This window comes from Stenotrophomonas sp. CASM110 (genome assembly GCF_049384345.1).
Taxonomy (GTDB): domain Bacteria; phylum Pseudomonadota; class Gammaproteobacteria; order Xanthomonadales; family Xanthomonadaceae; genus Stenotrophomonas; species Stenotrophomonas muris.
The window spans coordinates 111,313-166,283 of the sequence record NZ_JBMRGI010000008.1; the positions used below are offsets into that span (position 1 = coordinate 111,313).

A 54,971-nucleotide genomic window follows, 5' to 3' on the forward strand; every position below is an offset into this window, starting at 1 on the left:
CGTCCACGCCGGTATGCGAGGGATTGCCGTGCAGGCCGCAATCGTGAGCGATCAGTTCGTTGTCACTGGCAAAGCGTGCCAGCATCTCCGGAATCGGCCGGGTATCGCCGCTCCAGGTCAGCGCGCCCTGCAGGCGCAGGCCATAGGCCGTCTCCGGCCAGTGGTGGCGCACCGGAAACACTTCCAGGCGCACGCCCTCGTGCCAGAACGCCTCGCCCACCACGATCAGCTGGAAGGCATCCCAGAAGTTCGCACCGCCCTCGGCCAGCACGTTCGGGTAATCCCCGATGCGCTTGTGCAGCAGCGGCACCACCGTGGCGGGCACGTACAGGCGCACCTTGCCGCGCCGGTGCGCATTGAAGAAGGTATCCACGAACAGGCGCTCGAAGCCGGCCACGTGGTCCAGGTGCACATGGGTGACGAACAGCGCCTGCGGCATCTGCCCGTAGTGCGCCTTGAACGCGGTCAGGCCTTCGCCACCACAATCGATGGTCAGCCATGGACGCCCATCGCGCTCGATCACCGACATCGGCGACCCCAGCTCGACCGCCGACGCATTGCCGACGCCGAGGAAACGCAACGCCCAGTCCATCAGGTGCCCCGGTTCCAGGCCATGTCATAGGCACGGCGCAGCCGCGCGTAGTCCTTCTGCACGTCTTCCACGCTGCGCTCGCCGCGCAGCTTGATCAGCGAGCGCAGCAGGCGCTTGAGGTTGCGCTCGCGCCAGGCGGTCGCCGGGATGCGGATCACGCCGCGGTCGAAATCGATCAGCCAGCCATGGCCGCTGCCATCGAACAGGATGTTGTGCGCGTTGAGATCGGCATGGTCCAGGCCGGCACGATGGAAACGGGCAATCAGGCGCCCGGTCTCCTCCCAGGGAGCCCCCCGGCCGGCCACCAGTGCGCGGTCGGCCAGCGAGCGCACGCCCTCGATCCGCTCCATCAGGATCGCCGCCCGGTAGCGCAGGCCCTCGCGCATGTAGAACGCGGCGATCGGCCGTGGCACCGGCAGCTTTTTCTCGCGCAGGGCGCGCATCAGGCGGAATTCGGCGAAGCTGCGGGTCCGGTCCGAGCCGCGCCAGAGGTACTGGTCATGGCTGATACGGGCCGCCATGCCGCCGCGCAGATAGTGGCGCAGCACGCTGGCACCGAACGGCGCATCGACGAACCAGGCGCTGCCGCGGCCGCCCTCGCCCACCGGCCGGGCCCTGCTGCCCCAGTGCTGGGGCGAGAACAGGCCGATCTCGGCTTGCCGCAGCCGCTCGCGGTCGAACAGAATGGCCCCGATGCCGCGACCCTCGCGGCATGGCGTCAGCGCTTCATTGGCGTCGAATGCGACCATTTCATTGAGTCTAACAACACATGGCATCAGCGTCCTCCTCCTTGTGCCTCCTGCGCCTGTCCGCACTTGGCGATGTCACCCACGTGGTGCCCCTGGTGCGTACCCTGCAGGCCGCGCGCCCGGACACGCCGATCCACTGGATCATCGACAAGGTCGGCCACAAGCTGCTCGACGGCCTGCCCGGCGTCACCTTCCATGCCTACGACAAGAAGAGCGGCATGGCCGGGGTCAAGGAACTGCGCAGGCAGCTGCCGCCGGGGCGCTTCGAAGCGCTGCTGCAGATGCAGGTCGCGTTCCGCGCCAACCTGCTGTCGGCCTTCATTCCGGCCGAGCGCCGCATCGGCTACGACCGCAGCCGCTCGAAGGACCTGCATGGGCTTTTCATCAACGAACGCATTCCCGACCGTCCGGGCATCCATGTGCTCGATGCCATCGGCAGCTTCTGCGAACCGCTGGGCCTGCGCCAGACCGAGGTCAGCTGGGACCTGGCCGTGCCGCAGTCGGCATATGAGTGGGCCGCCGCGCAGTGGCACGACGATGGTCGCCCGGTGCTGATGATCTCGCCGTGCTCCAGCCACGTGCGCCGCAACTGGTACGCCGACCGCTACGCCGCCGTGGCCAACCACGCGGTCACGCGCGGCTGGCAGGTGGTGCTGTGCGGCGGCCGCAGCGAACTTGAGCGCAGCATGGCCGACGCCATCCAGGCACAGCTGCACACGCCGGCGCTGGACCTGGTAGGCAAGGACACGCTGAAGCAGCTGCCCGCCCTGCTGGCCCGCGCCAACCTGGTGATGACGCCCGATTCCGGCCCGATGCACATCGCCAACGCGATGGGCGCCAAGGTGCTGGGCCTGCATGCGGCCAGCAATCCGAACCGCAGCGGCCCGTACTCGGATCGTCGCTATTGCGTGGACCGCTACGACGATGCGGCACGCAAGTACCTCGCCAAGCAGGCCACCGATCTGAAGTGGGGCACCAAGATCGAGTTCGACGATGTGATGGAACTGATCACCGTGGAAGACGGTATCGCTGCCTTCGAACGCTACGTCGCCGACCACCTGGGGTGAGCGGCAGGCCGCCCGGGATTACACGCGCTGCGCGTAATCCTGATAGGACTTCTCCTCCACGTACGCCGAGCCCAGCGCCAGGTTGATCGCCTTCTTGATGCGCGCGCGTTCGTCATTGCGCAGGTACACGCTGCGCGCCAGGTCGATGAAGCCCTGGTCGAACGCCTGCGCCTTCTCCTTCAGCCGGATGTCGTCCTCGATTTCCCACAGCTGCTCGTTGACCACCTTCAGCTCGGCACGCAGCCTGGCGATGTCCTTCACGGCCGCCGGGTGCGCCATCCAGGTCTGCTCCAGCGCCGACAGCTCCCTGCGCACGTTGGCCAGCTTGCCCTCGTCGCTGATGCGCTCGGACTTGATCTGCAGGATCGAAATCTTGTCCAGCAGCTCGCCGAAAGAAACGGGAACGAGGATTTCAGCGGTCATGGGGAAAAGCTCCAGCAGGTGATGCGTACATGGTAACCCGCAGCGTCCGCACGGATATCCCCGGTAGATCCACGTCATGCGTGGATGAGCCTGCCAGCAGGAACAGCATCCACGCACCGCGCGGATCTCAGTGATGCATCTGGAGGACCAAGCCCCTCTGTTGAGGGGCTGCCCCGACAGGGGCGGGGAGAGGCCGGCAAAGGGAGGGGCCCACACGTTGCACAGCAACGTGTGGGGCGACGCGCAGAGCGCGTCGCGTCCCGCGCCAGATCAGTACAGGGTCACTACGGCGTGATTCCCGCCGCGCATCGCACCGCGCGGATCTCCCGTGATGCATCTGGAGGACCAAGCCCCTCTGTTGAGGGGCTGCCCCGACAGGGGCGGGGAGAGGCCGGCAAAGGGAGGGGCCCACGCGTTGCGCAGCAACGTGTGGGGCGACGCGCAGAGCGCGTCGCGTCCCGCGCCAGATCAGTACAGGGTCACTACGGCGTGATTCCCGCCGCGCATCCACGCACCGCGCGGATCTCCCGTGATGCATCTGGAGGACCAAGCCCCTCTGTTGAGGGGCTGCCCCGACAGGGGCGGGGAGAGGCCGGCAAAGGGAGGCGCCCACGCGTTGCGCAGCAACGTGTGGGGCGACGCGCAGAGCGCGTCGCGTCCCGCGCCAGATAAAGAAAAAGGGCTGCCTTTCGGCAGCCCTTTTTCTTTATCTGGCGGAGAGGGGGGGATTCGAACCCCCGAGGCGCTATAAACGCCTGCCTGATTTCGAGTCAGGTACATTCAACCACTCTGCCACCTCTCCGGGTGGTCCCCGGCGGACCGGGGACGCGCATCATACGAGGAAGTCAGGCCGACGACAAGTCATTCCGGTCAATGAAGTGAAAATTTCCTGGATGCATGCCTTGCCGGATGCCCGCAGCCCCCCGATGATGCCTGTCTCCCCAGCAATACCCCGCCCCTGCACACCATGATCGAATTCGGACACCTCACCCACCCCGGCCTGCGCCGCGAGCTCAACGAAGACACCTACTACGGTGACAGCGAGCTGGCCCTGTGGCTGGTGGCCGATGGCATGGGCGGCCACGCCTGCGGCGAGGTGGCCAGCGCGCTGGCGCGCGAAACCATCGTGCGCGAGATCCGCCGTGGCGCGCCGCTGGCCCAGGCCATCCGCACCGCCGACGAAGAGATCATCCGCGCCTCGCGGCGGCGCAACGACACCCTGCCGATGGGTACCACCGTGGTCGCCGCACGCGTGCAGGGCAATCGCTATGAAGTGGCATGGGTCGGCGACAGCCGTGCCTACCTCTGGCGTGACGGCCAGCTGGCACAGCTCAGCCAGGATCACAGCGTGGTGCAGGAACTGGTCGCGCAGGGCAACCTGACGGCCGAACAGGCACGCGCGCATCCACATCGCAACGTGGTCACCCAGGCGCTGGGCGTCACCGATCCGGCACATCTGAACGTGGCCACCACCAGCGGCGAGCTGCGCCCCGGCATGCAGCTGCTGCTGTGCAGTGACGGCCTGACCGAGGAAGTGGACGACCGCGGCATCGCCCGCACCCTCGCCTTCGAGGATGCAAGCGCACAGGAATGCGTGGACACGCTGGTCGCCGCCGCGCTCGACGGCGGTGGCCGCGACAACATCAGCGTGATCCTGGTGCGCTGCCATTAACCCGTAGATCCACGCCAGGCGTGGAGGCGGTAGTGCCGGCCGCTGGCCGACTCACCGGGAAACGTGTTCACGCAGATGCCGGCCAGCGGCCGGCACTACCTCTTCCAGGCATTACGCGCTGGCGGGCTCTTCCACCTTCGGCCCATCCCACAGTGCGTGGCCGGCCTTCTTGCGCAGCCGCTCCAGCCGCGCGGCATGCGCTTCCAGCTCCGACGGCGTGGCCACTACGCGCGGACGCGGCAGCAGCTTGCTGGTATCGAAGGCCTGCAGCGCCGCACCGGCGCCACCGCCATCGTCATCCCCCAGGCCGAATCCGATCTCTTCCTGCCCCGAGGTCAGCGCGATGTAGACGTCGCCCAGGATCTGCGCATCGAGCAGGCCGCCATGCAGCGCACGGTGCGAGTTGTCCACGCCCAGCCGCTTGCACAGCGCATCCAGCGAATTGCGCTGGCCCGGGAAGCGCTCGCGCGCCATCACCAGGGTATCGATCACTGTGCAGCGATCGGTGATCTTCCCGTACTGCGGGCCCAGCAGCGACAGCTCGTTGTCGAGGAAGCCCAGGTCGAACGCCGCGTTGTGGATGATCAGCTCGGCGCCATCGATGAAGGCCAGGAACTCATCGGCGATCTGCGCGAAGTCCGGCTTGTCAGCCAGGAACTCCAGGGTCAGGCCGGTGACTTCCTGCGCGCCCTGTTCGAACTCGCAGTCCGGCTTGATGTACTGGTGGTAGTTGTTGCCGGTCGGGCGGCGCTTGAACAGCTCCACGCAGCCGATTTCGACGATGCGGTTGCCCTTCTTCCATTCCAGGCCGGTGGTTTCGGTATCGAGGATGATCTGACGCATGGGCTCAGTTTACCGGGCTGGCGTCGCGGATCTGGATGGCCGCGTTGCGCGCCAGCGTATCCACCCGCTCGTTGTCCGGGTCACCGGAGTGGCCCTTTACCCAGCGCCAGTCGATCTGATGCCGCAGCGTCGCGGCATGCAGGCGCTCCCACAGCTCGCGGTTCTTCACCGGGTCGCCGCCGGCGGTCTTCCAGTTCTTGCGGATCCAGCCGGGCAGCCACTGCGTCAGGCCCTGCCGCACGTACTGCGAATCGGTATAGAGCACGATGTTGCAGGGCTCGGTGAGCGTCTCCAACCCGGAAATGGCCGCCATCAGCTCCATCCGGTTGTTGGTGGTGTGCGCTTCGCCGCCGCTCAGTTCACGCTCGTGGCCCTTGTAGCGCAGCAGCGCAGCCCAGCCGCCGGGGCCGGGATTGCCAAGGCAGGAACCGTCGGTGTGGATTTCGATGGTTTTCAATACAACTCCAGATCAGGTGGCAACGGTGCCGAGCCAACGCACCGGCAACGGTTTCGGCCCGGGCAGGGCCAGCGTGCGCTTTTCAGCATGGAACAGGCAGGCCGCGCGCAGCGGCGCCCAACCGCCCGTGCGGCGACTGCCTGCACCGCGCCAGAGCGGGCCGAGGTAACGCATATCGTCGCACTCCAGCCCGTGGCGGCCGAGCAGCAGGCGGATCCGCTGTGGCGTGCGCACCACCAGTCCGTGCTGGCGCCAATGCGTGCGGTAAGGGCTGAACGGGTTGAGGCTGCTCAGCCACAGGTGGCCGCCCGGCATCAGCACGCGCTCGCACTCGTCCAGCAGTCGCTCCGCATCGCCCGCGGTCACATGCTGCAGCACGACCGCGTTGACGCTCTCGCTGGCCAGCGGCAGCGGCAGCGCACAGCGGGTGTCGCCGGCATAGCCCTGGCCCTGCCGGAACAGCCGCAGCCCGCGCCCGCCCAGCTGCGCATCCTCCAGCCAGGCCGCACTCGGTGCGATCCACAGCCAGGGCTGCGTCGGCAGGACAGACAGCTGCGGCAGCAGCAACTGCCGCTCCAGCACGCGCAAGGAGCCCGCCGGTTCAGTGTCGAACCACGGGGCCTGGCTCGCTTGACGGGTGCTCTGCAGCGCGGGCATGGTCCAATTCTATGCGACTGACTGCCCTGCCCGCATTTGCGGACAACTACATCTGGACGTTGATCGACGACGCTGGCGCCGCCGTGGTCGTCGATCCCGGCGATGCCGCGCCGGTGCTTGCGCTGGCCGATCAGGGCCTGCGCGTGGACACGATCCTGCTCACCCATCATCACGATGACCACATCGGTGGCGTGCCCGCGTTGCGGGCACGTTTTCCCGGTGTACGGGTCATCGCGCCCGTCGAGGAGCGCATCCCTGCAGCGACCGAGCGGGCCGGCGAAGGTGAACGCGTTCAGGCACTGGGCCGGACGTTCCACGTACTATCCGTGCCCGGGCATACCCGCAGCCACATCGCGTTTCACACTGCTGAACATCTTTTCAGCGGAGATTCGTTGTTCAGCCTGGGCTGTGGACGCCTGTTCGAAGGTACGCCGTCCCAGCTGCTGGCATCGATGCGCAAGCTGGGTACCTTGCCCGCGCAACTGCTGCTTTGTTGCGCCCACGAGTACACCGTGTCAAATGCCGTCTTCGCGCGGCATGTCGACCCCGCCAACGCTGCCCTGTGGCAGCGCCAAGAGGAGGCTTTGGCCATGCGCCGCGATGACCGTTCCACCCTGCCGGTAACCCTGGCCAACGAATTCGACTGCAATCCGTTCCTGCGTGTGCACACGGCGCCGATCCGCGCGGCAGTGTCGGCGCACCTGGGCCGCGACGTCGTTGACGACGTCGACGTCATGGCCGGTCTCCGGCACTGGAAAGACGGCTTCCGCGCATGATGCGCCGAAGTCTGCCGCTGGCCCTGGGCCTGGTCCTGGGGCTGGCCGGAACCGCCGGTGCCCAGTCGCTGGGCGCGGGCATCGGCCAGAACCTGGCCGCCGCGGCGGCCCTGCCGCTGGATCCGGCCGCGTTGCCGGCCGCGTCGGTCCGCAATGGCCAGGAGATCTTCTCCAGCTTCCGCGACGGCCTGGCCGAGCCCACCTGCAATGCCGAGGCCACCAGCCCGCGCTGGCAGAAGCAGTTCGCCCACGCCCCGTCGCGCCTGGCCAACCAGGATGACGATGCGCTGGTGCTGTTCGGCTACGTGGTTGAAGAGCTGCGCAAGGCCAACCTGCCTACCGAATTCGCACTGATCCCGTTCGTGGAAAGCGGCTACCGGCCCAATGCCCGCAATGGCAGCGGCCCGACCGGCCTGTGGCAGTTCATCGCCACCACCGCGCGCAACCACCGCGTGCCCATGGCCAACGGCTACGACGGCCGCCTGTCGGCGGTCGATTCCACCCAGGCCGCAGTGCGCTACCTGAAGACCCTGCACGGCATGTTCGGCGGCGACTGGCGCTTGGCCACCATGGCCTACAACGCCGGTGAGTACCGCGTGTTGCAGTCCATGCGCAAGGCCGGCATGAACGCGCAGAACGCCAAGCCGTCGGCGCTGCCCGGCCTGTCGCCGGTCACCCATGCCTACGTCGAGAAGCTGCATGCCCTGGCCTGCGTGCTGGAAGACGTGGAAGACCAGCCGGGCGTGATGGCCTCGCTGGACCGCACCGTGCCGGTGCTGAAGGACCACACCCTGCCCGCCGGCACCAGCGTCCAGCAGTGGGCCGCACAGCGCGCCCTGGACCCGGCCAGGATCGCCCGCCTCAACCCCGCCCTGGCGGGCGGTGGCCGCGCCTCGTCGGGTACCACCCGCGTGCTGGCTCCTGTCTCGGCTGCCAATGCGACGGTGGCGGACACCGCATCCGCCCTGGTCGCCAGCGCTGCGCCAGTCGCCACCGCAGCACCGACGCCGCAGGTGGCCAAGACCGTCGCCGCGATCGCTGATCGTCCGCGCAGCCGCCGCCACACCGTGCGTGATGGCGAGTCGGCCTGGACCATCGCCCGCCGCTACGGCATGCCGGTCAAGGCCCTGTTGTCGCTGAACGGCCTGAGCGGCAGCAGCGTGCTGAAGCCGGGCGCCGTGCTGCGCGTGGAAGACTGAGTCCGGCGCGGCACCGCCGCGCCCTGCCCTGTTTCCTGCAGAGCTGAGCCCTTGCTCGGCTTTTTCATGCCTGCGCCCGGCAGACGCAGTCGAGCATGGCTCGACGCTACACATCGGCAGGCACAAAAAAAGGCCCGGCAGTGCCGGGCCTTTCTCATGGATGCAGCCGCAAGGCTTACAGGTTCGCCTCGGTGGTCTGGATCACGAACTTCTTGCGCATCGCCTCGATGTAGGCCTTGGCCGCGGCCATGCCATCGATCTGGCTCAGCTGTTCCTTCAGCTGCTTCTGCTGCTCTGCAGTCACTTCCTTGATGTCGCCCGGATTGACCTTGTTCACCGCGAACAGCAGCGCGTGGCCATTGACGTCGACCTTGCCATAGCTCGGCTTGCCTTCGGCCGGCACCGGCGCACTGAAGATCGCGCGGTTGATTTCCGGGGTCGGCACCGGCTGGCTGCGCGGCAGGCCCGGCATCGGGCTCAGCTGCAGCTTCTCGCTGGCGGCCAGCGACTGCAGGGTGGCACCCGCCTTCAGCTTGGCCAGGATCGCATCGGCCGCCTTGTCGCTGGCCTGGCGCTGGCGGTCAGCGCGGATCGCGGCGATCACCTGGTCACGAGCCTTGTCCAGCGGCAGGGCCTGTTCCGGGGTGTGCGCAGCCACGCGGATGACCACGCTGTGGTTGGTCGCGCCCCCCAGGGCGATCGGGTCACTGGCGGTACCGTCCTGCACCAGCACGTCGGAGAACGCCGCACGCAGCACGGCCGGGTCAGCCGCGATGCCACTGGCGGTCGCGCGGGTGATCGGGCCCAGCGTCTGCAGCGGCAGGTTCACTTCCTTGGCGGCAGCGGCCAGATCGCTCGGGCTCTTGTTGATGGCATCGACCAGGCGACCGGCCAGCTCGTTGAAGCCGCGCTCACCGTCGGCCTTCAGCTGTTCGGCGGCCAGCGTGTCACGCACTTCCTCGAACGACTTGCCCTGGCCACCGCGCACAGCGGCCACCTTGATGATGTGGTAACCGAACTCGGTCTTCACCGGGCCGATCACGTCACCGGCCTTGGCCGCAAACAGCGCGTCCTCGAACGGCTTCACCATCGCACCGCGCTCGACCCAACCCAGGTCACCGCCCTGGTCCTTGGAGCCCGGATCTTCCGAATTGGCCTTGGCCAGCGCGCCGAAATCGGCACCAGCGGCCTTGGCTTCGGCAGCGATCCTGTTCGCCTTGGCTTCTGCACCGTCACCGGTGATCAGGATGTGCGAGGCCTGGCGCTGCTCCGGCGAGGTGAACTTCGCCTTCTCGTCTTCATAGCGCTTGCGCAGGGTGGCTTCATCGGCCGCCGCCGGTGCCGGCAGGTTCGCGCCGTTGATCTCGACGTACTCCAGCGACACGCTCTCGGCCTGGCGGAAATCCTTGCCGTGGCTGTCGTACCACTGCTTGATCTGCTCATCGGTCACCGGCGCGGTATCGGCCGGTACGGGCGGCAACGCGGCCAGCTCGACGTCGCGGGTTTCGCCCAGCAGCTTCAACAGGCGCTCGGTCTCGGCCTGGGTGACGAAGCCGGAGCTCTGCAGGCCCGACGGAATCACCGACTGCTGCAGGCTCTCGCGCACCAGCTCCTGGAACTGGGTCGGCGTACGCGGCGGGTTGCCGCCGGCCAGGGCCAGGCGATAGTTGTTCTCGTTGAACTTGCCGTTCGAATCGAGGAATGCGGGCATGGTCGCGATGTACTCGCGCACCGCGCCGTCGCCGATCACCACGCCTGCCTGCTCACCGACCAGGCGCACGACCTGCTCGTCGATCAGCTGATCGAGCACGGCCATCTTGTTCTCGGTGCTCTCGAACGCGCGCGGGTCGAAGTTGTCGCCCTGCTGCTGGCGCTCACGCATGCGCTCCTGCTCGAAACGCGTGCGGAAATCCTGCGAGCTGATCTCGTGGTGCTGCCACAGCATGCGCACCGGCCACCACGACGGCGCCGAACGCCACCAGGTCGGCGGCGCGGAAACCTTGGCCACGTTCTGTGCGCCAACGCCACCGAGGTAGCTGTTGTCGATCACGAACAGGAACGGAATCATCAGCAGCCCCAGGATCACAGTGACGATCCAGCCTGAGGTCTTGTCGCGGAGTTTCTGCAGCATGGTGAGGAATCACAAGGCCTTATTGGCGAGCCCGGCAGTGTAACCCGCTTCGCCGCAGGGACCAAAAGCAGCGCCAGCGCGGCCTGCGCCCACATCGGCAGGCATGCGCCATCCGCGTGTCGGCCATTTCCACCATGGCGCAAAGAAAAAGCCCCCGGCTTGCGCCGAGGGCTTTTGAAGTTGGCGGAGCGGACGGGACTCGAACCCGCGACCTCCGGCGTGACAGGCCAGCATTCTAACCAGCTGAACTACCGCTCCGCGCTTGAACTTTGCAGGCGCCCAGTATATCCGAAGACTCCCTGGAAACCCAGCCCGATGAACACTTTTTTCAAAGTTTTTTCACAGGGACTTAAGAATTCTGCAATGGCGGAGCGGACGGGACTCGAACCCGCGACCTCCGGCGTGACAGGCCAGCATTCTAACCAGCTGAACTACCGCTCCGTTCTTGCAAAAACCTTTTCGCCTTCCTTCCGAACCTGTCGGTGAGAAGACAAGGCCCCCAGCTTCAGGCCGGGGGCCTCGATGTAGTGGCGGAGCGGACGGGACTCGAACCCGCGACCTCCGGCGTGACAGGCCAGCATTCTAACCAGCTGAACTACCGCTCCGCGTTGTTACCTTTTTTGCTTTCAGCCGGCCTGGACCGGGGAGAAAACAAAGCCTCCAGCTTTTGGCCGGAGGCCTCGTTGAATGGCGGAGCGGACGGGACTCGAACCCGCGACCTCCGGCGTGACAGGCCAGCATTCTAACCAGCTGAACTACCGCTCCACACTCAAACTTTTACCGCGGTGCTGTGGTGGGTGCTGAGGGTTTCGAACCCCCGACCCTCTCCGTGTAAAGGAGACGCTCTACCGCTGAGCTAAGCACCCCAGCGAGCCGCTTAGTTTACAGCATCCTTCAGGGCCTTACCAGCCTTGAACGACGGATTCTTCGAAGCAGCGATCTTGATGGTGTCGCCGGTCTTCGGGTTGCGGCCGGTGCGGGCAGCACGGTCGCGGACCTGGAAGGTACCGAAGCCAACCAGGGTGACCGCATCGCCGTCCTTCAGCGCCTTGGTGACGGCAGCAACGACGGCATCGACAGCGCGGCTGGACTCGGCCTTGGTCAGGTCTGCAGCTTCAGCAACGGCATCGATCAATTCGGTCTTGTTCATTCTCTACAACTCCTTTGGCGGTGGGTTCCGCTTATTCGACAGGGAAGCAACCGCACGCGCTCTGCATGCGGCCGCCATGTGGAAACGGTTCGCCGAATTCAGCGATCGCCAGACTGCGATCACTCATTCGCGAGTGCTGCTTTTATACCAGTGGCCCTACCCCCACGCAAGCTGGAAAGCCAGCAACGACGCGGGTTTCGGGCCGTTGGACAGCGCGCGTCAATGCTTGACGCGCGCGTTTCCACTCGGTTTGGCCTTGCTGCGCACCGTGACACGTTGCGCACTCTTGCGCGCCTTCTTCGGTGCCAACGGACGCTCCAGCGCCAGGTCCAGGACTTCTTCGATGTACTTCACCGGCACGATCTCCAGATCGCGGGTGACGTTGGCCGGGATGTCGGCCAGGTCCTTGCGGTTCTCCTCGGGAATGATGACCGTGCGGATTCCGCCACGCAGTGCGGCCAGCAGCTTCTCCTTCAGTCCACCGATGGCCGTGACGCGACCACGCAGGGTGATCTCGCCGGTCATCGCCACGTCGGCACGCACCGGCACCTTGGTCAGCATCGATACCAGCGAGGTGACCATCGCCGCGCCGGCACTCGGGCCGTCCTTCGGCGTAGCGCCATCGGGCACATGCAGGTGCACGTCGTGCTTCTGCAGGAAGTCGCTGTCGATGCCGAAGCCGACGGCGCGCGAACGCACCACCGACAGCGCCGCTGAAGCCGATTCCTTCATCACGTTGCCGAGCTGGCCGGTCAGGATCAGCTGGCCCTTGCCCGGCACCAGCGTCGATTCGATCTGCAGCAGATCGCCACCCACCTCGGTCCAGGCCAGGCCGGTGACCAGGCCGATCTCGTTCTCTTCCTCGGCACGGCCGAAGTCGAAGCGACGCACGCCCAGGTACTTGTCCAGGTTCTTGCTGGACACGCTCACCAGCGCCTTCTTCTTCGCGCCCTTCTTCGCCTTCACCGGCTGCGGGCCGGCCAGCGCGATCTCCTTCACCACCTTGCGGCAGATCTTGGCGATCTCGCGTTCCAGGTTGCGCACGCCCGACTCGCGCGTGTAGTAGCGCACGATGTCCTGGATGGCGTCACTGCCGATCTCCAGCTCTTCCGGCTGCAGGCCGTTGGCCTTGACCTGCTTGGGCACCAGGTAACGGGTGGCGATGTTGAGCTTCTCATCCTCGGTGTAGCCGGGGATGCGGATCACTTCCATGCGGTCCAGCAGCGGGCCGGGAATGTTGAGCGAGTTCGAGGTGGCCACGAACATCACTTCAGACAGGTCCAGGTCCACTTCCAGGTAGTGGTCGTTGAACGCGTTGTTCTGCTCAGGGTCGAGCACTTCCAGCAACGCCGAGGACGGATCGCCGCGGAAATCCATCGACATCTTGTCGATCTCGTCGAGCACGAACAGCGGGTTCTTGCTGCCGACCTTGTTGAGGTTCTGCACGATGCGGCCCGGCATCGAACCGACGTAGGTGCGACGGTGGCCACGGATCTCGGCCTCGTCACGCACGCCGCCCAGCGACATGCGCACGAACTTGCGGTTGGTGGCCTTGGCGATGGACTGTCCCAGCGAGGTCTTGCCCACGCCCGGCGGCCCGACCAGGCACAGGATCGGGCCCTTCATCTGCTTCACGCGCGACTGCACCGCCAGGTATTCAAGGATGCGTTCCTTGACCTTCTCCAGCCCGTAGTGATCGGCATCGAGGGTGTCCTGCGCCACCTTCAGGTCCTTGCGAACCTTGCTGCGCTTCTTCCACGGCACGCCCAGCAACCACTCCAGGTAGTTGCGCACGACCGCCGCTTCGGCCGACATCGGCGACATCTGCTTGAGCTTGTTCAGCTCGTTGCGCGCCTTGGCCTCAACGGCCTTCGGCATGCCGGCCTCGGCGATCTTGCGCGCCAGCTCTTCAAGCTCGCCAGGCGCATCGTCCAGGTCACCCAGTTCCTTCTGGATGGCCTTCATCTGTTCGTTGAGGTAGTACTCGCGCTGGCTCTTCTCCATCTGCGACTTCACGCGGCCGCGGATGCGCTTCTCCATCTGCTGCACGTCGATCTCGCCGTCGACCAGGCCGACCAGCATCTCCAGGCGGTCACCGACGGCCAGCGTTTCCAGCAGGCGCTGCTTGTCGGCCAGGCGCACGCTGATGTGCGCGGCGATGGTGTCGGCCAGGCGCGCCGGCTCATCGATGCCCGACAGCGTCTGCAGCAGTTCCGGCGGCAGCTTGCGGTTGGTCTTCACGTACTGCTCGAACAGCGACATCAGCGAGCGGGCGATCGCCTCGACCTCGCGCGCTTCGCGCTCGTCGCTGGCGTCGATCTCCACGGCCTGGCCGTGCAGCGAGCCGTTGCGCTCGTCAACGTGGGTGACCTGCACGCGCGACAGGCCTTCGACCAGCACCTTGATGGTGCCGTCGGGCAGCTTCAGCAGCTGCAGCACCTGCGCCAGCGTACCGACCTGGTAGAGGTCGGCCGCATGCGGGTCGTCGGTTTCGGCCGACTTCTGCGCCAGCAGCAGGATGCGCTTGTCCGCCTCCATTGCCTGTTCGAGCGCGTGCATGGACTTGTCACGGCCGACGAACAGCGGAATGACCATGTGCGGGAACACCACTACGTCGCGCAGCGGCAGGACCGGCAGGTCGAGGGTTTCACTTGGGGAACGGGCCATGGGGGCTCCAGGGAAGGGGGAAAACCGCCTCCGGGAGGGCATCTTCCGGAGACAAAAAAAGCCGATGGCCCCGTTATGGGGCCATCGGCTTTCAGATGCAAGGCATTCCTTGAAAATCCTTTCCAATCAACAACCTGGAAGGATCACTCGGCGCCTGCGGCCTTCTGTTCAGGGACCGCCGGGGTCTGGTAGATCAGGTACGGCTCGGACTTGTGCTCGATCACCGATTCGTCCACCACCACCTTGCTGACGTTTTCCTGCGACGGCAGGTCGTACATGGTGTCCAGCAGGACCGATTCGACGATGGTGCGCAGGCCACGGGCACCGGTCTTGCGCTTGAGCGCCTTCCTGGCGATGGCCGACAACGCGTCCGGACGGAACTCCAGCTCGACGTTTTCCATCTCGAACAGCTTCTTGAACTGCTTGGTGATGGCGTTCTTCGGCTCGGTCAGGATCTTGATCAGGGCCGGCTCGTCCAGCTCCTCCAGGGTCGCCACCACCGGCAGGCGGCCGACGAACTCCGGAATCAGGCCGAACTTGATCAGGTCTTCCGGCTCGACTTCGGCCAGCACCTTGCCCACTTCCTGCTTGCGCTCGCTGCTCTTCACCTTGGCGCCGAAGCCGATGCTGCCGACGTCGGTGGAACGGGCCTGGATCACCTTGTCCAGCCCGGCGAACGCGCCGCCGCAGATGAACAGGATGTTCTTGGTGTCCACCTGCAGGAATTCCTGCTGCGGATGCTTGCGCCCGCCCTGCGGCGGAACGCTGGCCACGGTGCCTTCGATCAGCTTCAGCAGGGCCTGCTGCACGCCTTCGCCGGACACATCGCGGGTGATCGACGGGTTCTCGCTCTTGCGCGAGATCTTGTCGATTTCATCGATGTAGACGATGCCCTGCTGTGCCTTCTCGACGTCGTAGTCGCACTTCTGCAGCAGCTTCTGGATGATGTTCTCCACGTCCTCGCCCACGTAACCGGCTTCGGTCAGCGTGGTGGCGTCGGCCATGGTGAACGGCACGTTGAGCAGGCGGGCCAGGGTTTCGGCCAGCAGCGTCTTGCCCGAACCGGTCGGGCCGACCAGCAGGATGTTCGACTTCGCCAGTTCGACGTCGTCGTTCTTCTGCCGGCTCTCGATGCGCTTGTAGTGGTTGTACACGGCCACGGCCAAGGTGCGCTTGGCGCGGTTCTGGCCGATCACGTACTGGTCCAGGACCTCGAGGATCTCGCGCGGCTTGGGCAGCGAACTGCGCGCCGACTGCGCCTTTTCCTCAAGTTCCTCACGGATGATGTCGTTGCACAGCTCCACGCACTCATCGCAGATGAATACGCTCGGACCCGCAATCAGCTTGCGCACTTCATGCTGGCTCTTGCCGCAGAAAGAGCAGTAGAGGATCTTGCCGGTGTCCGTGGAACGACCTTGGCGGTCTTCGCTCATGCTTCGCTTACCCAGTTACCCCACCCGCTGAACGGGGGTTCGATTCGAGAATAGCACAGGGCCGAGGGGACACCAGTCCCGCCCGACCCTGCAGGAACGGGGCCTCCCTGGCCCCGTGAAGGCCGGTCAACCGGCCTGGATCGACTCATCCGGACGACGCTCCAGGACCTGGTCGACCAGACCGTAGGCCTGCGCCTCGAAGGCGCTCTTGAAGTTGTCGCGCTCGGTGTCGCGGGCGATCGTCTCCAGCGACTGGCCGGTGTGCTTGGCCAGGATCTCGTTCAGGCGCGAACGCAGGGTCAGGATCTCACGCGCGTGGATGTCGATGTCGGTGGCCTGGCCCTGGTAGCCGCCCAGCGGCTGGTGGATCATCACGCGCGAGTTCGGCAGCGCATAGCGCTTGCCGGCTTCGCCCGCGGCCAGCAGCAGGGCGCCCATCGAGGCGGCCTGGCCGATGCAGGTGGTGCTCACATTCGGCTTGATGTACTGCATGGTGTCGTAGATCGCCATGCCGGCGGTGACCACGCCACCCGGCGAGTTGATGTAGATGTTGATGTCCTTTTCCGGGTTCTCCGATTCCAGGAACAGCAACTGCGCCACCACCACGTTGGCCATGTGATCGTCGATCGGGCCCACGAGGAAGATCAGGCGCTCCTTCAACAGGCGCGAATAGATGTCGTAGGCACGCTCGCCGCGGCTGGTCTGCTCGACCACCATCGGAACCAGGTTCAGGGCTTTGGTTCGGTTGTCCATTACGTGAGGTACCTATCTTGGGGGGCAACAACCCCGCGCCGGCAAAGGCGCGGGGCATCCGGTGATCCGCCGGCTTACTGGCGGATCGCGTCCTGGAACGACAGCTTCTCTTCGGTGTGCTGGGCACGCTCGGCGATCCAGTCGATCACCTGCTCTTCCATCACACGGTTCTGCAGGCCAGACATCAGCTGGGGGTCGTTGCGGTACATCTCAATGACCTGCTCCGGCTCTTCGTAGGTCGAGGCGATCAGACGCATCGTTTCGTTCAGGCGCTTGGCTTCCAGGCGCAGGTCGTTGATGCGGGCCACTTCACCGACCAGCAGGCCGACCAGCACGCGCTTGGCGGCGGCGTCCTTGAAGCCTTCGTGGGCATCGGCCGGGATCTCGCCGACGTTCTGGCCGTTGCGGCGCAGCTGCTCGACCTGCTGGGCCAGCATGGCGCGGGCTTCGTTCTCGACCAGGCGCGGCGGCATTTCCACCGACGAGTAGGCCGCGATCAGCTGCTCGCCCACTTCGCGGCGCAGGCGGTTCATCAGCGCGCCCTTCAGCTCACGCTCCAGGTTGGCGCGGATGTCGCTGCGGAACTGCTCGACGTCGCCACCCTTCACGCCGAAGCTCTTGATGAAGGCTTCGTCGACCGCCGGCACGACCGGCTCGGACACGTCGGCAACCTTGACGGTGACCTGCACGGTCTTGCCGGCCAGCACCGGCACGCGCCAGTCAGCCGGGAACTCGACGTCCAGGGTCTTCTCTTCGCCCTTGGCCAGGCCGACCAGGCCCTTTTCGATGGTGTCGAACATCATGCCCTGGCCGAGCACGATCGAACCCTTCTCGGTGCCCTCGGCCGGCAGGCGCTCTTCGCCGGCCTGCGACCAGGTTTCCACCGCGACCAGGTCACCGTCCTGCGCGCCACGGCTGACCGGGGCCCAGGTACGACGCTGGTTCTGCAGGTTCTCGATCATCTGGTCGATGTCGGCGTCGGTGATCTCGGCGGTGTGGCGCACGACGGTCAGCTTGCTGACGTCGATGTCGCCGAAGTCCGGCACCACTTCCACGGTGGCCACGAAGGAGAACTCACCCTCGTCGCCCTTGTCGATGCGCGGGCTGCCGACGACGCGCAGGTCGTGCTCGCGCACGGCCGCGTCGAAGGTCTCGCGCAGCAGGCCGTCCAGCGCCTCGCCACGGACCTGCGCGCCGAAGCGCTGCTCGATCACCTTGGCCGGCACCTTGCCCGGACGGAACCCCTTGATGCGGGTGGTACGGGCGATTTCGCCCAGGCGGCCGGCGATGTGGCTCTGCAGACGCTCTTCCGGCAGCGAGAAGCTCAGGCGGCGTTCCAGGTTGCCGGTGGATTCGATCGAAGCTTGCATGTTGACTCCTGCCACCGGTGGCCCAGGCCCCCGGCTCGATGATTGGGATGAAACGGTTGTTAGGACACGACGTCTGGGACGCGCCTGCTTGCCGCAGCCCTTTAGTTTCGCCCAATTCGGCCTGCACTGCCAGCGCGTGCCGGTCAAGGGGGCGCCGATGGCCCGATCAGGGCGGGGACAGGCCGGCACTGGTGCGAAAGGGGGGACTCGAACCCCCACGCCTTGCGGCACTGGAACCTAAATCCCGAAGCCCCTGCCGATTAGTGCTGACCACTCAACTACTTACAGCGTTCCAGTCTATCAGGTGACGCTTCGGGTGACATATAGGTGACGCCGGGTGCCGCGACAGGTGACACCAGGTGACGCCGAATAAAGTGGTCATCTTCGGCGGACCTCCTCCTAGGACAACCATTCAGAACTACTCATTGCTGTTCACCACCGAGGACTACTACAGTTCCACATAGGTCCACCCAGGACCAACAACCGAACCACTCAGGACCGTACCGGGCAGCCCCCGGTGCGGTCCTCCCGTTTTGACTTTTGCATCCCCCGAGGGCAAACGATGACGACTTGGCAAGAGAACGACCTGCACGCCGCCCAGCTCGAACTGGAGAAGGAAAGCACCAGCCTGGGCATTGCCCGCTACGAGAAGATCAGGGAGCAGCGCCAGGAGGCCGAGACCGGCCCCGGCCGCAAGCTGGTCATGGAGAGCATCGACGCCACCGCCGCCGCGATCATGGCGTTCGTGGCCGAAGCCGACACCGGCAAGCCGGGCAAGCGCCACGCCGCCCTCAAATTCATCCGCCACCTGAACCCCCACGCCCTCGCCTATCTGACCAGCTTCACCTGCGTCAACGCGCTGGTCGCCGATCACCGCAAGGCGGTGTCCGTGGCGATCACCCTGGGCCACGAGGTCGCCAACGAGATCAACTTCTCCCTGCTCCGCGAGAAGCACCCCGGCCTGTACCGGGTCGTCCAGGAGCAGCTCAAGAAGTCCACCTCGGCCCGGCACTCCACCGCCGTCATGCGGCACGTCATCGCCGACGCCGAGTTCGCCCCCGAGGACGACAAGCGCCTCTACCTGTCCGACAAGGACGCGCTGCTGGTGGGCATGAAGCTCATCGAGCTGTTCGTCGAGGCGACCGGGCTGGTCGAGCTGGTCACCGTCGCCGAGCGCGGCAAGCGCCACCTGCTCATCGCCGGGAATCAGAAGGTGCTCGACTGGCTGACCAAGGCCCACGACAGCGCCGCCCTGTACCAGCCGGTGCTGATGCCGATGGTCGTCCCGCCCCGTCCGTGGACCACGCCCCGCGACGGCGGCTACCTGACCGACATCGGCGGCCGGGCTGACCTCGTGCGTACCCGCAACCGCGCCTACAAGCGCGAGCTGGCGCTGGTCGATATGCCCAACGTCTACCAGGCCCTCAACGCCATCCAGGCAACCGCCTGGAAGGTGAACGTGCCCGTCCTAGAGGTCATGCGCGAGCTGTGGAACGCAGGCGGCGGTGTCGCCGGGCTGCCGGAGCGTGAACTGATGGACCTGCCGAGCCGCCCTGCCCTGCTGGAGACCGACCCGGACTACTTCAAGGAGCACCACGCCGACGAGTTCAAGGAATGGAAGCGCGACCGCGCCAAGGTCTACGAGGCCAACGCGCGCAGCGTGTCCACCCGCCTCGCCGCCGCGCAGAAGATCGCCTTGGCGGAGAAGTTCGCCGAGTACCCCGCGATCTACTTCCCTCACAACCTCGACTTCCGCGGCCGGTGCTACCCCCTGCCCCCGACGCTGACCCCGCAGGGTGATGATGCGGCCAAGGGCCTGCTGACGTTCGCCCAAGGCGTGCCGCTCGGCGAGGACGGTGCCTACTGGCTCGCCATCCACGTCGCCAACTGCTTCGGCGTGGACAAGGTGTCGTTCGAGGAGCGCGTGGCCTGGGTGCGCGAGCACGAGGAGCAGATTCTCGACAGCGCCCTCGATCCGCTGGACGGCCAACGCTTCTGGATGGACGCCGACAGCCCGTTCTGCGCGCTGGCAGCGTGCTTCGAGTGGCTCGGCTACAGCCTCAACGGCCGCGATCACGTCTCCCACCTGCCCATCGCGCTCGACGGCTCCTGTAACGGCCTCCAGAACTTCTCGGCCATGCTCCGCGACTCCGTGGGCGGTGCAGCCACCAACCTGATCCCGCAGCCGAAGCCCGCCGACATCTATTCGCGCGTGAAAGACGTGGCCCAGGAGAAGCTGCGCGCCCGTGCCGAGAGCGGCGACCCGCTGGCGATCAAGCTGGACGGCCAGCTCACCCGCGACATCGTGAAGCAGCCGGTGATGACGCTGCCCTACGGCGTCACGAAGTCGGGCATGCGCGCCCAGGTGCTCTCCAAGTTCAAGAAGCTGGGCATGGAGGACGATTGGGAGACCGCCGAGTACCTGGCGACCCTGCTGTGGGAGTGCATCGGCGAGGTCGTGATCGCAGCCCGCGCGGCGATGGACTGGCTGCGTGACGCCTCCAAGGTCGCCTCGTCGGCCGACCTGCCGGTGAGCTGGACGACCCCCGCTGGCTTCCCGGTCCTCCAGGAGTACCGCGAGGAGGAAGGCGTCCGCATCCGGCCGCACGTCGGAGGCCGCGAGGTGAATTTAGTGGTCAACATCGGCGGTACTAAGCTCGACCGTCGCAGGCAGACCCTCGGGATCAGTCCGAACTTCGTCCACTCCTGCGACGCCAGCCACATGATGCTGACCACCTGCCTCGCGGCAGAGAACGGCATCGAGTCGTTCGCCATGATCCACGACTCCTACGGTACGCACGCGGGCCAGGCAGCAATCCTCGCCGCCGCACTCCGGCAGGCGTTCGTCGATCAATACAGCGGCGACGTACTGGCCGACTTCCGACAGCAACTCGTCGAGCAGCTCCCGCCAGAAGCGGCAGAGAAACTCCCACCCCTCCCGCCGCATGGCGACCTGGACCTCAGCCTGGTGCTGGAGTCGCGCTATTTCTTTGCCTAGTCCATCCCCCTTTGGCAATTGATACCCCAAGCGAGAACATCAACATGAGCATCAACTACCAGCACGCACTGAACACCTACGTTGCCCAGGACCACTTCGGTGTGGTCCTCGGCATCTACAACCCGGCCGAACACGGCACGGTCGAGGAGTTCAAGCACCGCATGACGGAGCTGCAGGCAGGTGCGTGATCGCGTCATCGACGGACTGCACTCACGTTCTGCCGAGAGCGCCGCACGCGGCGCTTTCGTAGTGATCGACAGCGTGCAGTCCCTCGGCCACCCGGCCGATCAGGTGATCGGCTTGGCGTGCGCCTTCAAGAACTTCTGCGAAGTGCTCGGCCTCGATCCGATGGAAGTGCTGCGGGTCGTCTCGCGCATGGAGCAGGACTGCCGCTACCGGCAGGTCAACACCCTCAACGCCGTGCGCCGCTACGCGGAGCGCGAGCTGAAACCGCACTACCCGTGATGCGTGACCCGATCACCGACGCCTTCATCGACGAGGCGCTCATCGGCTTCGACATCGACGAAGCCTTCGGCATTTCCGCCGACACCCCGTTGACCGCCGCCGCTGACCTGTGGCGCGCGGGCATCTATCTCCCGACCAACTACGAGACCGACAACTGATGGCAACCAAGAAGCGCGAACGATTCGTCTCCCCCAAGGGCACCGCCGTGTGGCCGCGCCTGAACGAACCGGACACCAAGTTCAAGCCGGAAGGCGAATACACCGTGAGCCTGGCGTTCGACCCGAACGACAAGGACTTCAAGGCGCTGGCGAAGAAGCTGGAAACCCGGCGCGACGAGCTGTTCCAGGAGTTCCTGAGCGAGAACCCGAAGAAGAAGAAGGGTGCCGAAGTGGCCCCGGTGTTCACCGAAGAAACCGACGAGAACGGCGATGACACCGGCCGCGTGCTGGTGAAGTTCAAGATGAAGGCCAGCGGCGTCAGCAAGCGCACCGGCAAGAAGTTCACCATGCGCCCGGACATCTTCGACGCCCGCGGCAAGAAGATCGACAACCCGCCGCAGATCGGCGGCGGCAGCGAACTCAAGGTCTCCTACGAGATCGGCGGCTCGTTCGTCGAATCGGCCAAGAAGTTCTACCTGACCTGCTACATGGTCGCCGTCCAGGTGATCGAGCTGGTCGAGTTCGGCCAGCGCAACGCCAAGGACTACGGCTTCGGCGAGGAGGACGGCTACGAGGCCGCCGACAGCGCGCCGTTCAGCGACAGCGATGACGACTCGGACGACGACAGCGACTCCGACGACGAGGGCGATGACGGCGACTACTGATCCGCTGTCGGTCATCGTGAACACCGCGAGGGGGGCCAAGCATTTGGCCTCCCTCACGTTCCCGTTTGACCCGGTGCCCGCCTCGCGCCCGAAGGTTTCGCGCTGGGGCGTCTACTACGGCAAGACCTACAAGACCTGGAAGGAAGCCGCAGAGAAGCATCTGCCAGCCGGTGATCTGGACCTGTCGCCGACCGATCCGGTTTTAGTGGTCATCATCGCGGTATGCAAACGCGCCAAGACCTCGAAGGGCGCGTTTCCCAAGGGCGACGTGGACAACCTCGCCAAGGGGCCGATGGACGTTGTGACCAAAGCCACCGGCTATTGGGCCGACGACAAGCAAGTCATGTGGCTGCTCTCCGGTAAGCGCTGGGCGCAGCCGGACGAAGAACCACGCACCGAAGTCCACCTCTACAAACTCTAAGTGCGCCTCAAACCTCTGGAATCGGTAGAGGCGCTGTTCGTCCTCGCCAGCATGACCCGCCCCGAGCAGGTCACGACCGGCGAAGAACTCGCACGCCTGCACCGCTCGCAGGGCTACTCGAAGATCGCCGTCCACTTCGTCATCGAACGTGACGGCTCGATCTACGACGGTCGCCCGCTGAATCAGCCCGGCGCTCTCGCCGGTAAGCACAACCAATCCGCATACCAAGTCTGCCTCCTGGGCGGCGTCAACGACGCCATGCAGCCCGAGGACAACTTCACCGAAGCCCAACACGCCGCGCTGCGACGCCTGCTCGCCGCCTACGGCAAGCCCGTCGTGTGGGCACCTGACTTCCCTCGATAGGAGAACCCAACGTGAAACCGCTGCCCCCGCAAACCCAGGTCGTCCTGGATCACCTGCGTCGCCACTCGCACCTGACCTCGTGGCAGGCCGAAGGCGTCTACCGCATCCGCCGCCTCGCCTCGCGCGTCGATGAGCTGCGCGCTGCTGGCTTCGAGATCGAAACGCAGACCTGCGAGGACGCCTCGGGGCAGCGGTACACGCGCTATCGCCTGTCGCGCCGTCAGCGCCGCAGCAAGGCTCCGCTCCTGGAAGCGCGCCGCGCTCCGAAGCAGTACCGCGTCGATGCGCTGCTCCAGCTGTATCGCAACTACTGCACCGACGAGCTGGGCCTCGACGCCAACGATGCGACCGAAGAAGTCGCCGCATTCACCAAGTTCCTGCTGGAGAAGAACGCATGACCAACACCGCTACCACCGTCATTCCGTCCGCGATGCGCCTGGCTTTCGAGCGCGCATGGGCGCGCGCCGACAAGCCGTTCCGCGGCCTGGGCCGCACCGTCAAGGGTGCGCTGAATCGTCGCCTCGGCATTTCCTACCGCAAGCGCATGTGGTCCGTGGAGCGTGCAAAGCGCTGACTCCGAATACCTCCACAAAGAGCCGTGCCCGAACTGCGGCAGCAAGGACAACCTTGCGCGCTACAGCGACGGGCACGGCTACTGCTTCGGCTGCGGTCACTACGAGCCAGCCGAAGGCGAGGAGGTCTCTCAACCCACCAGCAGGAAAACCATGAGCGACTTTGCGAAGGGTGAACCGCAAGCCCTGGCGAAGCGCGGTATCACTGAGGAAGCATGCCGTAAGTACGGCTACTGGATCGGCAAGGACAAGCACGGCAAGACCGTGCAGATCGCCAACTACAAGCGCGATGGCGGCATCGTCGCGCAGAAGCTCCGCTACCCCGACAAGAAGTTCTCATTCATCGGCGACTCGAAGGCGTGCGGGCTGTTCGGCCAGCACCTCTACGAACCGGGGCGACGCCTCGTCATCACCGAAGGCGAGATCGACGCGCTCTCCGTGGCGCAGGCACTCGGCCTCCGCTGGCCGGTGGTGTCCGTTCCGAACGGAGCGCAAGGCGCGGCCAAGTCCATCAAGCGCGAGCTGGAGTGGGTCAACGGCTTCGACGAGGTTGTGCTCATGTTCGACATGGACGAACCGGGCCAAGCCGCCGCGCAGGAAGTGGCGCTGCTGCTGACTCCCGGCAAGGCCAAGATCGCACAGCTCCCGGCGAAAGACCCGAACGAGCTGCTCCAGCGTGGCGATGCCGAGGCGATCACCCGCGCCATCTACGAAGCGCAGACCAAGCGCCCCGATGGAGTGGTGACGTTCGGCTCCCTCAAGGAGAAGGCACTCAAGCCGGTCTCGATGGGCATGCCTTGGCACGACCCGCGCCTCACCGCGCTGACCTACGGCAAGCGGTACGGCGAGGTCTACACCTTCGGCGCGGGCACCGGCATCGGCAAGACCGACTGGCTGATGGAGGAAGCAGCCTTCATCGCGCAGGAAACCGGCGACCGCGTTGGCCTGTTCTTCCTGGAGCAGCAGCCGGTCGAGACGGCGAAGCGCATGGCAGGCAAGGTTGCTGGCCGCCGCTTCCACGTCCCCGATGGGAGCTGGACGCAGGAGGAGCTGGAAGCCGCGTTCGAGATTCTCGACAAGGGCCAGGTGTTCATCTACGACCACTTCGGCTCGTCCGAGTGGGACGTGATCGAAGCCAAGATGGCCCACATGGTCGTCGCCGAGGGCGTCAAGCACATCGTCCTCGACAACCTCACGTCGTTTGCGGCCGGTGCCGAGGACGAGCGGAAGATGCTGGAGGACACGATGGCGAAGATCGCGCAGTTCGCGCAGCGCCACCTCATCTGCATCTACCTGGTCTCGCACCTCGCCACGCCGGAAGGCAAGCCACACGAGGAAGGCGGGCGCGTGATGCTCCGCCACTTCAAGGGCAGCCGCGCGATTGGCTTCTGGACGCACTTCGCGTTCGGCCTGGAGCGCAACACGCAGGCCGAGAACGAGGCCGAGCGCAACTGCACGACCTTCCGCGTCCTAAAGGATCGCTTCACCGGCCAGTCGAACGGCCAGGTTCTCTACTACAGCTACGACCACGCATCCGGCCGCCTGCTCAATGCAGATGCTCCGGGCGAATACGGCGACTTCGCCGACGAGTCATCCGATGTATCCACCTCCGACTACTGACGGCCGCTCGGTCGTCGGCTTCATCCCAGCTGATGCGCCGCTCTCCTTCGCTGAGAGCCTCGTTCTCCCCTACCAACTCCCGCGCTCCGACCAAGCCTGCCGTGTCATGTACGGCAAGCCTGGGCGGCGCGTGGTCATCCACATCAAAGCCGAGGAACTACCCCAATGAAAGAGATCGTCGCCATCGCAATCGACCTGCTGACCGCTCCGTTCCGCAAGGACACCGTGACCGACGTGGTGAAGGTGCTGGAGGGCCAGGTGGACAAGCTGTTCAAGATCAGCGCCGACCGCATCGCCACCGCATCGACGCTGCGCGACAAGGCCGATGTCCTGCACTCGCAGGCCGACGAGCACGAGGAAGAAGCCGAGCGCGCCCTGCGCGTCGCCGAGCGCTTCACCAACCTGATCCGCTAAGGGACCAACCATGACTGCCGAGCAACACGCTCGGTCCCTGTTCGACGTGTTGCCGGCCGAAGTCCGCCACCTGGTGATCCTGGGTGGCGGAAGCCTGCGCGCGTTCTACGACGGGACCGAAATCAAGGACATCGACTGCTTCTTCGTGTCACTGGCGAGCTACACCTACGTGGCCGCGTACCTGAGCGGCCGTAACGACTGGACCAGCGAGGCCGCTCCGAACGGCATCCGCAACTTCCGCTCGCCCGAGGGTCACCTCGTGAGCCTGATCGGCTTCGAGTTCGGTACGCCGCACGAGCACTGCGCCCGGTTCGATCTGCGGTGCTGCGCCCACGTCGCCATCTACGAACCCAGCACCGACGAGGTGGTGGTCGTATCCCTCGAAGGCGCGGTTGCCGACGCATCGGAGAAGCTGCTGTTCGTGCTGAACAACAACGGCACCGAGCGCACCATCCGCCGCATCACGCACTACGTCGAGGATTACGGCTACACGCTGCATCCCGACCAGCCCGAGCAGGACGAACTGTTCGAGGACGACGACTTCCCCGGCCACGCGCCGCAGGGCGTCCACACGCCGCCGAAGGCCCCCGAGCCGGAGTACATCCTCCGCGCCCGCCGCCGCGTCCGCGCAATCCCCGTAACCAACCACGGCTACCCGTAAGGAGGACCGCCGTTGATCCTCGTATTCGACTGCGAGACCAATGGCCTCCTCGACGAACTTGACACGATCCACTGCATTTCCCTCCAAGAGGTAGATGAGACCGGCGCACCGCGCGGTCCCATCCTGTCCGCCAACGATCACGGCACGGGCGAAATGACAGTCCGTCAGGCCGTCGAGAGGCTCAAGAAGGCCAAGCGCGTTGTCGGCCACAACATCGCCGGATTCGACATTCCGGCTATCGCCAAGGTGTTCCCGGACTTCAAGGTCCAGGCGTACTTCGACACGTTGCTGATGTCCACGCTGGTCTACCCGGACCTCAAGGACCGCGACTTCAAGGCCCGCAAGAAGCAGGGAGCGAACCCGGTGTTGCCGGGCAAGCTGATCGGCCGCCACGCCCTCGAAGCGTGGGGCTACCGCCTCGGTCGCTGGAAAGGCGACTACGCGGCGCAGATGGCCGCACGCGGCCTCGATCCCTGGGCACAGTGGTCTCAGGAAATGGACGACTACTGCGACCAGGACGTTGCGGTCACGCAAGCGCTGTTCGCGTTGCTGATGAGCAAGGGCCTCCCTACCGAGGCCATCGAGCTGGAGCAGGCCGTCGCGCCGATCCTCTCGCGTCAGCAGCGCTACGGCTACCTGTTCGATCAGGAGAAGGCGCGTGAGCTGGAGTGCATCCTCGTGTCCCGGCGCACTGCGCTGGAGGCCGAGCTGCGCAAGGTCATTCCGCCGTGGAAGGTGGTGAAGCGCAAGTTCGTACCGAAGCGCGACGACAAGCGCCGCGGTTACGTCAAGGGCGTGGAGGTCACGACCTACAAGGACGTGGTGTTCAACCCGGCAAGCCGCCAGCACATTGCTGACCGCTTGACTGCAATGTACGGCTGGCAGCCCCAGGAGTTCACCGAGAAGGGCCAGCCGAAGATCGACGAAGAAGTCCTGGGCGCGCTCAAGTTCCCGATCATCCCGCTCCTGCTGGAGCACTTCATCGTCAACAAGCGCCTCGGCCAGCTCGCCGAAGGCGACGAGGCGTGGCTCAAGGCCATCAAGAAGGACGGCCGCATCCACGGCAGCGTGAATCAGAACGCAGCGGTGACCGGCCGCATGACGCACTCGAAGCCGAACATCGCTCAGGTGCCGAAGGTCCAGCACTCGAAGGAGAAGGGAATCCTCAAGGGCCAGGAAGGCGGCTACGGATTCGAGTGCCGCTCGTTGTTCTGCGTCCCAACAGGGAAGCTCCAGGTCGGCGCGGACGCCTCGGGATTGGAGCTGCGCTGCCTGGCGCACTTCATGGCAAAGCACGACGGCGGCGAGTACGCCAAGGTCATCCTCGAAGGCGACATCCACTCCGTCAACCAATCGGCGGCAGGACTGCCAACCCGCGACAACGCCAAGACCTTCATCTACGCCTTCCTCTATGGGGCAGGCGACGCGAAGCTCGGCTCCATCGTTGGCAAGGGTCGCCAGGCCGGGGCGAAGCTCCGCTCGAAGTTCCTGGCCGGGCTGCCTGCGCTGGAGAAGCTGGTACGCGGGGTCAAGAAGCGCGCGGCCGAGAAGGGATACCTGATCGGTCTCGACGGCCGGAAGCTGCACATCCGCAGCGACCACGCCGCGCTCAATACCCTGCTCCAGTCGGCCGGTGCGCTGGTGATGAAGAAAGCCCTGGTGATCCTCGACGCCGACCTGCAAGCCGCAGGGTTGGTGCCGGGCGTCCACTACGAGTTCCTCGCCAACGTCCATGACGAGTGGCAAATCGAAGTGGACGAGGACAAGGCCGAGTTCGTGGGCAAGACCGCCCAGGCTGCCATCCGCAAGGCTGGCGATTACTTCGGCTTCCGCTGTCCGCTCGATGGCGAGTTCAAGATCGGAAGGAATTGGGCCGAGACGCACTGACCCGCGGCAAGCGGGACATTGCACTCGCCCTGGTGCGCCAAGCGAAACGCCGGGCAGCTAGGAAGGGACTGCCGTTCGACCTCACGTCGGACGACATCGTGGTCCCCGACTTCTGCCCGGCACTGGGCATCCCGCTGTACCGCGCTGTCGGGCGCAAGGCCCAAGGCCCCAACTCACCCACGCTCGACCGCATCGAACCTGACCTCGGCTACGTCCGGGGCAACGTGCGCGTGATCTCCGCACGCGCGAATCAGATCAAGTCCGACGCGACTCCCTCGGAGCTTCTGCGAGTCGCCTGTTACGTCCAAGAGAACCGATGAACCCAACCAACATCCTGCGCGCCCTCGCGGCGCTGCTGGTCGTTGCCGCGCTCGCGGCAGGCGGCTTCGCAGCCTGGAAGTACACCGCAATGGCCCAGCGCGTGACGGAGCTGGAGGAGTCGGCAAAGGAACTGGCCGACCTCAAGCAGACCGTCGAGACCCTCAACCGCGAAGCCGTGCGCCGCTCTGCCTTCGATGCAGCGCTGCGGAACGCCCGCGCCACCACCAACCGCTCTGTGGAGATTGCAGCAAATGCTGACCCGGAAACTGGCGATTACCTGTCTCGCCGCATTCCTGACGAGCTGCGCCGCGCACACCTCGAAAGTCGTGCCGGAGCAGTTCCTCCAGCCGACCGTCATTGAGGGCACGCACTCCTCACTCGACGCCGTGATGGCTGACCCGACCACCACCACCTACGACCTCTACCGCTTCGGCGGCAACGCCGAGGACGGCCTCCAGCGTTGCAACGCCGACAAGGCGAGCGCCCTGGAAGTCCTCAAGGAATCGAACCGATGAACGAGAACCGGCTTCGCGTGCATTTCATTGGCGGCCCCGCTGACGGCGATGTCCGCGTGATCGATCCGTGTACCACCTACCGCGTGGCTGTGCTCGAACACCAGCCCGAGGTTCATGCCTACAACGCCAAGTGCCCGTGCTGCACCGAGCGCATGCTGCGCCCCGTGGAGTGGAGCACCGCGACCTACTTCATCCGCCGCGTTAGCGAGAAGTGCTGGGTCGCCGTACACGAGAGCATGGTATGAAGCGCGCTCTCCTGATCCTGGCGCTGTGTGCTGGCCTCGCTGCGTGCGATATGAAGCCCTGGCCGCCGAGTGCGGACTATGGCTCGTGCCTGAAAGGGCACAGCGAGAACTCCTACATCATCATGTGGCAGTCGATGTGTACGGGGAACTCCTGCACGCAGATTCCGTACACCATCCCGACCACCGACTTCGTGTGCGACGAGCACGAGTACCCGCTCGGCGACGGCCCGGAGTACCAGGCCGGAATGAAGCGCTACGCCGCCGAGCTACAGGCGTGGTATGAGCGCTACCCGGAGAAGCGGCCATGACTTCCTACGTCACCTATCGGCCACCGCAGGCGGCCGGTTCCTGGGTCATTGGCGGCAACTTCTTCGTGCAGGTCCGGGAGCGTCCGAACTGGCTGCACCGCTGGTTCGCGCTGGCGTTCCTGGGATGGCAGTGGGTGGACGCATGAACAAGCGCGGCCCCCTGCTACTGATCGACGCCGATGTGCTGCGCTACCAGCTCGCGTTCTCGAACACCGCGAACATCGACTGGAACGGCGACGGCAACAAGGTCGAAGCGATCCAGCCCGAGCGCGCGAAGGCGAAGCTGGAGGACTACATCGACGAGATCGTCGAGAAGTTCGGCGCGCGTGATTACCTGCTGGCCCTGTCCTGCAAGAAGCACAACTTCCGCAAGGACATCGACCCAACCTACAAGCTCAACCGTGCCAGCAAGGACAAGCCTGCCCTGTGGTACGTGCTCGACGAGTTCGTCTACGACGAGTTCGGCGACAAGATCGTGGAGATCGAGAACCTGGAAGGTGACGACGTGCTGGGGCTGCTGGCCTCGCACCCGAATCCGAAGCGCGCGCCAGGCAGCCGCATCGTCGTGTCCATCGACAAGGACATGCAGACGATCCCCGGCATCCGTCTCTACAACCCCAACCGTCCCGACGTGGGCGTCCGGCCGATCTCGGCTCACGACGCTGACCTGTTCTGGATGAAGCAGGTGCTCACGGGCGACCAGGTGGATAACTACCCCGGCTTCCCCGGCATCGGCCACAAGGGCGCGGACGAGCTGCTCATGCCCATCCACGAGGCGTACCGCGATGCGTCCGTCGAGGAGCACCTCGGCGCGCTGTGGAACACCGTCGTCACCACCTACACCACCCGCATCCCCCGCGGCGGCACCGAGCCGCTGTCGAAGCACGATGCGATCCGCCAAGCACGCCTCGCGCGAATCCTGCGCTACGGCGACTACAACCCCAAGACCAAGGAAGTGAAGCTGTGGAAACCCTGATCCTGTTCATCACCATCGTCGCCGTGCTGGCCGTGCTGTTCGCCTTCGTCGCCTACGGCGCTGCCTGGCTGTGGTGGCGCAGCCTCAACACCCTCGAACGCACCCTGTACCGCTCGGCTGGCAGCGTCAAGCTGTGGCCGGCCGCTGTCGGCGTTGCTGGCGCGGCTTGGCTGATCGCCCGGTGTTTCGCCTGACGACAACCAAGCCACCTGATCCTGCTTACCGCAACTCGTCCACGTAGAACTGCTTCCAGTGTGCAATCTCTGACGGATTCCGACTTACGGGTTCTCGGCTATTGAAAACCCAAAGCTGGATCGCCTTCGGCGTAGTCAACGTTTCATACGTGCAGCTGAACTCAGTGAGCTTATCTGTGATGAGCTGCTTGGCCGCATCGTAGCGCTCTCGCTGAATTCCTTGTGCTTGCCCTGATGCCACGAGCGCATCCATCGCCTCCTGTAGGCCATAGAGCTTCTGTGCAAGCTCAGAGATTTCCGCTCCGTTTGTGTTACTCGGCGTAGAACTCGCCATACCTGTCTCCTTCCATAACGAACACGAATTGTACCCGGCTAAGGCCGGGTTTCTCTTTTGGAGTCCCCATGAAGATCATCGGAATCACCGGCCGCGCCCGCAGCGGCAAAGACACCCTGGCCGAGTTCCTGGTCAGCGACCACGGCTTCGTGAAGCTGTCCTTCGCGGCCCCGATCCGCGCCTTCGTGGCGGACATCACCGGCCTGCCGGTGTCCGCGATGGAGGACGGCCCGCTCAAGGAGGAGCCGCTCGACTGGCTCAACGGGCAGACCCCGCGCCGCCTGATGCAGACCGTGGGCACCGAGTGGGGCCGTGAAATGATCGACCGCGACCTGTGGGTCAAGGTGGTCGCGCAGAAGATCCGTCAGGCCCGCCGCGACGGCGCTGCTGGCGTCGTGGTGTCGGACGTTCGCTTCGACAACGAGGCGCAGTTCATCCGTGAGTGGGGCGGCCAGGTGGTCCAGGTGCTCCGCGACAGCGCGGCCCCGGTCTCGGCGCATGCCTCCGAGGCAGGCGTCCACGGCGACCTGATCGACACCGTGATCGACAACAACGGCCCGATCCACCGCCTGCGGATGGTCGCGGAATCGCTGGCCCGACTCTAAGGGTTTAGTGGTCATCATCGGGGGAAACGACAGTTTCCCCACCTATTCATAACCCAGGAGTTCTATGCAAATCCCTCTGCACTCCTACGACCTGATCGACCTCCTGGACGAACTGCACCCCGAAGTGATCTACGACCCCGCCAAGCCGAAGGAGGAGTTCCTGCTCCGGCAGGGCGAGCGCCGCCTGATCCTCCGGCTAAAGGCGCTGCGGAAGGTCGAGCAGATGGAGCACCGCGCCCGCTAATCATGTGCAGCAAGCCCAACATGCCGGACCAGCAGGAGAAAGACCCGATCCTGCTGACCCGCCAGGACACCCAGCCGACCGGCCACGCGGCCGATCAGCGGCGTAAGTCCAAGGTCCGACTGGACCTGAACAACGCAACGCAGTACCAAGGACTGACCATTCCGAATGGCTGACGCCAAGCAGACCTCGGCCGAGAAGCAGACGGCCGCGAAGCGCTACGGCGATCTCAAGTCCAACCGCAAAGAAGCCGAGACGCGCGCCAAGCGCTGCGCCAAGGTTACCCTGCCCCGCCTGTGGGTGGACGAGGGCGCGAAATCGCGTACCCCCGGTTCCGCCTACATCGACACCGGCCCGAAGTGCGTCAACGCCCTGGCCTCGAAGATCGTGCTGGCCTGGCTCCCGCCGAACGCCTCGGTGTTCAAGCTCGCGCCTGACCAGGCAGTCGCCGAGAACATCGCCGAGCAGGCTGGCGTGGAGACCTCCGAACTGGAGGCCGCGCTGGTGGACGTGGAGCGGGTCATCGTCAACGACCTGGAGACCAGCGGCGTCCGCCCGGTCCTCAGCGAGGCGGCCAAGCACGCCATCGTCCTCGGCAATTTCCTGCTCTACGACCCCGACGAGGGCAAGCCTAAGCTGTATCCGCTGACCTCCTACGTGACCGACCGCGACGGCCTGGGCAACGTGCTGGAGATCATCACGCTCGACAAGATCGCCCCGGCCATGCTGCCGGACTCGATCCGCGCGGCGGTGATGCAGAAGCTCGCCCAGGAACGCGACGAAAAGACCAAGAACGACGACGTGAACCTCTACACCTGGGTGCGTCGCTCGGAAGATGGCAAGGAGTGGGAAGTGGTCCAGGAGGTCGAGGGCGTCGAAGTCCCCGAGACCGTGGGCACCTACCCCATCGACGCCTGCCCGTGGATTCCCCTGTGCGCGCCGCCGTCCCTCGTGGACGACTACGGCGAGGGCTTGGTCTACGACTACGTGGGCGCGTTCGAGTCGCTGGAGGCGCTGCGCAAGGCGATCCGTAAGGGTGCCGCCGCGCTGGCGAAGATCATCATGTTCCTCAAGCCGACCTCGACGATCCGCGAGCGCCAGCTCACCGAGGCCGAGTCCGGCGCGGTGCTGCGTGGCGAGGCCAGCGACGTGACCACGCTCCAGCTCCAGAAAGCCTACGACCTGAACTTCGTGCGTCAGGAGGCCGAAGGGCTGGCGAACTCGCTGGAGCTGATCTTCGGCGTGAAGTCCGCCGTGCAGCGCCCCGGCGAGCGCGTGACCGCCTACGAAATCCGGGTGCTCACCCAGGAACTCGACGACGCCCTCAGCGGCTTCATGGCGATGTCGGGCGAGCAGCTCTTGCTGCCGCTGATCCGCCGCCGCCTGCACAAGCTCCAGAAGCAGGGTCGCCTGCCCGAGCTGCCGCAGGAACTCATCAAGCCGCGCATCACCGTTGGCATCGCCGCCCTCGGCCGCGGCCACGACCTGAACAAGCTGATCGAGTTCGGTCAGGCAGTGGATGCGCTTGTCGGCGCAGAGGAGAAGGCGCGCCGCCTCAACAGTGGCGAGGCGATCTCCCGACTGGCCGCCGCTTCCGACATTTCCACCAAGGGCCTGATCCGCTCCGACGACGAGCTTGCTGCCGAGCAGCAGGACGCCTCGGCGCAGGAGGCGATGGTCCGTGCCGCTCCGAATATCGCCTCAGCGATGACCCAAACCCCGTAACCCCGAGAAGGACGCAATGTCGAACGAAACCACCGAGAAGCCCGCCAAGCCGACCAAGGAAGCCCCGAAGGCTCCGAGCGTCGAGCGTAAGGGCAAGGCCGAGATCACCCGCAAGACGAACGGCCTGGTCATCGTCAACTACAAGCCCGAGGACAAGTAATGTCGCAGCCGGGCAAGTCCGAAGTGACCGTCAGCCTTGACGGCATCAACGGCCAGCCGACCCCAGGTCAGCAGCCGCCGCAGAACTCCCAGGACACCCAGCAGCCCGCACCGGGCGCGCAGGGTGGCACCGATGGCGAGCGCCTGTTCGGCGGCAAGTACAAGACCGTGGAGGAGCTGGAAGCCGCCTACGCACAACTGAGCACGCCAGCCGACGACAAGGGTGGCAAGGGCGGCCCCGCGACCATCGACGACGCCACCGCGGATGACGCGCGTGACGCCTTGGCGCGGGCTGGCCTGAACCTGGACGACTTCGCCACCGAGTTCAACTCGAACGGCTCGCTGTCCGAGGAGAGCTACAAGAAGCTCCAGGACGCGGGCTATCCGAAGGAGCTGGTGGACGTGTACGTCGATGGCCTGCGCGCTCGCGTGCAGACCTACGAGAACGCCGTCTACTCGCCCGCAGGTGGCAAGGCCGGTTACGACGGCCTGGTCCAGTGGGCTAAGACCAACCTGAGCGCCGAGCAGAAGCGGGCGTTCAACGAAGCGGTGCAGTCCGGCGACGCCGGCCGCGCAGCGCTGGCAGTCCAGGGCCTCGTCGCCCTCCGTGGCGGCAACGGCCGCCTTCTGAATGGCAAGACCGCATCGAACGCCGATGCAGGCCCCAAGCCGTTCCAGTCGCAGGCGCAGGTCGTCGAAGCGATGCGCGATGTGCGCTACCACCGTGATCCGGCTTACCGCGCGGAAGTCTCCGCCCGCCTGGCCGTGTCGCCGCTGTTCAAGTAATCCACTCAACCTCAAGCAAGGACTAAATGTCGGACGCAATCCCCTCCCGCCTGGGTCAAGCCCAGGCCAACGGCGACGCCTGGGCGCTGTTCAAGCAGAACTACACTGCTGAAACCATCACCAGCTTCGTCGAGAACTACAAGCTGGACGGCCGCGTGTCGGTGCGCAACATCGAGAGCGGCAAGTCCGCCTCGTTCCCGAACGTCGGCACCATCGGCTCCGAGTACCATGTGCCGGGCACCGAGATCAAGGGCCTGGTGGTCGAGCACAACGAGACCATCATCACCCTCGATCCGATGCTGATCTCGCACGCCTTCATCGCCAACATCGACGAGGCGATGAACCACTACGACGTGCGTTCCGAGTACACCCGTCAGCAGGGTGCGGAGCTGGCGCTCAAGCGCATGCAGAACGAGCTGCGCTGCGCGATCCTGGCCGCTCGTACCACCGAAGGCAAGGTCGAAGGCCAGCCGGGTGGTGCCATCATCAAGGCCGCCACGATGGCCTCCGATCCGACCGTGCTGGCCGATGCGTTCCGCAACGCCCGCATGCTGTTCGACGAGAAGCTGCTGCCGGACAACCCGCAGGAGTTCACTGGCGCACTGGCCCCGGCTCAGTGGTATCTGCTGACCGAGAACAAGGACTTGATCGACCGCGACATCAACGCGGAATCGAACGGCTCCTACGGCCAGGCGATCATTTCCTCGGTCGCCCGCATCCCGCTGGTGAAGATCAACGCGATGCCGCGTGTCGATGAGTCGGCCCTGGCCTCGATCCCGGCCAAGTACCGCGGCAACTTCGCGGACACCGTGGGCGTGATCTTCCACCGCTCGGCGGTCGGCACCCTCAAGCTGCTGGACCTGTCCCTGGAGGACGTGTACCAGGGCGAGAAGCAGGGCACCCTGATGCTGGCGAAGTACGCGCTGGGTCACGGCATCCTGGCTCCGCGCGGTGCCATCGAGCTGTCGAAGGCCCCGTAAGCAATACCGCGCCGTTGGGCAAATCCCGCGGCGCTTCAATCTCTCTCCATCTACGGGGGACATCCACATGGGTGTCCCCCGTTTTTTTGCCCCGAATCCATGAACCTCGAACTCACTCCGACCACGGAACTCGAAGCCGTCAATGTGCTGCTCGGTGCTATCGGCGAAGCGCCGATCAGCGACCTCGAAGCGCTCGGCAACCTGTACGCCTCGCAGGCGCGCGACACCCTCCGCGCGGTGAGCCGCGAGGTCCAAACCGCTGGCTGGTGGTTCAACACCAGCGAGTCGTTCACCTTCACGCTCAACGCGGAAGGCAAGGTGCTGCCGCCGCAGTCGATCCTCAAGCTCGTCCCCGCACGCGGAAGCGAGCCGCTGGTGATCCGAGGCACGCGCCTCATCAACCCGCTCACCCTCGCCGACACGTTCTCGTCGGCCCCCACCGCCGACTTCGTGACCTGGTTCCTCGCCTACGAGGAGCTGCCCGAGTCGGCCCGCCGCTACATCGCCGTGCGCGCTGCGCGTCTGTTCCAGACGAGCGTGCTGGGTAGCGACCAGCTCTACGTGTTCACCGAGAAGCACGAGGAGGAGGCATACCTCATCTTCGCGCAGGAGCACGCCGACTTCACCTACGCCCGCGGCCACAACTTCCTCAGTGGCTCGACGGACGTGTCTGATATTTGGGACCGCTGATGCCGCTAATCACGGGGGACTATCCCTCGTTCCTGGGAGGCGAGTCGCAGCAGGACGATACCGTCCGCTCGCCGAACCAGCTCACCAAGGCGATCAACGCCTGGCTGCATGCCGCAATGGGCGCTGGCAAGCGCCCGCCCGCCGAGTTCGTTGCTGGCCTTGGCGTCACCCTCGATCACGACTGTGCCTTCCACTCCATCGTCCGCGATGAGAACGAGCGCTACATCGTCGCCGTGGGTCACCGCAGCATCCGCGTGTTCGACCACGAGACCGGCAAGGAATACACCGTCAACGCCACGGGCGACGCGCTCAACTACCTGGACACCCAGGGACAGCGTGCGTGGTCGTGCTTCGCGCTGGCGACGTTCTCCGACACCACCTTCATCGTCAACCGGCTGGTAGACGTGAAGCAGAGCGATGAGCTGTCGCCCGGTTCGCTGTACGGATCGGCGCAAACGATGTCCGACCTGCCGAAGCCCGGCGACAAAGGCTCGGCCGTTGTGCCGACCGGCGCGATCTACAACATCATCGGCTCGTCCGAATCGCAATTCGACGACTACTACGTCCAGAAGCAGTCCTCCTCGGTCTACCTGGAGGTCGCCCGGCCGGGCATCAAGCACCGCTTCGATGCCAAGACGATGCCGCACATCCTCAAGCGCATCCCCGATCCAGTGCATGCGGACGGCTTTTGGTTCTCCTTCGGTGGACCGGAGTGGACCGCGCGCCTCGCGGGTGACGAGCAAAGCAACCCGTTCCCGTCCATCGACGGCCAGCGCATCCGCGAGGTGTTCAAGCACCGGGACCGCCTAGGCTTCCTGGCCGGGGAGAACGTGCTGATGTCCGAGGTCTCCGATCCGTTCAACCTCTGGCGCACTTCGGTGACCCAGGTGCTCGACGCCGACCCCATCGACGTGAGCGTCAGCGGGTCTAACGGCGTCACCACGCTCTACCACGCAGTCCCGTTCCAGTCGGCCCTGTTCCTTGCCGCTGCGGGCGGCCAGTTCCTCCTGACCGCCGAGCCGTACCTGGCCGCCAAGAACGTCAAGAGCGATCCGGTCAACAGCTACAGCAGCTCGCCGTACATCCGGCCGAAGCTGATGGGCGAGTCGCTGTACTTCACCGAGGACAGCGGCGCATACGCCAGCGTGCGCGAATACTTCATCGACGACCTGTCGGTGACCGGCGACGCCGCCGACGTGACGGCGCATGTGCCCAAGCTGATGCCGGGCCGCATGCGAGCGATGGCGAGCGCAAGTGGTGCCGACTGCGTGTTCTTCGCTCCTGACGAGCCGACCGACGCGCAGCTCTACGTCTACTTCGTCCGCTGGATCGGCGACGAGAAGCAGCAGTCCGCATGGACGCGCTGGTCAATCTCCGGCGTCGGTCGCATCGTCCACATGCACGCCATCAACGACGTGCTGTACGCCGTCGCGGAAGCCCCAGGCGGCGGCTGCGAGCTGCTCAAGTTCCGCATGGTGCTCAACCAGCACGACACGGATGCCACGGGCGACTACAACTTCCTGCTCGACCGCATGCTGGTGGTGCAGCCCACCTATCAGCAGTTCGGCAACGAGACCTGGATCGACCTGCCCTACATCGTGCCCGATGGCATGACGGTCACCGTCCTCAAGACGGACGACTGGCAAGACCCCGGCGCGTACCTGGACATCACCAAGGCGCGCTGGGACAACGCCCGCACCCGCCTTGCGCTCCCCGGTAACCACACCGAGGGCCGCGTGGTCGTCGGCATGGACTACGAGCACCGCCTCACCCTGACCAAGCCCATCGTTCGCGGTGGGCAGAACCAGGCCGTGCTGGTGGGCCGCACGCAGGTGCGTGACATCGAGGTCGCCTACAAGGATGGCGCGTACTTCGAGCTGGAGGTCGAGCAGCACGGCAATGGCCGCGTCGAGACCTACGTGGCGTCGCACTCCGGTGCGTACACCGCGCGCGTCCTCAACGACTCGGTGTTCCGCACCAGCGCCCCGACGTTCCACTCCGGCTCTCGCCGGTTCCCCGTGCTGGGCGACGCCAACAGCGTCCGCATGCACCTCGTCAACCGCCTGCCGTTCCAGTGCTGGTTCCAGTCAGCACAGTGGCGCGGCATGTTCGTCTCCCGCAGCCGAGTATGACCCTGACCTATCGAAGCCCCACCGCCAGCGACATCCTCCACGTCGCCGAGAACATGCGGCAGGAGGACATCCTGGAGGTGGCGGCTTCGCATGGTCACACCCCGCTCCAGGCGCTCGCATTTGCAGTGACCGCGAGCGACCGCAGTTTCGCCGCGATGCACGACGGTTCCCCCGTGTGCATCTTCGGCTTCAGCCAGCACGCCGAGGGTATCGCCTCGGTTTGGCTGCTGGGCACCGACGCCCTGGTGGCTCCCACGTTCTGCCGCACGTTCCTCCGAGAAGCTCGGCGGATCAGCGACGAGTGGTCGGCCACCTTCGGCACCATCTTCAACTTCGTCGATGTCCACGCCGTCACCACGCGGCGATGGCTCGGCTGGCTTGGCTTCCGCGAGAGCGGCGTCGAGTCCGCCTACGGCTTCGCCAAGACACCCTTCGTCCGAGTAACCAAGACCCCATGTGCAACCCCGTAGCAGTCCAGGTCGGTATCGCCGCAGTCAGCGCGATGGCGACCATGTACGGCCAGGATCAGAACAACAAGGCCATCGAGGAAGCCGCGGAGCGTCAGCAGGAGCAGATCAACGACCAGGCCGCCGAGCGCACCCAACAGCGCATGGAGGAGGCCCGCGCACTGCGATCCGCGATGCGCGCCTCCGCAGCAGAAGCGGCAGTGTCCGGCAACTCGGTCGAGCTGCTGGCGAACGACATCATGGCCCAGGCTGGCCGTGACGTGGCCCTCATCGAGAAGAACCGCAGGAACGGAGTCGTCGAAAGCGGCTCCGAAGCACGCGCTCGTATCCGCACCGGCAATGCCGAGGCGCTGGGCGGCGTGATGCAGTCAGGCGCGAATGCCTACAGCAACATCCAAACCTACAAGCGCTATTCCATTCCCGGAGACGAGTAACCCGTGGCTCGCACGAAACCCCAAGAGATCATCCGCCGCGCGCAGGTGCCGCAGCGTCTCGCCGAGCGCCCCGTTCTGGCGGTGCAGGCTGACCAAGCGTCCTCCGCTGGTGCCGGTGTCCTCTCTCGCACCGCCGCTGCGGTGCTGACGCGCGTCTCGGATTCCGTCAACTCGCAGATGATCTCAAACAGCCGCGAGCAGTACAGCGCCGCGGCGACCCAACGTATGCAGGAGGACGCCGAGGGTACGCCCCGGCAGGCCGAGGACTTCGTTGCCCAGCAGTCGGAGTCATGGCGTCGCGGCTACCTCAAGGCAGACGGCATCATCCGCGTCCGCGACTGGCAGATCGAAGCGGCCAAAGAGATCGCCAAGGCCGAACCCGGCACCGACATCGAGCCGCTCATCAAGGAGCGGATGGCTGCGCTGACGCAGAACCCCGAGTTCCAAGACCCGCAGGTCCGCAAGGCCCTGATGCCGGTCGCCATGCGCGCCGCGCAGCAGGTCCGCCAGCAGTGGCAGGCCGACTCGATGCGGGAAATGCTGGTCCGGCAGAAGGAGTCGCTGACCGCGATCATCCGCGACGGCATCAAGGGCGGCACGTTCCTCACTTCCGAGGGCATGAACGGCCTGTACGCGATGCTGGACCAGGAGGAGTACGCCTATCTCAACAAGCGCGACGTGGACGAACTCTACGTCGAGGCCGCCAAGGAGGAGCTGGCCGCAGGCAACCGCGATCCTCAGTCGATCCTGGCGTTCCTGGAGCAGGACCGCGGCGACGGCCAGCCCGGCTTGATGAACACCGAGCACGGCGACGAGCTGCGCGCGGCGGCTGCCGCTGGTGCCCGCGTGATCGCACACCGCGAGGACGAGGCACGCAAGCAGGCGATCGCCGAGGCAGAGTGGACGCTCCAGGGCCTCGCGGATCGCGGCCAGCTCACCCACAAGACCATCGACACCTGGGCCAGTAAATTCGGCCTGAGCGGTGGCGACCTCCAGTCCTTCAAGCGATACTGGAACAACCAGCAGGAGCAGACGCTTCGCCGCTGGGAGCAGGAAGCGAAGGAGCGCGCCCGAGAGGAGCGCATCCGCAAGCTGGTAGCCGGGGGCAATCCCTACGAGATCAGCGACGCCGACCTCAAGAAGCAGGCCGGTAAGGAGTGGGAGGAAACCCCGCAGGCCGCACGCGGCCAGGTGCTCCAGAAGTGGGCACGGCAGGGCATCGTCATCCCCCAGCTCGAACGCATCCTCAAGCGCGCTGACCCGGCGTTCCAGGAGAACTTCCAGAACGCCGCGACGCTGTACGAACAGCTCCGCAAGGTCTCGCCCAAGTACGCCGATACGGTCGCTGGCGGCGAGGCTGCCGCAATGCTGGACCAGTACCTCTACGACACCCGGCGCAGCGGTCAGTCTCACCAGGAGGCCGCTCGCGTCCTGACGCAACCGAAGCGGGAAGTCGAGGAGGCCCGCTCGGTCATCAACGACACCTGGAAGTCCGGCATCAAGGACTACCTGGAGATCGACGGCAAGCCGCGTGACCCGCGTGAGCTGCACCGCATCCGCCAGGAAGCCGAGCGCATCGCCTCGCGTGGCGGAGTGTCCGGCGAAGCTGCCATCCGTGCAGCGGTCGGTCAGATCGACGCCCAGCGCACGACCGTCAACGGCCGCCGCGTGCCAAACATCGGCATGCCGCAGGGTGCCGAGCCAGCGGTAGACGAGCTGATCCAGACGGTCGCGCGCAAGCTCGGCCGCGACCCGGATGAGCTGTCGGCCCTGCCCAATCCCCGCAATCCGGGGCAGTGGCAGATCGTCGGCCCCGACAACTGGCTGATCCCTGACCCGGACACCGGCCGCGCCATCGGTTTCGACCCGCGTGCCATCGCGGCACAGCACCAGCGCTGGAAGGGAGACCTTGCGGAATCCCAGGCGCGTCGTCGGGTCGAGCAGCGCACCACCTGGGCGGACCAGTCCCGGAACATCCGCGACCTGCGCTCGCAGTCGGCGACCACGGAAGTCCCTGCGGCCATCGCCAAGCGCGACGCCAGCGCCGCCGAGGCTCCCGCCTTCGAGCTGCCCAAGTTCGACCTCACCAAGCCGCTGGTTCCCAACGCGGGCACCAAGCAAACCACCACCACCCCGGCAGTCCCCGAGGACTTCCTGGAGTACCTGACGAGGAAGTAAGACCGCATGTTTGAATCCCTACCCGGCGCAGACGAGAACATCGTCAAGCCGGCAACCCAGCAGCCCATCGTGCAAGCCGTGCGCGAGCGCAAGGAGCAGCGAGAGGCCGCGGAGCGCCGGAAGGATCAGACGACCGTATGGGACGGATGGGGCGCTGCCCAGGCAAAGGGCGGCATCGGCTTCATCGACCGCTTCATCACCGAGCTGGGCTACGAGCCGCAGCAGGGCTATCGCATTCCCGCAGACGCGCGCAAGCGCTGGGAGTCGATGGGCCTGCGCCCGGAGCAGTGGGAGCTGTTCGGCCGGGCCACGTCCGACGAGCACCTCTCCTATCTGGAATCCGTGGCCTTTATGAATCAGATGGCGGACGACGACCTGGCGCAGTTCGGCCTGGGCGGACAGATCGCCCTCGGCTTCACCGACCCGGTGGCAACCGGCCTCGATCTCGCCACGGGCGGCCTGGGGTACGCAGCCAAGGCCGGACGCCTCGCCAACGCGGTGCGTTCCGGTCTACAGGCTGCGGGCACCTCCGCGCTGATGTCGGCCGCAACCTCCACCTACGACCCCGAGCAGACGCTCGCGGATGGCGTGCAGAGCGCCGCCCTGTCGTTCGCGTTCGGTGGTGCCCTCGGCGCTCGCCGGGGTGCCCTGTTCGACGGCGAGGTGAAGCCTGACGTGGTGAAGCGGCTGGCCGGTGACGACTCGCTGTCCGCCGCCCGCGTGGCAGGCACCGCCGCCAACGACCTCACGCCAGGCGTCCTCCCGCTGCGCAACGAGAGCGCATTCGAGCAGGAGTTCACCGACAAGGCGCTGGTCAACGCGCACATCACGCCCCACTTCGCCACCGTCCGCCGCGACCTTGCTGCCCGCATGGGTAGCGCCAAGTCGCCGCTGGTGCGCGAGGCGGGCCGCCTGCTGTTCCGCGATGGCGTCGGCTACACCGATCGCTCCGTCGCGGTCCAGGAGTCCACCAGCGAGTTCGCCAAGCGCCACCTGGCCGTCATGGAGACGGAATGGCGGAGCGGAGTGAACGCCGCATGGGACGCCTACAAGCAACGGACAGGCACCCATTGGTGGAACTTCTCCGAGCGCGCAAAGTTCAACGAGGAGGTCGGCCGTGCCGTGCGCGGTGCGCCTGACGTATCACCGGAAGCCGCCAAGGCGGCCGGCAGCGTCGCCAAGGCGATGCGCGATGCGCTCAAGCTGGCGCAGGACAGCAACCTCGACGGCTTCGCCAACGTGGCGCAGAACGGCAGCTACCTGCCGCGCTACTGGAGTGGCAAGGGCTTCAAGCGCCTGTTCGGCGAGATGCAGCTTCACCAGGACGACGTGATCGAGCAGCTCATCAAGCCCGCCATGCGTCGCGCCTGGGAGGCCACCACCGACGAAGGCGACGAGATCGACGACGAGCTGCTCGGGGCGGTTGCACGCTCCTACCTCAAGCGCGCCCAAGCGAACTTCGAGGGCGACGGGATGGACCTGCTGGTCCGCCCGCTGGACAGCGATTCGGTCGAGGAGATCGGCAACATGCTGACCGAGGCGGGCGTCTCGCCCGTGCGGTCGCAAGAGCTACTGTCCAAGCTGGAGCGCAAGACCTACGAGTCGGGCAAGCTCGACCGCGCGAAGAAGCGCATCGACCTCGACGAGACCTACTCCACCACCATCCGCAACGAGGCTGGCGAGGACGTGCAGGTCTCGATGGCCGACCTGTTCGACAACGACGTGGACTCGGTGATGACCCGCTACATGCGCGAGATCACCGGCTGGTCGGCGCTGTCGTCGAAGGCTGGCATCAAGAACCGCGCACAGCTCGACCGCTTCGTGTCGAAGCTCAAGAGCGACGCCCGCAAGTCCGGCGACGACGTGAAGGACATCGAGCGCCTGATCGACATCGGCCTCAAGTCCACCTTCGGCCGCAGCACCGAACTCGATCCCGCCAGCCGAGGCGCACGCTACGCGCGGTTCCTGCGCAACTGGAACTTCGCCCGCGTGATGAACCAGGTCGGCTTCTCGCTGTTCGCCGAGCTTGGCCCGACCATCGCGCATGCCGGTCTCCGCAACTTCTGGAACTCCGTGGGTGCCGCCCGCGACTTCCTGGTGCGCGGCGCTGACGGCAAGCTGTCCTCGCAGGAGGCGCGCGTCATGGAGCGGCTGTTCGCACCCGGCACCGACTGGCTGCGCAACCCGCCGTTCCTGCGCCTGGACGAGGATGCGCTAGTGCCGCAGACGTTCAACGTCAAGCACGGCGAGAAGATCGACAACGCGATGAACATGGCGACGCACGTCACCTCGGTCGCATCCGGCATGGCCCCGATCAACACGATGCTCCAACGCATCGCCGGTCGCGCCACGCTGCTGCGGCTGCTGGACATGGCGAACGCCAAGAAGCTGTCGGACGCCGAAGTGGCCCGCCTGCGCACCTGGGGCCTCGACGAGAAGGCCCAGGCCGACGTGTTCGGCTACCTCAAAGGCAAGCGGCAGATCGAGCAGATCGACCCGGACAAGCTGCCGTTCCAGACGCGCGAGCGCATGGCGGCCTTCCTGTTCCGCGTGACGCGACACCAGGTTCTCGAAGGTGACGCCTCGGACAGCATCGAGCTGATGCACTCCACCACCGGCCGCATCGTCACGCAGTTCCGCAGCTTCATGGTCAACAGCTACACCCGCCACTTCCTGAACTCCGTCCACCACTACGACGACTGGCGCACCTACGCGATGGTCGTGCTGTCCACTTCGGCAGCAGGCATGGGCTGGGCGGCTCGCACGTACATCAACACTGCGGGCAACCCCGAACAGCGGAAGAAGCAGCTGACGCAGGAGAACTTCTACAAGAACGCTGTCGCGCAATCGAGCTGGTCGAACGTGATCCCCGCGGTCACCGACGCCGTGTGGGCGGACGCCTTGGGTAACGACCCGGTGTTCGCCAACAACCGCTCGACCGGCCTGGAGAACGGCGTGATGGGCATCCCGTCCATCGACCTGTTCAACAAGGTCTACGGCAGCACGCGGATGATCGGTTCGGCCATCCGCGACGATGAGGAGATCACCGAGAAGCAGATGCGCGACTTCTGGAAGATTTGGTGGTTCAACAACATGACGGGCGTCCGCAACATCGCGGATCAAGCCCTACAGCAGTTCCCTGACCGCAAGGACGGGACTGATCGACCGTAACCAGGAGGCCCTTCGGGGCCTCCACCTTTTTGAGGACGCATGATCGAACTATCGCGCGGCCTTTCCTTCGTGCTCTACACCTACGAGGGAGGCCCTACGCGGTTCACCGTGCCGTTCCCGTACATCGCCCGCGAACACATCCGGGCGTTCGTCGGTGAACCGGACGCGGCCCGCGCTGTCTCCGTGTCGTGGGTGGACGCCAGCACCATCGAGATTCCGTCGCAGGATGGCGTGCTCGACGCACCCTACACTGTGACCATCCGGCGATTCACGCCGATTGACGCCCTCCTGGTCAACTACAAGGAAGGCGCAAACCTCCCGGCGCGCGACTTGTCCAAGTCGTTCCGCCAACTGCTGTACGCACACCAGGAACTCGCCGAGTTCGGTGGTGGCAGCGGCCTCCCCGGTGGCGGCCCCGGTAACCCCGGTGGCGACCCGGACCTCAACGCAATCATCGAGCAGCTCCTCCGCTCGCCAGCACTGCAAGACCTGCTGACCCGCATCGACCTTATCGACGTGAACGCCGAGGCGATCCTGGAGGAAATCATGCGCTCGCACGAGTTCTTCGACGTGCAGCGCGACTATGGCGACAAGATCAGCACGGCCACCCACGAGATCGGACTGCTGACCGAAGGCAACAAGGTCATCGCGCAGCAGATCATCGACCTGTTCGCGCGGGTGGACTACGGCGAGCAAAGTAGCCAGGCACGATTCCTGGAGGTCAATCGCGCCATCGCTGACGAGCGCTCCGCGCGCGTCGAGGCGATCACCGAGCTGCAAGGCCAGGTGGTCGAGAACGGCAAGACGATCTCCGCAGCGCTCAACCAGCGCATCGACGAGGTGGAGAGCACCACCGAAGCGGCGCGTGCGGCCACCGAGCAGCGCCTCGGCGCAGAGATCGAGGACAGCGCGGCGCAGGTCCGCACCGCGGTCATGGCCGAGGTTGACGCAACCAAGGCCCGCGTGTCCGACGTTGAGACGGCAGTAGTCCGCCACGGCGAGAACATCGCTGGCCTGGCCGAGACCACCGAAGCCCTGACGGACGCCGAGGGTGCCAACACGGCATTCCGACAGCAGATGGCGGCCAGCTACGGCGCGAACGTGCCGCAGGGGATTGCCAATGAGATCGACGGCCAGGTGTCGGCGGTTTCGGCCGCCTTCGAGCAGCGCATCGACACCGAAGCGTCCGCGCGCGAAGCCCTGGCTTCCCAGGTATCCACGCTGGAGACCAGCACCGCGCCGACGATCTTCTCGGACGCGCAGCCCTCCCCGCCCGCTGGCGGCTTCAAGGTTCCGACCTTTTGGGTCAAGACCGTGCAGACCGGCGCGTACCTGACGCAGATTTGGGATGGCACCGGCTGGCGCAAGGCCGACCTGGATGTCACCTCTCCGACCGGCGCGCTGGTGCAGCAGCTCAACACCACCAAGATCACCGCCGAGCAGGCACAGGCCATCGCGGCCACGCAGGTCCAGGCGTTCAAGGACGGCGACTTCGCCACCATCCGGCAGGAGTTCAACGTGGTCGCCGGGCAGCACTCCGGCATGTACGGTCAGTGGCAGGCCAACTACTCGGTCAAGATCAACGCGGGCACCATCAACGGCGTCCCCGTGGTCGCCGGTATCGCCCTCTCCGCCAACCCGCAGACCGGCAGCGACTTCATCGTCACCGCGGATCGCTTCGCCTTCGTCCACCCGCAGTACACCTCGGGCGGCACCTTGGCGAGCATCAAGTATCCGTTCGTGATCGGCACTGTCGGCGGCCAGTCCACCGTGGGCATCCAGGGTGCGCTGGTGGTGGACGGGACGATCACTGCGGACAAGATCAGGGTGAACTCCCTGGCCGCGCTCACGGCAAACGCAGGCACGATCAACGGCGGCACGTTCAAGACCCACACCCTCGACGGCAACGGCAACATCGTCAACGCTGCCGAGTTCCGCGTGGAAATCTCCAACCTCGGCGACTGGCCCCTGTGGGTCGGCTCCGGCGCGAAGAACGCCAACAACGCGGTGTTCTACGTGGACCGCAACGGCGGCGCGTTCTTCCGAGGCCGCGTCAATGCTCCCAACATCGTTGGGCAGTTCCAGTCGGCGACCGGCGTGTGGTGGACCGGGGCAACGAGCCTCTGCTACCAGGCGGGCAACAACTTCATCCCGCTCGGCGATTGGGTGGCGATCCACGAGTTCTGGCTCGGCGCTCCGGTGCTGGCTGGCGAGGGTCATACGCCCTCCGTGTCGGTGACCGTCACCGCGAACACGCGCGTCTACGGGCTGCACGTCATCTTGGAGGAGCTGCGCGACTCTGTGTGGGTCGTCATCGCCTCGCACGAGCCGCCGATGTACCGCGCGTTGATTCAGCAGATGGGCGGCGACGGCAACACCTTCACTGCGTCCAACTTCTACACCTACGAGCAGTCGGTGACGCTCTCGGCGTCCGGCGCATGGACAGGCGGTGCCCGCGCATTCCGCGTGCGGTGCCGCGCATCCAGCCCGCCTCCGCAGGTCCACGGCTACGACGCCCCGGCCTACCCGAACTACCTCATCACGTCGATTGGCGGCTTCGCCTTCGGCATCCGATAACCCTCAGAGAGAACCCAAGCACCGCATGAGCACTACCCCCGGCTACGTCTCCAACGCCGAGCTGGCCTCGCGCCTCTCGACGCTGGTAGACCGCTGGAACCGGCGCGAGAATCAGATGATCGCGCTGCTGACTCAGGAGGAAGGCACCGTCGTCGTGACGGACGGCCTGGGCAACAACCACACCCTCCCCTCGTTCCCGCAGCTCCAGAAGGACGTGGCCGGGCTGACCGACGAGCTGACCGGCTCGGTCGTGCAGGTGCGCGACCTGGTGTCCGTGGCAACCGGCATGGCGAACGCCGCGCAGGCGTCCGCAGATGACGCCTCTGGCTTCGCCGACGCTGCCGAAGCATCCGCCGTGCGCGCTGCGGAATCCGCCGCGAGCATCGACGACGACGTGCAGGCCACCGCCGACGCGGCGACCTTCGCTGCTGCCAAGGCGGCCGAGGCTTCCGACAGCGCGACCGAGGCGGCAAGCTCCGCAGTGGACGCCGCCGCTTCGGCGACGGCCTCGGCCACCTCGGCGCTGGCTTCGGCTGGCTCCGCAAGCCAGGCGGGCACGTCGGCCACCGCAGCGGGTCAGGCGCGTTCCGACGCGCAAGCAGCGGCGACTGCTGCCGCCACGTCACGGGATCAGGCGCAGACCATCCTGGGCTATGCGACCGACGCGGCCGACCGCGCGGAAGCTGACGCCACCGCTGCCGCAGCATCGGCTGCCGCAGCCGCCGACAGCGCGACCGCCGCAGCGACCTCGGTCACTCAGGCGACCACCCAGGCCAACCGGGCGGAAGCCCAGGCGTCCGCCGCGGCGACCAAGGCTGGCGAGGCTGCTGGCTCGGCGACCACCGCAGCCGGTCATGCCTCCGCTGCGTCCGGCTCGGCGTCTGCCGCCTCGATCTCGGCGCAGACCGCATCGTCGGCCAAGGCCGCTGCCGAGGCTGCCCGCGACAAGGCTGGCCTGTACGCGAACGCGCCGCAGGGCACCGAGGTCTCGCCGGGCGAGTTCTCGGCGAAGCATTGGGCCGCCCAGGCGCAGGCTGCCGTCACTGGCTCGCTGGTCTACATGGGATCGTGGGATGCCGGCACTGGTGCGTTCCCGGCCAACCCGGTGAAGGGTCACTTCTACAAGGTGGTCGGCGAAGGCACTGTGGGCGACATCCACTGGCGAGTCGGCGACCAGGCGCTCTACGGCGCTACCTGGGAGAAGATCGACAACACCGATCAGGTCACCAGCGTCGCCGGTAAGCAGGGCGACGTGACCCTCGTGGCTGGCGACATCGGCGGCCTGGGCGCGCTGGCGACCCGCGACGACGTGGACTTCAACACCCACGTCACCGGGAAGCCGACGACCTACCCGCCGAGCACCCACACGCACACCAAGGCGCAGGTCGGCCTCGACAAGGTGGACAATACCGCCGACCTCGACAAGCCGATCAGCACCGCGACGCAGACGGCGCTCGACGGCAAGGCGGCGGCGACGCACACGCACACCATCGCCAACGTGACCGGCCTCCAGTCCGCGCTCGACGGCAAAGCGGCGGCGTCCCACTCGCACACCATCGCAAACGTAACCGGGCTGCAAGCGGCGCTCGACGGGAAGTCGGCAATCGGCCACACGCATACCGCCGCCGAGATCGCCAACGTCGTCAACGTGACCGACGATCAGTCCATCGGTGGCGTCAAGACGTTCGCCTCCGGGCAGATTCGTGTGCAGGGATTTGGCGGCGAGGCCACGTCCGGCGTCATGTACCTGGGGTCGCTGGATCGCTATGTGTACGTGCCGCCAGCTGCGAACTCGCTGGAGTTCCGATTCGGCGATGGCACGGGTGGCGTCGCGTCCCTCAACGCTGGCGGCACCGTCTGGACCTCGGCGAACTTCAACCCGGCAGGAAAGGCCGACGCCGGTCACACGCACACCATCGCAAACGTCAGCGGCCTCCAGTCCGCACTGGACGGCAAGGCGAGCCTGGGTGGCGCAACCTTCACCGGGCAGGTCACTCTGGCCTATGGCGCGCCGCTGCGGTTGACCGGCATGGGTGCAGCGGGAACCGCGTACATCCACGGAACGAACGGCGCTGGCGATGACGTTTGCTCGATCACCCGCGTGAACACGAACAGCTGGTACAACCTGTACTGGAACGGTGCTGCGAACATTGCGGGCCGCCTGACGGTCGGCGATCAGATTTACCTCAACGCTGGCTGGTTCCGCTCCCAGCAGTCCGGCACCGGCTGGTACTCGGAAGCGCACGGCGGCGGCATCTGGATGCAGGACAGCACCTGGGTTCGCACCTACGGCGGCAAGGGATTCCTTATCGCTGGCCCAGGCGGTAGCGGTGGCGACCTCCGTTTGGAGAGCTACTCGCCAACCATCACCTGTTACGACTCCGACAACGGGACCACGCACTGGCTCCATTGCAACGACAACAACCACGGCTTCCTCGCCAGCAACGCCTTCTCGTGGTGCGCCTACCGCGACGGCAGCAACAATTGGGTCGCCACGGGCAACATCGTCGCCTATGCGTCCGATGCGCGTCTAAAGAAGAACATCGTGGACGCCTCGGCCTCCAAGGTGGCCGACTTCTTCGACCGCTTCCGTGTACGCGAGTTCGATTGGGATGCCAAGGCAATCGCCGAGCTGAATCCCACGTTCCACCCGAGCGCGGATCACGAGGTCGGCGGCATCGCGCAGGAGGCCGAGGAGGTCTACTCGTTGATGGTCGCCACGCACGCAAACGGCATCAAGACGATCCAGTGGGAGAAGGCTATTCCCTTCCTTATCGCTGAGGTGCAGGCGCTGCGTAAGCGCGTCGCGGACCTTGGGGGAGGTGCCTGATGGCCCTCCCCGGCTCCGGCCCTATCTCCTGGGAAATGATCCGCGCCGAGTTTGGCGGCGGCTACCCGATCTACGCGGACCAGTATTACCGAGGACGTGGATTGGTGCCCGACGTTCCGGCCAACTACGGCGTCCCCACGAGCGGCCCGATCTACGCCTCGCAGTTCTACAACGCGGTCAAGGCGACGCCGTTCCAAGCATCGCTGTCGCCGAGCTACCTGATGGGTAACTGGCCTCAGTCCACCAACGGCACGGTCAGCGAGTCGTTCAGCGTTTATTGCTCGGGCGGCACCGGCAACTACTCCGTGGTCTCCCGCTCCGTCACAGGCGGCGCGTCGATCTCCGGCAGCGGCCTCGGTGGCACTGTGACCGCCTCTGGGCGGAACACCTCCCGCATGGGGCAGTTCACAGTCGTCGTCACCGATGGCGTCACGCAGATCACCCTGACCGGCAACTACGAGTACAGCTTCGGTCGTCCGCTCTAACGCATCCACCACCTACAAGAGACCTAATGCACGATGAAGTGAAGCTGGTCGGCGCTCTCGCGGGCGTCGGCCTCATCGTGGGCATCGCAAAGATGCTCACGTCGAACGATCCGATCACCTGGAAGCAGGCGCTCGGCCGCGCAATCCTCTCTGGCGCTACCGGCCTTGCCGCTGGTGCCATCGTCATTTTCATCCCCGGCGTCTCCTTCGTCGCCCAGGTCGCGCTCGCGTGCATCCTGGCGTCGCTCGGCACGTCCGCGCTGGAGACCGTACTGAACCGCGTCGTCAACAAGTGACCGCCCCCAAGGATGCCTTGGAGCGACTGCACGCCGCAGTCGCTGACAAGCTCGCCGACACCATCGACTCGATGGAGTCGGACGCGAAGGGCCTGGCCTCGATCCTCAACGTGGCCCGGCAGTTTCTCAAGGACAACGGCATCGACGTTGCGGCCACGCCGCCCGGCTCACCGCTGGGCAAGCTGGCCGACAAGGTGTCCGAGTTCCCGTTCGATCCCGCTGAGGATGGGCGGCTGAACTGATGGAGGGCATGACGAGCCTCCACGTTCGTCACCCTTTCGAGGACTTCCGCAACTTCGCCTGGTACGTCTGGAAGGAGCTGGGGCTACCAAGCCCCACTCCGATCCAGTACGACATCTGCGAGTTCCTGAAAACCGGCCCGCGCCGTCGCGTCATCATGGCGTACCGCGGCGTCGGCAAGTCCTGGGTGACGGCCGCCTACGTCTGCTGGCTCCTCTGGAAAGACCCCCAGCACAAGATCATGGTGGTCTCGGCATCGAAGGAACGCGCCGATGCGTTCTCGGTGTTCGTCAAGCGCCTGATCGAAACCCTGCCTGAGCTGCAACACCTGCGCCCGCGTCCCGACCAGCGCAACTCGAACCTGGCGTTCGATGTCGGTCCCGCGCAGCCCGATCAGTCGCCCTCGGTGAAGTCGGTCGGCATCAACGGCCAGCTCACCGGCTCCCGCGCCGACACCATCATCGCGGACGACATCGAAGTCCCAAAGAACTCCATGACCGTCGTGCAGCGCGAGAAGCTCGCCGAGCTGGTCAAGGAGTTCGACGCGGTGCTCAAGCCTGGCGGCGAGATCATCTACCTCGGCACTCCGCAGACCGAGGAGTCGCTCTACAACAAGCTGCCCGAGCGCGGCTACGTCATCCGCATCTGGCCTGCGCGCTACCCGAAGGACACCAAGCACCGTCAGGTGTACGGCGACCGCCTCGCGCCGATGATCGCCGATGCGTTCGACGCGAACCCCAAGCTCGCCTGGAAGAACTGCGAGAGCGTCCGCTTCTCCGATGAGGACTTGATGGAGCGCGAGGCGTCCTACGGACGCTCCGGCTTCATGCTCCAGTTCATGCTCGATGCGTCGCTGTCCGACGCCGAGAAGTACCCGCTCAAGCTGTCCGACCTGATCGTGATGGACGTGGACCGCGAGGTCGCTCCGATCCGCGTGGTCTACAGCAGCGGCCCGGAGTACATCGTCAGCGACATCCCGTCCGTGGGCTTCACTGGCGACCGCCTGTACCGGCCCATGTACCTCGCCTCGGAAATGGAGGAGTTCACCGGCAAGGTACTCGCCATCGACCCCTCGGGCCGAGGTGGCGACGAAACCGGCTACGCGGTCGTCGGCATGCTTCGCGGCATGCTCTACGCGCGCCGCGCTGGTGCGACCAAGGGCGGCTACGACGACGACACGCTGGAGACCCTGGCGCACATCGCGCGCGCCGAGAAGGTCTCCGCAGTCCTCATTGAGGCGAACTTCGGTGACGGCATGTTCGCCAAGATGCTCTCCGGCGTCCTGGCGCGCGTGTACCCGTGCTCCATCGAGGAGGTGAAGCACTACGGCACCTCGAAGGAGAACCGAATCATCGACGTGCTGGAGCCGGTGCTGAACCAGCACCGCCTGGTGGTCGATGCCTCGATCATCCGCGCCGATCAGAAGTCCGAACAGAAGTACCAGCTGTGCTACCAGCTGACGCGCATCACGCGCGACCGCGGCGCACTGCGCCACGACGACCGCCTCGAAGCGCTGGCGATGGCCGTGAAGTATTGGGCCGACCAGCTCTCCCGAGACGTGTCCAAGGAGGAGCAGCGCTACCTGGAGGAGCTGCTCGACCGCGAGTACGCCTCCTTCATCCAGTCCGTGACCGGCCGCATGCCGTCACCCGACAACTACCTCGACATCCTGTAGGAGACCCAATGTCCAACACGCTCGCTGCGTGGCTGATGGCGCTCGCCGCCGCTGGCCTGCTGTACCTGTTCCTGCGCCGCAAGAACGACGACGACAACGACGGCCCGAGCGCACCCGCGCCGGTAACGCCGTGCGACTGCAACCACGCTCCCTGCTGCCACACCCAGGGCGGCCAGTCGAACCCCTACGCGCCGGTATGACCGACGCAAAGCTGCCGAGCCTCGTGGAGGTCAGGGACAACCTGATCCCCGCGGCGGCCCGGCTGCTCCCCGGCGTGGCCTTCACTCCCGAAGCGAAGGTCATGCTGCTCGCCATTGGTCTCCAGGAATCTCGCTTCGAGCACCGCAGGCAGATCAAAGGCCCCGCACGCGGCTTCTGGCAGTTCGAGGCGGGCGGCGGCACCGCAGGTGTACTCCGTCACCCGGCGACCTCCGCACGCGCCTCACAGCTCGTCTCCGCGCGTCTGGAGCGTCCCTCGACCGCTGCGGTCAACGAGGCGCTCGCCTCCGACGACGTGCTCGCCTGTGCGTTCGCTCGCCTGCTGCTGTTCACCGATCCGCGTCCGCTGCCCGCCCTGGGTAACCCCCAGGCCGCATGGGACTACTACGTCCGCAACTGGCGGCCGGGCAAGCCGCACCGTGACACCTGGGACGCGCTCTACGCGAAGGCCCTGGCAACCATCCGCAACACCTAACCGGAACCCATGAACTTCAAGACCATCTACAACCGCGCCAGCGAGCGCCTGGTGCGCGCCTACGAGCGCGCTAAGGGGTACGTAGCGCTACGCATTGCCCTCGCCTCGCAGTGGCTCCTGGAGCGCCTGCGCGAGACCTCCCGTCGCACCTACACCGGCTGGCTGTTCGTCGTCGTGTTCCTGGCGCTGCCCTACGTCGTCCTCGGCGGCCTGTGGGAGCACCTGCGGAATGCCGCGGAGCGCCTGTGGGATGACGTGAACGACATCGAGTGGGCTGCGTTCACCCCGAGCTACTGGCGGGAGCACATCAAGCAGTGACCACGCTGGCCTTTGACGGCCGGCTCGTTGCTATCGACTCGCAGGTCACCGCTGGTGATCTGCGGTACGAGGAGGAGAAGTTCTACCGCACCACCGACACCACCGGGCGCGACCTGGTGGTGTTCGGCGCGGGCACCACTTCCCACATCCAGCGAGCCGTGCGCGAGCTGTCGGAGGGATTCGACGAACTGACCAAGGGCGAGTACACGATCCTCGTGGTCGGCCTGCGGGACAACCCGGTGGCCTTCTACCACGACGGTCTCCCTCTCGACCTCCGGCGCGACTTCCTCGTCGCCGGTAGTGGTGGTGCGATTGCCCTGGCCGCCATGAAGGCAGGCCACAACGCGACCGAAGCAGTCCTCATGGCCTGCTCGACGGACCTCTACAGCGGTCCTCCGGTGCAGACCTACGACACGGTTACAAAGCGTTTCCTAAAACGCCGGACCTGAACTACTGGCGCATGGACGCGCCTAAACAGGAATGCCGATTTGGCGAGTCCTATCAAGGGCGCTCATGAGTTCTTTGATGCGGTACGGCTTCGGGAGAAAGGTCGCCCACTGGTGAGCGTCAGGGAGCTGCGGGTTCGGCACCCCGGACGCGAACATGTAGGGAATTCGGTGCGACAGCAGGTAATCGGCGACGGACATTGATGCTCCGTCCTGCGTCTGGATGTCTAAGATCGCCGCGTGAAATGCTTTCGCCTCTATGCGGTCGAATGCATCGGCAGCGGAGGCGACCACATCGACCTCGTAACCCTGCATCGCCAGGATTTCCTTCAACATCCCTGAGAGGTCAGGATCATCTTCCATGACCAACAACGAGCCGAGCCGACCCTGGCTGTATGCATCCGTAGCCATCGCGCGTTCTCCCACGCCTACGTTCCCCAAACGGTTCGTACCGTACACGACGGCCAGTTAAAAGACAGGAAACGACTCTACCTGAAAGTGAACAGTTCAGCTATCACGCCAATTCTTCATCCTTGAACCACCACATTACAGCCAAGACGACAAACCAAACGATCAGCGGGACGCCAATCGTGAATTCCACGAGTAGGCCTCTCATGTGCTCGTGCTGCGCGGCCTCAGTCAGTGCAGAATCCAGAATTGGCACCGCATCGGCCACCACGCTGTACGCGGTCGTGTCATCGTTTATGACCTCGCGGGTACGTTCGACCAGCTCCCGTGCTGCTCGAAGCTTCGCGTGCTGATATGCGGCGGGCACTCCAGCACAGA

The 54,971-nt window shown here is 65.7% G+C and carries 63 protein-coding genes and 6 tRNA genes (2 of these 69 only partly in view); 48 read left to right on the forward strand and 21 right to left on the reverse strand.

Annotated features, from left to right (window positions below; translation table 11 throughout):
• Together VG561_RS08915 and VG561_RS08920 are read right to left on the reverse strand one after the other, a co-directional pair.
• Window positions 1–592: the 5' portion of an MBL fold metallo-hydrolase gene (locus tag VG561_RS08915; RefSeq protein ID WP_046429135.1), read on the reverse strand. It extends 176 nt beyond the left edge of the window; 592 of the gene's 768 nt are visible here — the first part of the coding sequence; the start codon lies at window positions 590–592; its stop codon lies off the left edge, out of view.
• Window positions 592–1,341: a 3-deoxy-D-manno-octulosonic acid kinase gene (locus VG561_RS08920; RefSeq protein ID WP_032958195.1), complete on the reverse strand. Its 750-nt coding sequence runs from the start codon at window positions 1,339–1,341 to the stop codon at window positions 592–594. The genes VG561_RS08915 and VG561_RS08920 overlap by 1 nt, the downstream gene beginning before the upstream one ends.
• Window positions 1,342–1,361: 20 nt before the next feature.
• Here VG561_RS08920 and VG561_RS08925 point away from each other — a divergent pair, with 20 nt between their 5' ends.
• Complete coding sequence (locus tag VG561_RS08925; protein ID WP_046429133.1) at window positions 1,362–2,408, forward strand: glycosyltransferase family 9 protein; 1,047 nt, start codon at window positions 1,362–1,364, stop codon at window positions 2,406–2,408.
• Window positions 2,409–2,426: 18 nt separating this feature from the next.
• On the opposite strand, the gene VG561_RS08930 is transcribed toward VG561_RS08925, so the two are convergent.
• Both VG561_RS08930 and VG561_RS08935 read right to left on the reverse strand, forming a co-directional pair.
• Window positions 2,427–2,831 carry a DUF6165 family protein gene (locus VG561_RS08930; protein WP_014646159.1) on the reverse strand — a complete coding sequence of 135 codons (405 nt, stop codon included), beginning with the start codon at window positions 2,829–2,831 and terminating at the stop codon, window positions 2,427–2,429.
• Window positions 2,832–3,542: 711 nt separating this feature from the next.
• Window positions 3,543–3,633 (reverse strand) — tRNA-Ser (locus VG561_RS08935).
• 165 nt (window positions 3,634–3,798) lie between these two features.
• Here VG561_RS08935 and VG561_RS08940 point away from each other — a divergent pair.
• The gene (locus VG561_RS08940) at window positions 3,799–4,503 is read left to right on the forward strand and encodes a PP2C family protein-serine/threonine phosphatase (protein WP_014036153.1); all 705 of its coding nucleotides are present in this window, start codon (window positions 3,799–3,801) and stop codon (window positions 4,501–4,503) included.
• Window positions 4,504–4,614: 111 nt separating this feature from the next.
• Here the strand turns inward: VG561_RS08940 and dnaQ are convergent, their stop codons facing one another.
• From dnaQ to VG561_RS08955, 3 genes are read right to left on the reverse strand one after another with little or no spacing between them, the layout of a single operon-like run.
• Entirely contained in the window at window positions 4,615–5,346 is a 732-nt protein-coding gene (gene dnaQ / locus VG561_RS08945; protein WP_014036152.1) for a DNA polymerase III subunit epsilon, read from the reverse strand.
• A gap of 4 nt (window positions 5,347–5,350) precedes the next feature.
• The gene (rnhA, locus tag VG561_RS08950; RefSeq protein WP_014646157.1) at window positions 5,351–5,803 is read right to left on the reverse strand and encodes a ribonuclease HI; all 453 of its coding nucleotides are present in this window, start codon (window positions 5,801–5,803) and stop codon (window positions 5,351–5,353) included.
• A 12-nt stretch (window positions 5,804–5,815) separates the two neighbouring features.
• A complete protein-coding gene (locus VG561_RS08955; protein WP_041863105.1) occupies window positions 5,816–6,460 on the reverse strand; it encodes a methyltransferase domain-containing protein in 645 nt (214 codons plus the stop codon).
• A gap of 11 nt (window positions 6,461–6,471) precedes the next feature.
• Here VG561_RS08955 and gloB point away from each other — a divergent pair, with 11 nt between their 5' ends.
• Window positions 6,472–7,236 carry a hydroxyacylglutathione hydrolase gene (gloB, locus tag VG561_RS08960; RefSeq protein WP_262093180.1) on the forward strand — a complete coding sequence of 255 codons (765 nt, stop codon included), beginning with the start codon at window positions 6,472–6,474 and terminating at the stop codon, window positions 7,234–7,236.
• Window positions 7,233–8,435, forward strand: a complete 1,203-nt coding sequence (locus VG561_RS08965) for a lytic transglycosylase domain-containing protein (RefSeq protein WP_046429131.1) — start codon at window positions 7,233–7,235, stop codon at window positions 8,433–8,435. Before gloB ends, VG561_RS08965 begins: the two co-directional genes overlap by 4 nt.
• Window positions 8,436–8,610: 175 nt before the next feature.
• Here VG561_RS08965 and VG561_RS08970 read toward each other — a convergent pair whose 3' ends face one another.
• The 11 genes from VG561_RS08970 to tig form a co-directional block, all read right to left on the reverse strand.
• On the reverse strand, window positions 8,611–10,566 hold the full coding sequence (locus VG561_RS08970; protein WP_014646101.1) for a peptidyl-prolyl cis-trans isomerase: 1,956 nt from the start codon (window positions 10,564–10,566) through the stop codon (window positions 8,611–8,613).
• Window positions 10,567–10,747: 181 nt separating this feature from the next.
• Window positions 10,748–10,824 (reverse strand) — tRNA-Asp (locus VG561_RS08975).
• A gap of 106 nt (window positions 10,825–10,930) precedes the next feature.
• Window positions 10,931–11,007 (reverse strand) — tRNA-Asp (locus VG561_RS08980).
• Window positions 11,008–11,094: 87 nt separating this feature from the next.
• Window positions 11,095–11,171 (reverse strand) — tRNA-Asp (locus VG561_RS08985).
• 83 nt (window positions 11,172–11,254) lie between these two features.
• Window positions 11,255–11,331, reverse strand: a tRNA-Asp gene (locus VG561_RS08990).
• Between the two features lie 26 nt (window positions 11,332–11,357).
• Window positions 11,358–11,432: transfer RNA gene (locus VG561_RS08995), tRNA-Val, on the reverse strand.
• Between the two features lie 11 nt (window positions 11,433–11,443).
• Window positions 11,444–11,716, reverse strand: a complete 273-nt coding sequence (locus VG561_RS09000; protein ID WP_004146343.1) for an HU family DNA-binding protein — start codon at window positions 11,714–11,716, stop codon at window positions 11,444–11,446.
• Between the two features lie 219 nt (window positions 11,717–11,935).
• Window positions 11,936–14,383, reverse strand: coding sequence for an endopeptidase La (lon, locus tag VG561_RS09005; protein ID WP_014646100.1), 2,448 nt, complete (start codon window positions 14,381–14,383; stop codon window positions 11,936–11,938).
• 143 nt (window positions 14,384–14,526) lie between these two features.
• Window positions 14,527–15,816, reverse strand: a complete 1,290-nt coding sequence (gene clpX / locus VG561_RS09010; RefSeq protein ID WP_014646099.1) for an ATP-dependent Clp protease ATP-binding subunit ClpX — start codon at window positions 15,814–15,816, stop codon at window positions 14,527–14,529.
• 126 nt (window positions 15,817–15,942) lie between these two features.
• On the reverse strand, window positions 15,943–16,569 hold the full coding sequence (clpP, locus tag VG561_RS09015; RefSeq protein WP_019659528.1) for an ATP-dependent Clp endopeptidase proteolytic subunit ClpP: 627 nt from the start codon (window positions 16,567–16,569) through the stop codon (window positions 15,943–15,945).
• Between the two features lie 74 nt (window positions 16,570–16,643).
• Window positions 16,644–17,939, reverse strand: coding sequence for a trigger factor (gene tig, locus VG561_RS09020; RefSeq protein ID WP_014646097.1), 1,296 nt, complete (start codon window positions 17,937–17,939; stop codon window positions 16,644–16,646).
• A 562-nt stretch (window positions 17,940–18,501) separates the two neighbouring features.
• Here tig and VG561_RS09025 point away from each other — a divergent pair.
• The 21 genes from VG561_RS09025 to VG561_RS09125 all read left to right on the forward strand — a co-directional run bounded on the left by VG561_RS09025 (window position 18,502) and on the right by VG561_RS09125 (window position 30,722).
• Window positions 18,502–20,937, forward strand: a complete 2,436-nt coding sequence (locus tag VG561_RS09025) for a DNA-directed RNA polymerase (protein ID WP_005412423.1) — start codon at window positions 18,502–18,504, stop codon at window positions 20,935–20,937.
• Between the two features lie 44 nt (window positions 20,938–20,981).
• Window positions 20,982–21,125, forward strand: coding sequence for a hypothetical protein (locus VG561_RS09030; protein ID WP_423179532.1), 144 nt, complete (start codon window positions 20,982–20,984; stop codon window positions 21,123–21,125).
• Window positions 21,118–21,402 carry a hypothetical protein gene (locus tag VG561_RS09035; RefSeq protein ID WP_005412421.1) on the forward strand — a complete coding sequence of 95 codons (285 nt, stop codon included), beginning with the start codon at window positions 21,118–21,120 and terminating at the stop codon, window positions 21,400–21,402. The genes VG561_RS09030 and VG561_RS09035 overlap by 8 nt, the downstream gene beginning before the upstream one ends.
• Window positions 21,402–21,560: a hypothetical protein gene (locus VG561_RS09040; protein ID WP_154267700.1), complete on the forward strand. Its 159-nt coding sequence runs from the start codon at window positions 21,402–21,404 to the stop codon at window positions 21,558–21,560. Before VG561_RS09035 ends, VG561_RS09040 begins: the two co-directional genes overlap by 1 nt.
• Window positions 21,560–22,225: a hypothetical protein gene (locus tag VG561_RS09045; RefSeq protein WP_004154595.1), complete on the forward strand. Its 666-nt coding sequence runs from the start codon at window positions 21,560–21,562 to the stop codon at window positions 22,223–22,225. The genes VG561_RS09040 and VG561_RS09045 overlap by 1 nt, the downstream gene beginning before the upstream one ends.
• Window positions 22,209–22,646, forward strand: a complete 438-nt coding sequence (locus VG561_RS09050; protein ID WP_423179533.1) for a RusA family crossover junction endodeoxyribonuclease — start codon at window positions 22,209–22,211, stop codon at window positions 22,644–22,646. The genes VG561_RS09045 and VG561_RS09050 overlap by 17 nt, the downstream gene beginning before the upstream one ends.
• Entirely contained in the window at window positions 22,647–23,009 is a 363-nt protein-coding gene (locus tag VG561_RS09055; RefSeq protein ID WP_004154593.1) for an N-acetylmuramoyl-L-alanine amidase, read from the forward strand.
• An 11-nt stretch (window positions 23,010–23,020) separates the two neighbouring features.
• Window positions 23,021–23,407 carry a helix-turn-helix domain-containing protein gene (locus tag VG561_RS09060; RefSeq protein ID WP_004154592.1) on the forward strand — a complete coding sequence of 129 codons (387 nt, stop codon included), beginning with the start codon at window positions 23,021–23,023 and terminating at the stop codon, window positions 23,405–23,407.
• Complete coding sequence (locus tag VG561_RS09065) at window positions 23,404–23,583, forward strand: hypothetical protein (RefSeq protein WP_004154591.1); 180 nt, start codon at window positions 23,404–23,406, stop codon at window positions 23,581–23,583. The genes VG561_RS09060 and VG561_RS09065 overlap by 4 nt, the downstream gene beginning before the upstream one ends.
• A gap of 151 nt (window positions 23,584–23,734) precedes the next feature.
• Window positions 23,735–25,201, forward strand: coding sequence for a toprim domain-containing protein (locus VG561_RS09070; RefSeq protein WP_005412418.1), 1,467 nt, complete (start codon window positions 23,735–23,737; stop codon window positions 25,199–25,201).
• A 165-nt stretch (window positions 25,202–25,366) separates the two neighbouring features.
• Window positions 25,367–25,615, forward strand: coding sequence for a hypothetical protein (locus tag VG561_RS09075; RefSeq protein WP_005412417.1), 249 nt, complete (start codon window positions 25,367–25,369; stop codon window positions 25,613–25,615).
• Between the two features lie 10 nt (window positions 25,616–25,625).
• A complete protein-coding gene (locus VG561_RS09080; RefSeq protein WP_005412416.1) occupies window positions 25,626–26,276 on the forward strand; it encodes a hypothetical protein in 651 nt (216 codons plus the stop codon).
• 12 nt (window positions 26,277–26,288) lie between these two features.
• A complete protein-coding gene (locus VG561_RS09085) occupies window positions 26,289–28,163 on the forward strand; it encodes a DNA polymerase (protein ID WP_049417451.1) in 1,875 nt (624 codons plus the stop codon).
• Complete coding sequence (locus VG561_RS09090) at window positions 28,145–28,483, forward strand: hypothetical protein (protein WP_050483582.1); 339 nt, start codon at window positions 28,145–28,147, stop codon at window positions 28,481–28,483. Before VG561_RS09085 ends, VG561_RS09090 begins: the two co-directional genes overlap by 19 nt.
• The gene (locus VG561_RS09095; protein ID WP_005412414.1) at window positions 28,480–28,845 is read left to right on the forward strand and encodes a hypothetical protein; all 366 of its coding nucleotides are present in this window, start codon (window positions 28,480–28,482) and stop codon (window positions 28,843–28,845) included. Before VG561_RS09090 ends, VG561_RS09095 begins: the two co-directional genes overlap by 4 nt.
• 28 nt (window positions 28,846–28,873) lie before the next feature.
• Window positions 28,874–28,999 carry a hypothetical protein gene (locus VG561_RS09100; protein ID WP_005412413.1) on the forward strand — a complete coding sequence of 42 codons (126 nt, stop codon included), beginning with the start codon at window positions 28,874–28,876 and terminating at the stop codon, window positions 28,997–28,999.
• Window positions 28,996–29,244, forward strand: a complete 249-nt coding sequence (locus tag VG561_RS09105) for a hypothetical protein (RefSeq protein WP_005412412.1) — start codon at window positions 28,996–28,998, stop codon at window positions 29,242–29,244. The genes VG561_RS09100 and VG561_RS09105 overlap by 4 nt, the downstream gene beginning before the upstream one ends.
• On the forward strand, window positions 29,241–29,552 hold the full coding sequence (locus VG561_RS09110) for a hypothetical protein (RefSeq protein ID WP_005412411.1): 312 nt from the start codon (window positions 29,241–29,243) through the stop codon (window positions 29,550–29,552). The genes VG561_RS09105 and VG561_RS09110 overlap by 4 nt, the downstream gene beginning before the upstream one ends.
• Entirely contained in the window at window positions 29,549–29,698 is a 150-nt protein-coding gene (locus VG561_RS09115; protein WP_005412410.1) for a hypothetical protein, read from the forward strand. Before VG561_RS09110 ends, VG561_RS09115 begins: the two co-directional genes overlap by 4 nt.
• Window positions 29,695–30,528 carry a hypothetical protein gene (locus VG561_RS09120; RefSeq protein ID WP_004154583.1) on the forward strand — a complete coding sequence of 278 codons (834 nt, stop codon included), beginning with the start codon at window positions 29,695–29,697 and terminating at the stop codon, window positions 30,526–30,528. The genes VG561_RS09115 and VG561_RS09120 overlap by 4 nt, the downstream gene beginning before the upstream one ends.
• Complete coding sequence (locus VG561_RS09125; RefSeq protein WP_005412408.1) at window positions 30,516–30,722, forward strand: hypothetical protein; 207 nt, start codon at window positions 30,516–30,518, stop codon at window positions 30,720–30,722. The genes VG561_RS09120 and VG561_RS09125 overlap by 13 nt, the downstream gene beginning before the upstream one ends.
• A gap of 25 nt (window positions 30,723–30,747) precedes the next feature.
• On the opposite strand, the gene VG561_RS09130 is transcribed toward VG561_RS09125, so the two are convergent.
• On the reverse strand, window positions 30,748–31,056 hold the full coding sequence (locus VG561_RS09130; RefSeq protein WP_032961816.1) for a hypothetical protein: 309 nt from the start codon (window positions 31,054–31,056) through the stop codon (window positions 30,748–30,750).
• Between the two features lie 68 nt (window positions 31,057–31,124).
• Here VG561_RS09130 and VG561_RS09135 point away from each other — a divergent pair, with 68 nt between their 5' ends.
• From VG561_RS09135 to VG561_RS09245, 23 genes are all read left to right on the forward strand, one after another.
• Entirely contained in the window at window positions 31,125–31,661 is a 537-nt protein-coding gene (locus VG561_RS09135) for an adenylate kinase (protein ID WP_004154581.1), read from the forward strand.
• Window positions 31,662–31,725: 64 nt separating this feature from the next.
• Window positions 31,726–31,905: a hypothetical protein gene (locus tag VG561_RS09140; protein WP_005412407.1), complete on the forward strand. Its 180-nt coding sequence runs from the start codon at window positions 31,726–31,728 to the stop codon at window positions 31,903–31,905.
• A 20-nt stretch (window positions 31,906–31,925) separates the two neighbouring features.
• On the forward strand, window positions 31,926–32,078 hold the full coding sequence (locus tag VG561_RS09145) for a hypothetical protein (RefSeq protein WP_005412406.1): 153 nt from the start codon (window positions 31,926–31,928) through the stop codon (window positions 32,076–32,078).
• On the forward strand, window positions 32,071–33,627 hold the full coding sequence (locus tag VG561_RS09150; protein WP_005412405.1) for a portal protein: 1,557 nt from the start codon (window positions 32,071–32,073) through the stop codon (window positions 33,625–33,627). Before VG561_RS09145 ends, VG561_RS09150 begins: the two co-directional genes overlap by 8 nt.
• 16 nt (window positions 33,628–33,643) lie before the next feature.
• The gene (locus VG561_RS09155) at window positions 33,644–33,787 is read left to right on the forward strand and encodes a hypothetical protein (RefSeq protein WP_004154577.1); all 144 of its coding nucleotides are present in this window, start codon (window positions 33,644–33,646) and stop codon (window positions 33,785–33,787) included.
• Window positions 33,787–34,572 carry a capsid assembly protein gene (locus VG561_RS09160; protein WP_005412404.1) on the forward strand — a complete coding sequence of 262 codons (786 nt, stop codon included), beginning with the start codon at window positions 33,787–33,789 and terminating at the stop codon, window positions 34,570–34,572. Before VG561_RS09155 ends, VG561_RS09160 begins: the two co-directional genes overlap by 1 nt.
• 26 nt (window positions 34,573–34,598) lie before the next feature.
• A complete protein-coding gene (locus tag VG561_RS09165; RefSeq protein ID WP_005412403.1) occupies window positions 34,599–35,552 on the forward strand; it encodes a phage capsid protein in 954 nt (317 codons plus the stop codon).
• Window positions 35,553–35,651: 99 nt separating this feature from the next.
• Window positions 35,652–36,242, forward strand: a complete 591-nt coding sequence (locus VG561_RS09170; protein ID WP_005412402.1) for a hypothetical protein — start codon at window positions 35,652–35,654, stop codon at window positions 36,240–36,242.
• Window positions 36,242–38,374, forward strand: coding sequence for a hypothetical protein (locus VG561_RS09175; RefSeq protein WP_005412401.1), 2,133 nt, complete (start codon window positions 36,242–36,244; stop codon window positions 38,372–38,374). The genes VG561_RS09170 and VG561_RS09175 overlap by 1 nt, the downstream gene beginning before the upstream one ends.
• Window positions 38,371–38,844, forward strand: a complete 474-nt coding sequence (locus VG561_RS09180; RefSeq protein ID WP_005412400.1) for a hypothetical protein — start codon at window positions 38,371–38,373, stop codon at window positions 38,842–38,844. Before VG561_RS09175 ends, VG561_RS09180 begins: the two co-directional genes overlap by 4 nt.
• A 32-nt stretch (window positions 38,845–38,876) precedes the next feature.
• On the forward strand, window positions 38,877–39,275 hold the full coding sequence (locus VG561_RS09185) for a virion core protein, T7 gp14 family (RefSeq protein WP_032961812.1): 399 nt from the start codon (window positions 38,877–38,879) through the stop codon (window positions 39,273–39,275).
• Window positions 39,276–39,278: 3 nt separating this feature from the next.
• Window positions 39,279–41,453, forward strand: a complete 2,175-nt coding sequence (locus VG561_RS09190; RefSeq protein ID WP_423179534.1) for a hypothetical protein — start codon at window positions 39,279–39,281, stop codon at window positions 41,451–41,453.
• Window positions 41,454–41,459: 6 nt separating this feature from the next.
• Window positions 41,460–44,624, forward strand: a complete 3,165-nt coding sequence (locus tag VG561_RS09195; protein ID WP_005412397.1) for a hypothetical protein — start codon at window positions 41,460–41,462, stop codon at window positions 44,622–44,624.
• 39 nt (window positions 44,625–44,663) lie between these two features.
• Window positions 44,664–47,201, forward strand: a complete 2,538-nt coding sequence (locus VG561_RS09200) for a phage tail fiber protein (protein WP_005412396.1) — start codon at window positions 44,664–44,666, stop codon at window positions 47,199–47,201.
• 25 nt (window positions 47,202–47,226) lie between these two features.
• Entirely contained in the window at window positions 47,227–50,031 is a 2,805-nt protein-coding gene (locus tag VG561_RS09205) for a tail fiber domain-containing protein (RefSeq protein ID WP_005412395.1), read from the forward strand.
• A complete protein-coding gene (locus tag VG561_RS09210; RefSeq protein WP_126411773.1) occupies window positions 50,031–50,516 on the forward strand; it encodes a hypothetical protein in 486 nt (161 codons plus the stop codon). The genes VG561_RS09205 and VG561_RS09210 overlap by 1 nt, the downstream gene beginning before the upstream one ends.
• A 26-nt stretch (window positions 50,517–50,542) precedes the next feature.
• Window positions 50,543–50,812, forward strand: coding sequence for a hypothetical protein (locus tag VG561_RS09215; protein ID WP_005412393.1), 270 nt, complete (start codon window positions 50,543–50,545; stop codon window positions 50,810–50,812).
• Entirely contained in the window at window positions 50,809–51,054 is a 246-nt protein-coding gene (locus VG561_RS09220) for a hypothetical protein (RefSeq protein WP_032961803.1), read from the forward strand. The genes VG561_RS09215 and VG561_RS09220 overlap by 4 nt, the downstream gene beginning before the upstream one ends.
• 8 nt (window positions 51,055–51,062) lie before the next feature.
• Complete coding sequence (terL, locus tag VG561_RS09225) at window positions 51,063–52,727, forward strand: phage terminase large subunit (protein WP_032961836.1); 1,665 nt, start codon at window positions 51,063–51,065, stop codon at window positions 52,725–52,727.
• An 8-nt stretch (window positions 52,728–52,735) separates the two neighbouring features.
• The gene (locus VG561_RS09230) at window positions 52,736–52,927 is read left to right on the forward strand and encodes an LPXTG cell wall anchor domain-containing protein (protein WP_005412390.1); all 192 of its coding nucleotides are present in this window, start codon (window positions 52,736–52,738) and stop codon (window positions 52,925–52,927) included.
• Complete coding sequence (locus VG561_RS09235) at window positions 52,924–53,421, forward strand: hypothetical protein (RefSeq protein ID WP_065426719.1); 498 nt, start codon at window positions 52,924–52,926, stop codon at window positions 53,419–53,421. The genes VG561_RS09230 and VG561_RS09235 overlap by 4 nt, the downstream gene beginning before the upstream one ends.
• Window positions 53,422–53,430: 9 nt before the next feature.
• Window positions 53,431–53,739, forward strand: coding sequence for a hypothetical protein (locus tag VG561_RS09240; RefSeq protein WP_005412388.1), 309 nt, complete (start codon window positions 53,431–53,433; stop codon window positions 53,737–53,739).
• Window positions 53,736–54,188, forward strand: a complete 453-nt coding sequence (locus tag VG561_RS09245) for a hypothetical protein (RefSeq protein ID WP_005412387.1) — start codon at window positions 53,736–53,738, stop codon at window positions 54,186–54,188. The genes VG561_RS09240 and VG561_RS09245 overlap by 4 nt, the downstream gene beginning before the upstream one ends.
• Before the next feature lie 21 nt (window positions 54,189–54,209).
• Here the strand turns inward: VG561_RS09245 and VG561_RS09250 are convergent, their stop codons facing one another.
• Entirely contained in the window at window positions 54,210–54,611 is a 402-nt protein-coding gene (locus tag VG561_RS09250) for a response regulator (RefSeq protein WP_125899042.1), read from the reverse strand.
• A gap of 88 nt (window positions 54,612–54,699) precedes the next feature.
• On the reverse strand, window positions 54,700–54,971 hold the 3' portion of the coding sequence (locus VG561_RS09255) for a hypothetical protein (protein ID WP_032961798.1). The gene runs 61 nt beyond the window's last position; the window shows 272 of its 333 coding nt (coding positions 62–333); its start codon lies beyond the right edge, outside the window; its stop codon occupies window positions 54,700–54,702.

Coding starts and splice junctions, on each gene's coding strand:
- VG561_RS08920 (WP_032958195.1), bottom strand. CDS start 1,341: ATGGTCGCATTCGACGCCAATGAAGCGCTGACGCCATGCCGCGAGGGT.
- VG561_RS08925 (WP_046429133.1), top strand. CDS start 1,362: ATGGCATCAGCGTCCTCCTCCTTGTGCCTCCTGCGCCTGTCCGCACTT.
- VG561_RS08930 (WP_014646159.1), bottom strand. CDS start 2,831: ATGACCGCTGAAATCCTCGTTCCCGTTTCTTTCGGCGAGCTGCTGGAC.
- VG561_RS08940 (WP_014036153.1), top strand. CDS start 3,799: ATGATCGAATTCGGACACCTCACCCACCCCGGCCTGCGCCGCGAGCTC.
- dnaQ (WP_014036152.1), bottom strand. CDS start 5,346: ATGCGTCAGATCATCCTCGATACCGAAACCACCGGCCTGGAATGGAAG.
- VG561_RS08955 (WP_041863105.1), bottom strand. CDS start 6,460: ATGCCCGCGCTGCAGAGCACCCGTCAAGCGAGCCAGGCCCCGTGGTTC.
- gloB (WP_262093180.1), top strand. CDS start 6,472: ATGCGACTGACTGCCCTGCCCGCATTTGCGGACAACTACATCTGGACG.
- VG561_RS08965 (WP_046429131.1), top strand. CDS start 7,233: ATGATGCGCCGAAGTCTGCCGCTGGCCCTGGGCCTGGTCCTGGGGCTG.
- VG561_RS08970 (WP_014646101.1), bottom strand. CDS start 10,566: ATGCTGCAGAAACTCCGCGACAAGACCTCAGGCTGGATCGTCACTGTG.
- VG561_RS09000 (WP_004146343.1), bottom strand. CDS start 11,716: ATGAACAAGACCGAATTGATCGATGCCGTTGCTGAAGCTGCAGACCTG.
- lon (WP_014646100.1), bottom strand. CDS start 14,383: ATGGCCCGTTCCCCAAGTGAAACCCTCGACCTGCCGGTCCTGCCGCTG.
- clpX (WP_014646099.1), bottom strand. CDS start 15,816: ATGAGCGAAGACCGCCAAGGTCGTTCCACGGACACCGGCAAGATCCTC.
- clpP (WP_019659528.1), bottom strand. CDS start 16,569: ATGGACAACCGAACCAAAGCCCTGAACCTGGTTCCGATGGTGGTCGAG.
- tig (WP_014646097.1), bottom strand. CDS start 17,939: ATGCAAGCTTCGATCGAATCCACCGGCAACCTGGAACGCCGCCTGAGC.
- VG561_RS09025 (WP_005412423.1), top strand. CDS start 18,502: ATGACGACTTGGCAAGAGAACGACCTGCACGCCGCCCAGCTCGAACTG.
- VG561_RS09030 (WP_423179532.1), top strand. CDS start 20,982: ATGAGCATCAACTACCAGCACGCACTGAACACCTACGTTGCCCAGGAC.
- VG561_RS09040 (WP_154267700.1), top strand. CDS start 21,402: ATGCGTGACCCGATCACCGACGCCTTCATCGACGAGGCGCTCATCGGC.
- VG561_RS09045 (WP_004154595.1), top strand. CDS start 21,560: ATGGCAACCAAGAAGCGCGAACGATTCGTCTCCCCCAAGGGCACCGCC.
- VG561_RS09050 (WP_423179533.1), top strand. CDS start 22,209: ATGACGGCGACTACTGATCCGCTGTCGGTCATCGTGAACACCGCGAGG.
- VG561_RS09065 (WP_004154591.1), top strand. CDS start 23,404: ATGACCAACACCGCTACCACCGTCATTCCGTCCGCGATGCGCCTGGCT.
- VG561_RS09070 (WP_005412418.1), top strand. CDS start 23,735: ATGAGCGACTTTGCGAAGGGTGAACCGCAAGCCCTGGCGAAGCGCGGT.
- VG561_RS09075 (WP_005412417.1), top strand. CDS start 25,367: ATGAAAGAGATCGTCGCCATCGCAATCGACCTGCTGACCGCTCCGTTC.
- VG561_RS09080 (WP_005412416.1), top strand. CDS start 25,626: ATGACTGCCGAGCAACACGCTCGGTCCCTGTTCGACGTGTTGCCGGCC.
- VG561_RS09095 (WP_005412414.1), top strand. CDS start 28,480: ATGAACCCAACCAACATCCTGCGCGCCCTCGCGGCGCTGCTGGTCGTT.
- VG561_RS09100 (WP_005412413.1), top strand. CDS start 28,874: ATGGCTGACCCGACCACCACCACCTACGACCTCTACCGCTTCGGCGGC.
- VG561_RS09105 (WP_005412412.1), top strand. CDS start 28,996: ATGAACGAGAACCGGCTTCGCGTGCATTTCATTGGCGGCCCCGCTGAC.
- VG561_RS09110 (WP_005412411.1), top strand. CDS start 29,241: ATGAAGCGCGCTCTCCTGATCCTGGCGCTGTGTGCTGGCCTCGCTGCG.
- VG561_RS09115 (WP_005412410.1), top strand. CDS start 29,549: ATGACTTCCTACGTCACCTATCGGCCACCGCAGGCGGCCGGTTCCTGG.
- VG561_RS09120 (WP_004154583.1), top strand. CDS start 29,695: ATGAACAAGCGCGGCCCCCTGCTACTGATCGACGCCGATGTGCTGCGC.
- VG561_RS09130 (WP_032961816.1), bottom strand. CDS start 31,056: ATGGCGAGTTCTACGCCGAGTAACACAAACGGAGCGGAAATCTCTGAG.
- VG561_RS09135 (WP_004154581.1), top strand. CDS start 31,125: ATGAAGATCATCGGAATCACCGGCCGCGCCCGCAGCGGCAAAGACACC.
- VG561_RS09140 (WP_005412407.1), top strand. CDS start 31,726: ATGCAAATCCCTCTGCACTCCTACGACCTGATCGACCTCCTGGACGAA.
- VG561_RS09145 (WP_005412406.1), top strand. CDS start 31,926: ATGCCGGACCAGCAGGAGAAAGACCCGATCCTGCTGACCCGCCAGGAC.
- VG561_RS09150 (WP_005412405.1), top strand. CDS start 32,071: ATGGCTGACGCCAAGCAGACCTCGGCCGAGAAGCAGACGGCCGCGAAG.
- VG561_RS09155 (WP_004154577.1), top strand. CDS start 33,644: ATGTCGAACGAAACCACCGAGAAGCCCGCCAAGCCGACCAAGGAAGCC.
- VG561_RS09160 (WP_005412404.1), top strand. CDS start 33,787: ATGTCGCAGCCGGGCAAGTCCGAAGTGACCGTCAGCCTTGACGGCATC.
- VG561_RS09165 (WP_005412403.1), top strand. CDS start 34,599: ATGTCGGACGCAATCCCCTCCCGCCTGGGTCAAGCCCAGGCCAACGGC.
- VG561_RS09170 (WP_005412402.1), top strand. CDS start 35,652: ATGAACCTCGAACTCACTCCGACCACGGAACTCGAAGCCGTCAATGTG.
- VG561_RS09175 (WP_005412401.1), top strand. CDS start 36,242: ATGCCGCTAATCACGGGGGACTATCCCTCGTTCCTGGGAGGCGAGTCG.
- VG561_RS09180 (WP_005412400.1), top strand. CDS start 38,371: ATGACCCTGACCTATCGAAGCCCCACCGCCAGCGACATCCTCCACGTC.
- VG561_RS09185 (WP_032961812.1), top strand. CDS start 38,877: ATGGCGACCATGTACGGCCAGGATCAGAACAACAAGGCCATCGAGGAA.
- VG561_RS09195 (WP_005412397.1), top strand. CDS start 41,460: ATGTTTGAATCCCTACCCGGCGCAGACGAGAACATCGTCAAGCCGGCA.
- VG561_RS09200 (WP_005412396.1), top strand. CDS start 44,664: ATGATCGAACTATCGCGCGGCCTTTCCTTCGTGCTCTACACCTACGAG.
- VG561_RS09205 (WP_005412395.1), top strand. CDS start 47,227: ATGAGCACTACCCCCGGCTACGTCTCCAACGCCGAGCTGGCCTCGCGC.
- VG561_RS09210 (WP_126411773.1), top strand. CDS start 50,031: ATGGCCCTCCCCGGCTCCGGCCCTATCTCCTGGGAAATGATCCGCGCC.
- VG561_RS09215 (WP_005412393.1), top strand. CDS start 50,543: ATGCACGATGAAGTGAAGCTGGTCGGCGCTCTCGCGGGCGTCGGCCTC.
- terL (WP_032961836.1), top strand. CDS start 51,063: ATGACGAGCCTCCACGTTCGTCACCCTTTCGAGGACTTCCGCAACTTC.
- VG561_RS09230 (WP_005412390.1), top strand. CDS start 52,736: ATGTCCAACACGCTCGCTGCGTGGCTGATGGCGCTCGCCGCCGCTGGC.
- VG561_RS09235 (WP_065426719.1), top strand. CDS start 52,924: ATGACCGACGCAAAGCTGCCGAGCCTCGTGGAGGTCAGGGACAACCTG.
- VG561_RS09240 (WP_005412388.1), top strand. CDS start 53,431: ATGAACTTCAAGACCATCTACAACCGCGCCAGCGAGCGCCTGGTGCGC.